This window comes from Weissella tructae (assembly GCF_000732905.1).
In the GTDB taxonomy this organism is placed as follows: domain Bacteria; phylum Bacillota; class Bacilli; order Lactobacillales; family Lactobacillaceae; genus Weissella; species Weissella tructae.
Window position 1 is genome coordinate 922744 of sequence record NZ_CP007588.1, and the last position, 57671, is coordinate 980414.

57 protein-coding genes, 1 tRNA gene and 1 riboswitch (1 of these 59 running past the window's edge) are annotated in these 57671 nt (G+C 40.3%); of the genes, 8 read left to right on the top strand and 50 right to left on the bottom strand.

All coding sequences use genetic code 11. The features are described from left to right. Window positions 1–21 precede the first annotated feature (21 nt). The 3 genes from WS08_RS04450 to WS08_RS04460 form a co-directional block, all read right to left on the bottom strand. Window positions 22–1101 (bottom strand): DUF805 domain-containing protein, encoded by a 1080-nt coding sequence (locus tag WS08_RS04450; RefSeq protein WP_009496331.1) that lies wholly within the window; start codon window positions 1099–1101, stop codon window positions 22–24. 188 nt (window positions 1102–1289) lie between these two features. Next, a complete protein-coding gene (locus WS08_RS04455) occupies window positions 1290–1910 on the bottom strand; it encodes an ECF transporter S component (RefSeq protein ID WP_009496330.1) in 621 nt (206 codons plus the stop codon). A gap of 72 nt (window positions 1911–1982) precedes the next feature. Beyond that, window positions 1983–3164 (bottom strand): aminotransferase class I/II-fold pyridoxal phosphate-dependent enzyme, encoded by a 1182-nt coding sequence (locus WS08_RS04460; RefSeq protein ID WP_009496329.1) that lies wholly within the window; start codon window positions 3162–3164, stop codon window positions 1983–1985. A 105-nt stretch (window positions 3165–3269) separates the two neighbouring features. Here WS08_RS04460 and WS08_RS04465 point away from each other — a divergent pair, with 105 nt between their 5' ends. Beyond that, entirely contained in the window at window positions 3270–4001 is a 732-nt protein-coding gene (locus tag WS08_RS04465) for a M15 family metallopeptidase (protein WP_009496328.1), read from the top strand. Window positions 4002–4076: 75 nt separating this feature from the next. On the opposite strand, the gene WS08_RS04470 is transcribed toward WS08_RS04465, so the two are convergent. From WS08_RS04470 to WS08_RS04485, 4 genes are all read right to left on the bottom strand, one after another. Then, a complete protein-coding gene (locus WS08_RS04470) occupies window positions 4077–5249 on the bottom strand; it encodes a pyridoxal phosphate-dependent aminotransferase (RefSeq protein ID WP_009496327.1) in 1173 nt (390 codons plus the stop codon). 88 nt (window positions 5250–5337) lie between these two features. Then, window positions 5338–5931, bottom strand: a complete 594-nt coding sequence (locus tag WS08_RS04475; RefSeq protein ID WP_009496326.1) for a hypothetical protein — start codon at window positions 5929–5931, stop codon at window positions 5338–5340. Window positions 5932–5946: 15 nt separating this feature from the next. Then, window positions 5947–6936, bottom strand: a complete 990-nt coding sequence (gene rbsR, locus WS08_RS04480; RefSeq protein ID WP_009496325.1) for a ribose utilization transcriptional repressor RbsR — start codon at window positions 6934–6936, stop codon at window positions 5947–5949. A 13-nt stretch (window positions 6937–6949) separates the two neighbouring features. Continuing rightward, window positions 6950–7792: a GHMP family kinase ATP-binding protein gene (locus WS08_RS04485; RefSeq protein ID WP_009496324.1), complete on the bottom strand. Its 843-nt coding sequence runs from the start codon at window positions 7790–7792 to the stop codon at window positions 6950–6952. A 180-nt stretch (window positions 7793–7972) separates the two neighbouring features. Then, window positions 7973–8066, top strand: a riboswitch (THF riboswitch). A gap of 43 nt (window positions 8067–8109) precedes the next feature. Here WS08_RS04485 and WS08_RS04490 point away from each other — a divergent pair. Next, on the top strand, window positions 8110–8655 hold the full coding sequence (locus WS08_RS04490) for a folate family ECF transporter S component (RefSeq protein WP_009496323.1): 546 nt from the start codon (window positions 8110–8112) through the stop codon (window positions 8653–8655). A gap of 105 nt (window positions 8656–8760) precedes the next feature. Next, window positions 8761–9162, top strand: a complete 402-nt coding sequence (locus WS08_RS04495) for a cytidine deaminase (protein ID WP_009496322.1) — start codon at window positions 8761–8763, stop codon at window positions 9160–9162. Between the two features lie 78 nt (window positions 9163–9240). Here the strand turns inward: WS08_RS04495 and WS08_RS04500 are convergent, their stop codons facing one another. Next, window positions 9241–9537 (bottom strand): hypothetical protein, encoded by a 297-nt coding sequence (locus tag WS08_RS04500; protein WP_009496321.1) that lies wholly within the window; start codon window positions 9535–9537, stop codon window positions 9241–9243. Between the two features lie 199 nt (window positions 9538–9736). Here WS08_RS04500 and WS08_RS04505 point away from each other — a divergent pair, with 199 nt between their 5' ends. Next, window positions 9737–10390 (top strand): metal-dependent transcriptional regulator, encoded by a 654-nt coding sequence (locus WS08_RS04505; protein ID WP_009496320.1) that lies wholly within the window; start codon window positions 9737–9739, stop codon window positions 10388–10390. A 98-nt stretch (window positions 10391–10488) separates the two neighbouring features. Here the strand turns inward: WS08_RS04505 and WS08_RS04510 are convergent, their stop codons facing one another. The 12 genes from WS08_RS04510 to WS08_RS04565 form a co-directional block, all read right to left on the bottom strand. Beyond that, window positions 10489–10698: a hypothetical protein gene (locus WS08_RS04510; protein ID WP_009496319.1), complete on the bottom strand. Its 210-nt coding sequence runs from the start codon at window positions 10696–10698 to the stop codon at window positions 10489–10491. A gap of 15 nt (window positions 10699–10713) precedes the next feature. Next, entirely contained in the window at window positions 10714–11433 is a 720-nt protein-coding gene (locus tag WS08_RS04515; protein ID WP_009496318.1) for a class A sortase, read from the bottom strand. A 20-nt stretch (window positions 11434–11453) separates the two neighbouring features. After that, complete coding sequence (locus WS08_RS04520) at window positions 11454–12116, bottom strand: redox-sensing transcriptional repressor Rex (protein WP_009496317.1); 663 nt, start codon at window positions 12114–12116, stop codon at window positions 11454–11456. Window positions 12117–12268: 152 nt separating this feature from the next. Beyond that, complete coding sequence (locus WS08_RS04525) at window positions 12269–13609, bottom strand: DEAD/DEAH box helicase (RefSeq protein ID WP_009496316.1); 1341 nt, start codon at window positions 13607–13609, stop codon at window positions 12269–12271. A 10-nt stretch (window positions 13610–13619) separates the two neighbouring features. Then, window positions 13620–14615 (bottom strand): Gfo/Idh/MocA family protein, encoded by a 996-nt coding sequence (locus WS08_RS04530; protein WP_009496315.1) that lies wholly within the window; start codon window positions 14613–14615, stop codon window positions 13620–13622. Window positions 14616–14786: 171 nt separating this feature from the next. Further along, the gene (gene rlmD / locus WS08_RS04535; RefSeq protein WP_009496314.1) at window positions 14787–16154 is read right to left on the bottom strand and encodes a 23S rRNA (uracil(1939)-C(5))-methyltransferase RlmD; all 1368 of its coding nucleotides are present in this window, start codon (window positions 16152–16154) and stop codon (window positions 14787–14789) included. Between the two features lie 127 nt (window positions 16155–16281). Further along, window positions 16282–17169 carry a zinc metalloprotease HtpX gene (gene htpX / locus WS08_RS04540; protein ID WP_009496313.1) on the bottom strand — a complete coding sequence of 296 codons (888 nt, stop codon included), beginning with the start codon at window positions 17167–17169 and terminating at the stop codon, window positions 16282–16284. Between the two features lie 13 nt (window positions 17170–17182). Then, window positions 17183–17752, bottom strand: coding sequence for a LemA family protein (locus tag WS08_RS04545; protein ID WP_009496312.1), 570 nt, complete (start codon window positions 17750–17752; stop codon window positions 17183–17185). A 56-nt stretch (window positions 17753–17808) separates the two neighbouring features. Beyond that, window positions 17809–18471: a phosphatase PAP2 family protein gene (locus tag WS08_RS06780; protein ID WP_009496311.1), complete on the bottom strand. Its 663-nt coding sequence runs from the start codon at window positions 18469–18471 to the stop codon at window positions 17809–17811. Window positions 18472–18876: 405 nt separating this feature from the next. Beyond that, a complete protein-coding gene (locus WS08_RS04555; RefSeq protein WP_009496310.1) occupies window positions 18877–19464 on the bottom strand; it encodes a hypothetical protein in 588 nt (195 codons plus the stop codon). Between the two features lie 36 nt (window positions 19465–19500). Further along, window positions 19501–19947: a GNAT family N-acetyltransferase gene (locus WS08_RS04560; protein ID WP_009496309.1), complete on the bottom strand. Its 447-nt coding sequence runs from the start codon at window positions 19945–19947 to the stop codon at window positions 19501–19503. A gap of 17 nt (window positions 19948–19964) precedes the next feature. Further along, on the bottom strand, window positions 19965–20609 hold the full coding sequence (locus WS08_RS04565) for a GyrI-like domain-containing protein (protein ID WP_009496308.1): 645 nt from the start codon (window positions 20607–20609) through the stop codon (window positions 19965–19967). 275 nt (window positions 20610–20884) lie between these two features. On the opposite strand from WS08_RS04565, the gene WS08_RS04570 reads away from it, so the two are divergent. Next, window positions 20885–21325 carry a GNAT family N-acetyltransferase gene (locus WS08_RS04570; RefSeq protein WP_009496300.1) on the top strand — a complete coding sequence of 147 codons (441 nt, stop codon included), beginning with the start codon at window positions 20885–20887 and terminating at the stop codon, window positions 21323–21325. Between the two features lie 96 nt (window positions 21326–21421). On the opposite strand, the gene WS08_RS06785 is transcribed toward WS08_RS04570, so the two are convergent. From WS08_RS06785 to WS08_RS04630, 12 genes are all read right to left on the bottom strand, one after another. Then, a complete protein-coding gene (locus tag WS08_RS06785) occupies window positions 21422–22102 on the bottom strand; it encodes a helix-turn-helix domain-containing protein (RefSeq protein WP_009496298.1) in 681 nt (226 codons plus the stop codon). Window positions 22103–22199: 97 nt separating this feature from the next. Next, window positions 22200–23927 (bottom strand): phospho-sugar mutase, encoded by a 1728-nt coding sequence (locus WS08_RS04580; RefSeq protein ID WP_009496296.1) that lies wholly within the window; start codon window positions 23925–23927, stop codon window positions 22200–22202. A 32-nt stretch (window positions 23928–23959) separates the two neighbouring features. Continuing rightward, window positions 23960–25126, bottom strand: a complete 1167-nt coding sequence (glf, locus tag WS08_RS04585; protein ID WP_009496294.1) for a UDP-galactopyranose mutase — start codon at window positions 25124–25126, stop codon at window positions 23960–23962. A 146-nt stretch (window positions 25127–25272) separates the two neighbouring features. Next, window positions 25273–26568: an adenylosuccinate lyase gene (gene purB / locus WS08_RS04590; RefSeq protein ID WP_009496292.1), complete on the bottom strand. Its 1296-nt coding sequence runs from the start codon at window positions 26566–26568 to the stop codon at window positions 25273–25275. Between the two features lie 221 nt (window positions 26569–26789). Then, window positions 26790–27704 (bottom strand): peptidylprolyl isomerase, encoded by a 915-nt coding sequence (locus WS08_RS04595; RefSeq protein WP_009496290.1) that lies wholly within the window; start codon window positions 27702–27704, stop codon window positions 26790–26792. Window positions 27705–27787: 83 nt separating this feature from the next. Next, entirely contained in the window at window positions 27788–30253 is a 2466-nt protein-coding gene (locus tag WS08_RS04600; RefSeq protein ID WP_009496288.1) for a carbamoyl phosphate synthase preATP-grasp domain-containing protein, read from the bottom strand. Beyond that, window positions 30250–31335: a carbamoyl phosphate synthase small subunit gene (locus WS08_RS04605; protein ID WP_009496286.1), complete on the bottom strand. Its 1086-nt coding sequence runs from the start codon at window positions 31333–31335 to the stop codon at window positions 30250–30252. Before WS08_RS04605 ends, WS08_RS04600 begins: the two co-directional genes overlap by 4 nt. Before the next feature lie 51 nt (window positions 31336–31386). Further along, the gene (gene pyrR, locus WS08_RS04610) at window positions 31387–31905 is read right to left on the bottom strand and encodes a bifunctional pyr operon transcriptional regulator/uracil phosphoribosyltransferase PyrR (RefSeq protein ID WP_009496285.1); all 519 of its coding nucleotides are present in this window, start codon (window positions 31903–31905) and stop codon (window positions 31387–31389) included. Window positions 31906–32063: 158 nt separating this feature from the next. Further along, window positions 32064–32978: an RluA family pseudouridine synthase gene (locus WS08_RS04615; protein ID WP_009496284.1), complete on the bottom strand. Its 915-nt coding sequence runs from the start codon at window positions 32976–32978 to the stop codon at window positions 32064–32066. Between the two features lie 14 nt (window positions 32979–32992). Then, window positions 32993–33370 (bottom strand): EbsA family protein, encoded by a 378-nt coding sequence (locus WS08_RS04620; protein ID WP_009496283.1) that lies wholly within the window; start codon window positions 33368–33370, stop codon window positions 32993–32995. A 209-nt stretch (window positions 33371–33579) separates the two neighbouring features. After that, the gene (locus tag WS08_RS04625) at window positions 33580–34938 is read right to left on the bottom strand and encodes a Na+/H+ antiporter NhaC family protein (protein ID WP_009496282.1); all 1359 of its coding nucleotides are present in this window, start codon (window positions 34936–34938) and stop codon (window positions 33580–33582) included. A gap of 408 nt (window positions 34939–35346) precedes the next feature. After that, window positions 35347–36723: an amino acid permease gene (locus WS08_RS04630; protein WP_038528495.1), complete on the bottom strand. Its 1377-nt coding sequence runs from the start codon at window positions 36721–36723 to the stop codon at window positions 35347–35349. Window positions 36724–36982: 259 nt separating this feature from the next. Here WS08_RS04630 and WS08_RS04635 point away from each other — a divergent pair, with 259 nt between their 5' ends. Continuing rightward, complete coding sequence (locus tag WS08_RS04635; protein ID WP_009496280.1) at window positions 36983–37225, top strand: type B 50S ribosomal protein L31; 243 nt, start codon at window positions 36983–36985, stop codon at window positions 37223–37225. 138 nt (window positions 37226–37363) lie between these two features. Here the strand turns inward: WS08_RS04635 and lepA are convergent, their stop codons facing one another. The 6 genes from lepA to WS08_RS04665 form a co-directional block, all read right to left on the bottom strand. Beyond that, the gene (gene lepA, locus WS08_RS04640; RefSeq protein WP_009496278.1) at window positions 37364–39190 is read right to left on the bottom strand and encodes a translation elongation factor 4; all 1827 of its coding nucleotides are present in this window, start codon (window positions 39188–39190) and stop codon (window positions 37364–37366) included. 158 nt (window positions 39191–39348) lie between these two features. Then, the gene (locus WS08_RS04645) at window positions 39349–40575 is read right to left on the bottom strand and encodes a phosphoglycerate kinase (protein ID WP_009496276.1); all 1227 of its coding nucleotides are present in this window, start codon (window positions 40573–40575) and stop codon (window positions 39349–39351) included. 104 nt (window positions 40576–40679) lie between these two features. Next, window positions 40680–41690, bottom strand: a complete 1011-nt coding sequence (gene gap, locus WS08_RS04650) for a type I glyceraldehyde-3-phosphate dehydrogenase (RefSeq protein ID WP_009496274.1) — start codon at window positions 41688–41690, stop codon at window positions 40680–40682. Window positions 41691–41795: 105 nt separating this feature from the next. Continuing rightward, window positions 41796–42041 carry a hypothetical protein gene (locus WS08_RS04655; protein WP_009496265.1) on the bottom strand — a complete coding sequence of 82 codons (246 nt, stop codon included), beginning with the start codon at window positions 42039–42041 and terminating at the stop codon, window positions 41796–41798. Window positions 42042–42178: 137 nt separating this feature from the next. Continuing rightward, entirely contained in the window at window positions 42179–42634 is a 456-nt protein-coding gene (locus WS08_RS04660; RefSeq protein WP_009496263.1) for a hypothetical protein, read from the bottom strand. Then, the gene (locus WS08_RS04665; RefSeq protein WP_009496261.1) at window positions 42624–43007 is read right to left on the bottom strand and encodes a helix-turn-helix transcriptional regulator; all 384 of its coding nucleotides are present in this window, start codon (window positions 43005–43007) and stop codon (window positions 42624–42626) included. The genes WS08_RS04660 and WS08_RS04665 overlap by 11 nt, the downstream gene beginning before the upstream one ends. Before the next feature lie 131 nt (window positions 43008–43138). Between WS08_RS04665 and WS08_RS04670 the strand changes: the two genes are divergently transcribed. Then, window positions 43139–43210 (top strand) — tRNA-Arg (locus WS08_RS04670). Between the two features lie 65 nt (window positions 43211–43275). Here WS08_RS04670 and WS08_RS04675 read toward each other — a convergent pair. From WS08_RS04675 to WS08_RS04730, 12 genes are all read right to left on the bottom strand, one after another. Further along, on the bottom strand, window positions 43276–44808 hold the full coding sequence (locus WS08_RS04675) for a bifunctional metallophosphatase/5'-nucleotidase (RefSeq protein WP_009496259.1): 1533 nt from the start codon (window positions 44806–44808) through the stop codon (window positions 43276–43278). Window positions 44809–44818: 10 nt separating this feature from the next. Then, on the bottom strand, window positions 44819–45610 hold the full coding sequence (gene phnE, locus WS08_RS04680; protein ID WP_009496257.1) for a phosphonate ABC transporter, permease protein PhnE: 792 nt from the start codon (window positions 45608–45610) through the stop codon (window positions 44819–44821). After that, window positions 45610–46389, bottom strand: coding sequence for a phosphonate ABC transporter, permease protein PhnE (gene phnE, locus WS08_RS04685; RefSeq protein WP_009496255.1), 780 nt, complete (start codon window positions 46387–46389; stop codon window positions 45610–45612). The genes phnE (WS08_RS04680) and phnE (WS08_RS04685) overlap by 1 nt, the downstream gene beginning before the upstream one ends. After that, window positions 46386–47159, bottom strand: coding sequence for a phosphonate ABC transporter ATP-binding protein (phnC, locus tag WS08_RS04690; protein WP_038528501.1), 774 nt, complete (start codon window positions 47157–47159; stop codon window positions 46386–46388). The genes phnE (WS08_RS04685) and phnC overlap by 4 nt, the downstream gene beginning before the upstream one ends. A gap of 34 nt (window positions 47160–47193) precedes the next feature. Further along, window positions 47194–48144 carry a phosphate/phosphite/phosphonate ABC transporter substrate-binding protein gene (locus WS08_RS04695; RefSeq protein ID WP_009496248.1) on the bottom strand — a complete coding sequence of 317 codons (951 nt, stop codon included), beginning with the start codon at window positions 48142–48144 and terminating at the stop codon, window positions 47194–47196. A 411-nt stretch (window positions 48145–48555) separates the two neighbouring features. Further along, a complete protein-coding gene (locus tag WS08_RS04700) occupies window positions 48556–49503 on the bottom strand; it encodes a phosphate/phosphite/phosphonate ABC transporter substrate-binding protein (protein ID WP_009496241.1) in 948 nt (315 codons plus the stop codon). A gap of 397 nt (window positions 49504–49900) precedes the next feature. Next, the gene (locus WS08_RS04705) at window positions 49901–50419 is read right to left on the bottom strand and encodes an HdeD family acid-resistance protein (protein WP_009496240.1); all 519 of its coding nucleotides are present in this window, start codon (window positions 50417–50419) and stop codon (window positions 49901–49903) included. An 86-nt stretch (window positions 50420–50505) separates the two neighbouring features. Then, entirely contained in the window at window positions 50506–51324 is an 819-nt protein-coding gene (locus tag WS08_RS04710; RefSeq protein ID WP_038528505.1) for a DNA/RNA non-specific endonuclease, read from the bottom strand. Between the two features lie 157 nt (window positions 51325–51481). Further along, window positions 51482–51847 carry a DUF956 family protein gene (locus WS08_RS04715; RefSeq protein WP_009496238.1) on the bottom strand — a complete coding sequence of 122 codons (366 nt, stop codon included), beginning with the start codon at window positions 51845–51847 and terminating at the stop codon, window positions 51482–51484. A gap of 72 nt (window positions 51848–51919) precedes the next feature. Continuing rightward, the gene (locus WS08_RS04720) at window positions 51920–52870 is read right to left on the bottom strand and encodes a PTS system mannose/fructose/sorbose family transporter subunit IID (protein WP_009496237.1); all 951 of its coding nucleotides are present in this window, start codon (window positions 52868–52870) and stop codon (window positions 51920–51922) included. A 16-nt stretch (window positions 52871–52886) separates the two neighbouring features. After that, on the bottom strand, window positions 52887–53693 hold the full coding sequence (locus tag WS08_RS04725; protein ID WP_009496236.1) for a PTS mannose/fructose/sorbose transporter subunit IIC: 807 nt from the start codon (window positions 53691–53693) through the stop codon (window positions 52887–52889). A gap of 56 nt (window positions 53694–53749) precedes the next feature. Continuing rightward, complete coding sequence (locus tag WS08_RS04730) at window positions 53750–54724, bottom strand: mannose/fructose/sorbose PTS transporter subunit IIA (RefSeq protein WP_009496235.1); 975 nt, start codon at window positions 54722–54724, stop codon at window positions 53750–53752. Between the two features lie 268 nt (window positions 54725–54992). Here WS08_RS04730 and WS08_RS04735 point away from each other — a divergent pair, with 268 nt between their 5' ends. Continuing rightward, window positions 54993–57671, top strand: the 5' portion of a protein-coding gene (locus tag WS08_RS04735; RefSeq protein WP_009496233.1) for a YfhO family protein. 129 nt of this gene lie beyond the right edge of the window; only the first 2679 of its 2808 coding nucleotides appear in the window; it begins with the start codon at window positions 54993–54995; its stop codon lies beyond the right edge, outside the window.

Below are 57671 nucleotides of genomic sequence, written 5' to 3' on the forward strand. Positions count from 1 at the left end.
GCTGTATCCCAGACTGAAATACTAATGCTTTAATTCAAATGCAATCTCACGCTCATTAGGTTCACCCACAACTAGGTAACCAGCATCTGCAATCGGCGCTTCAAAAGCCACAGTTCCCTTAATCGTTTCCCCTGGCATCACAACTTGATCTTTCACAAAACGGAAATTGTATGCTTCAAGATCGTATGTCGCAGCATATGGATCATATTGCAACATGCGTTGTGTCGTGCTATCTTCAGCCAATTCAAAATTCAGCTCAGACAACTCCAAATTTTGTTCCCCTGTATTTTGAATATTCAACGCAACACGAATATAATCGTCCGTGACTTCTTCCGTAGAAATCACTTCAAATACGACGCCGTTAATTTTGGCTGAGTCATGAGCTTTCACAACTGTTAGTTCATCAGCTGGTCGGCCATCGTGTAATGATTCCTTATTCAAGGCATCATATACAAGACGATCCATCGCTAGTACCGTATCACTGTTCTCATAAACATCATTGAATTGCGTAATTGTGCGATTAGACAAAATAAATACGAAACCGACCAACGCTACTAGGACACTAATCAATACCATAATGCGACGACGTTTCTTATTCAAAACTAAGTCGGCTAGACCAACAATTAATCCAAAGCTCACAAGTAGCGTTGGTACAGTAATATTTTGGCTAACGAGAAGTGACAGTATCCCAATGACGCTACTTCCAATACTTAGCCCAGCTAATCCCATGAATCGTTCTTTACGCGCTGTACGGGCAATTCGGACCTTTGCAGGTAATAACATGATGATGTCAAAAACAGTATTGAACATCTTCAAGATAATGAGTGCCCATGGTAATCCGGCATTACGTAAGCGGCGTACAGATATTGCAATATCTGGCACAAATGACAAAACAGTAAACAATGTAATTAAGATAATTCCTATCCATACCGGAATTCGCATGGCTGTTAATGTATGACTTAGCGTCATCCCCAAGAACATCCCATCAATCAACGTCAATAGAATAATCCAGTTGATTAATTGGATATACCAATATGTATAGCGTGTGGTTTCTCCCGTGAAATCAAACGCCTGTTTCCAAAATTCTAGATATAATTTCATATCTAATCCCCCTACTTCCTCTAAACAGCTACTTATTCTCTATTATACATTACACTTGTCTTGTTTTTGATGTTCATACCCAATATTATCAACGTCATTTTATCTTTCTAAACACGTGAGAATAAATGCGAGACTTATACTTAAAAATGCCATGACATATATGTCATGGCATTTCGGTTATATCACATTTAAATTAGGTTTTGACGCTTCAAATAAGAGAGCACAGGCATTCCAATTAACGGCACTAAAATCATTCCTGCAATAATTTCAAAAATACCATTAAAACCAGCAATCGATGTAATTAACCAATTCGCCAATCCAGTATCAGGAATCCCCGTAAATGATGTATTCATAAGTGAAAAACTCACCCATGTAATCAACAGTACCAACGCAGTGTTAATAAATGCTGATAAGCCACCCAAGATCATCAAGTATGGTGCTTGTTTCTTCAAAGGGCGTTGTTTAACCCAATATTGATACAAAAGTCCAATCAATAAACCAACCATAATTCGAGGAAATAGGGCTGCAATCGGATTACGGAAAATCAAGGCGCCAATACTCGGCACAGCTGTCCAAGCATGCCACAATGAGTACAATCCCCATACTAAGCCTAAGAGTGCACCTGTACGTGGTCCTAATACAATTGCGCCAATTGCAACCGTAAAGGTAATAATCGTTACCGCAGCACCTAAAACAAAGGCCCCTAAAGGCAATGTCCCTAACCATGGCACAATCGATTGTACCAAGATGATGGCAATAAATAATGATGTTAAAACAAGACGTCGACTGCGTGTTAATTGTTGCGACATGACTCCTGCAACCCCTTTGTATTTAATGTATCCTTTATTTTACCATGAAAGCTCTTCAATCGAGCATATTGTCTACTTTACACGCTTAGTTTCCAAAAAGCGATGGATTCGTTGCATCCCCTCTTTCAAATCAGCATCTGATGCCGCATATGAAATACGAATATAGTCCTTTGTTGATTCAGAAAAGGCTGCACCAGGAATTACTGCCACTTTGGCTTCATTTGCCAAGTCTAAAGCGAATGCATAGCCATCGTCGCCCATATCTGTTGGAATCTTTGCAAATAAGTAGAATGCCCCTTCAGGTGTAATCACGTCAAATCCTAGTGACTCAAGATCTGCCAGCACCCAATCACGACGTTCACGATAGATATCGCGCATCTCTGCGACAACTTCATCAGCCTGTGTAATGGCTGCTAATGCACCATCTTGTAGAATTTTTGGCAATGAAAACATCAACGTGTCGTGTACCTTACGAGCTTGAATCATAAAGCGCTCACTAGCTAGAATGAATCCCAAACGATACCCCGTTAAGGCATGTGACTTCGACAGACCTGTAATCATAACCGTTTGCTCTGGTAATAATTCTGCTAATGAAACATGTTCTTGGTCATATGTTAATTGTGAGTAAATTTCATCTGAAATAACCCATAATTGATGCTTTTCAAAAACCGCACTTAAAGCCACTAATTCTTCTCGTGTATACGTCACTCCGGTTGGATTAGTTGGGTAATTAAACAAAATGGCCTTAACAGGGACTTCTGCATGGTTAATCGCCTCTTCAACCTGTTCAGGTGTTAATTTAAATTTTGTTGCGCGCGTATTAATTGATACCGCGTTAGCGTGTGCCAAATCCAATGCTGCAAAATAAGGCGCGTAAGCAGGTTCTGGAATTAATACACCTTCCCCCGGTGCTAATAATGTCATAAAGACAACATTGATTCCTTCAGAAACACCTGCCGTGACCAAAACATTATCTGCACTGGGATAATTCGTTTTGTATTTTTGATTAAAGTAGCATTGCACTGCATCACGCAGTTCTGGTTCACCCGTCGGATCTGTATAGTGTGAATTATTTTCTTCTACAGATGCAATAACAGCATTTTTAATACGCGCATCGGCGTCAAAACCTGGTTCACCAAAGGTTAGGCGAACAATACCTGGAATATCACTAATAATGCGTTGAAAATTGGTCAACCCATCAGGGGCTAAATTCGTTACAATAGGATTAAGCAATTGATTAAATTCTTTTGTCATGTGAGTCCCTCCCATACACACGTGTTTACACTGTGTTAAGGAATCAGGATACATTTATTTCCATAACGAGAACTTAATTGGTATACGTACAGAAAGAGGTATTTTATGCTTGATTACACGCAAACTGCAATCACTTTACCAAAGCCCAACTGGGATTGGGTCGCCATTCGACAAGTGCCTATTGAACCTACAGATGATGCCTTGATTTCATTAAATTATCTACCAACACAAATGTTGGTGAGTCCGCAATATGCGCTACAAAAGTTACCTGGATCTGAAATTGAATTATATGCCCGTCCAGACGTCCAAGCTAAATTAGTAGAAGCAGCAAAGCTACTACCTGAAGGATACAAATTGGTCTTACTAGATGCGTGGCGTTCAATTAACACACAACAAGCACTATTCGATCAAATGTGCCGTTTTGTTGCGCGTGATAATCCAGACTACACACCTGAAGAAATTGAACAAGCTGCATTGCGTATCGTGGCGTTGCCATCATTAGATCCTAACAAGCCATCCCCTCATAATACTGGTGGATCGATTGACCTATCTATTGTAGATCCACAAGGACGTTTACTTGATATGGGAAGTCCTTTTGATGACATTAGCGAACGCGCACGTACAGATTACTATGAACAAAGTGACACATCAGATGCCGACATCACTGCACGCGATAATCGACGTTTGCTTTACCACATCATGATCAGCGTTGGCTTTACGAATTACGCTGAAGAATGGTGGCATTTTGACTACGGGAACCAAAATTGGGCCTGGGTATCCGATCAACCACATGCATTATACAGCAGCTCTAAGCCTGTCTACGCTTGGGTTGACTAAATACGATAATGAAAAACAGCCAATCACTTAAAGGTGATCGGCTGTTTTTTTGTTTGTCTTATTATGTTATTTTCATCACGCTATGGTAGATAAAAATTGTTGCATGCGGTCCATCGCTTCTTCGATATCTGCCTTATTACCAGCAAAAGATAGACGTATATAGCCAGGTAAACCAAAAATATTCCCTGGCAACACCCCTACCTTGGCTTGAGTGGCTAAATCGGAAACAAATGTTTCTTCAGAAACCACACTTGCTGGTAATTTTGCCAAGACATAAAAGCCACCCTTAGGTGAGATAACCATAAATCCTAACGCTCTTAGCGCTTCGACCATTAAATCACGTTGCATTTGGTATGTGCGCTTCATGACGGCGAAGTTCTCATGATTATCTAAGGCTGTTACACCTGCAATCATAAGGGGTGTATTAACTGAGCTCACCATCAATTGATGCACTTGTGTAATCATGTTCATCAATAGTTCTGGTCCTAGCACAAAACCTAATCGGTATCCGGTCATCGCATGAGACTTAGATAAACCACCAATTAAAATCGTTTGTTCAGGTAGGTATTTTGCAATGGTGACATGTTCTGCATCATCATACGTTAATGCGCCATATATTTCATCTGTGACCACGACCAGATTAGTGGGTAACAACACCTGGGCTAAATCAGAAACTTCTTGTGCTGTATAAGTGGCTCCAGTTGGATTGGTTGGGTCGTTGAAAATGAACCCCTTTATATTGGCGTGCTTTCCCAACAGGTCTTCTAAGCCTTCAGGTGTCACTTTAAAATCTGTTGTTCTTGTATCCAACGGAATAATTTCTATGCCTAATAATGCCGCAATATTGCCATATAACGGATATGCTGGCATAGGAATAATAATCGCATCACCCCGACTAAATAATGCCTGAAATGTGGCGTAAATACCTTCGGTTGCGCCTACGGTAATTAATGTCTCAGCCACACTATATGCAGGCGCGTCAAATGACTCTGTCACATATCCTGCAACACGTTCTCGTAACGGCACGTAACCTTTCGTCGATGCATAATGAGAAGCATCTGATGCAATCGCTTCTTGGAACGCATGCTTCACCTCTTGAGATACCGCAAATCCAGGTTCTCCTAATGAGAGATCGATGACAGATTCATCCGCTTGAAATTTTTGATGCCATGCACGGAGCGCCGATGATTTTTGTGGTATCACCTGAGTATTCAGTTGGTCATATAAATCATTTTTAATCGTTGGCATTTTTTGCTCACTCTTCTTTCAAGATAACTACGCATTTTTATGACGAATATGAAAAATCACGCCCACTTAACATGAACGTGACTGCTTCTTAAAATTCTGTCCAAGTTGAAATACTTGATGCCACATCAATTGATTTCTCTGATATCACTTGATGGGTTGAACTATCTACAACATATTCATGAACAGGTACATCCGTTTCCCCTTCTGTCAAAACCATCGTAACCGTATGATTACCGTTGTTCTTCAAGAATACTGCACGGTCTTTATCTTGTTCAGACGTTAACGCAACCACCCAGTAAGGCGCTGTCATGTATGGCTTCAGGCTTTGCACCGCTTCTAAATCCACATTTGTATTGATATCTAGACGTGGAAATTTGTCACGATGCTTATTTGCGTCCGCTACTTGGCTCACAAATAACGCAGCATTGTGCGCTGACCAACCACGCGCAATATTATCCTTGGGCTTAGTGGCATCACTTGGCATTGTAATAATTTGTGCGCGTTGACTTTTTTCTAATTCTTTTACCGCTTGTTCACTTGCTTGTTTTGCTGCAAGTTCTTCACGTTGTTGTTCTTCATGGCTCTTTTTATGTGCTTGTTGTTGTTGATAAGCAAAAATACCACCAATTAACACAGCAATGATGGCTAGACCGCCACCAATTAACATCATCTTTTTCTTCATGGGACCCCTTTACGCCTACAAGGCTTTTGTAGAGTTTCGTTCCACTAATTCTACATCAAAAATGCGTTCTTGGCGATCAACATCAAACTCGCGGACACGATTCAATACCAATTCCAATGCCGTCTTAGCAATGTCATCCAATGGTTGGTGAATCGTTGTCAAACTAGGTTGGCAGAATCCAGCGTAGTCAGTGTCGTCATATCCAATCACAGACATATCATTCGGCACATTAACATTGATTTTCCCCAAACCACTAATCAATCCAATCGCCAATTCGTCATTTAACGCAAATGTTGCTGTCGCCTTAGAAATTGAAACAGCCATTGCAGACGCTTGACCACCTTGTTTTGACAAGTAATGTGTCGTCACTTCACTAACCTTAGCGCCAGCTTGGGCCATTGTTTCTTTAAATCCAGCAAGACGATTTGCCAGGTTATCATTCATTGCTTGCTTACCTAAAACAGCCACATGACGGTGACCTAGATCAAGTAAGTGTTGTGCAGCTAATTGACCACCCATAAATTCAGCTGATGCGACAACATCGGCTGATTCCATTGATGCATGGTTTTCAAGCATGACACATGCCACCCCACGCTTTTTAAGATCAGCAACGACTGTATCACTATCTACTAGTTGGTTCGCGACAATAACACCATTAACCCCCGCAGACATCAATTGATAAACAGCCTTATCGGTATCGCCACCTTCGGCTGACATAATTGATAGTGACACATTTTCAGGTAATGCATCTTGAATTTTTTGTACCAAGTAACCAAAGTACGGCAAAGCCAATGATGGAACCACAACCCCAATCATAATCAAATTATTCTTTTTCAAACTACGTGCACTTAAATTAGGCACATAACCCATTTCTTCTCGTGCTGCAAAAACTTTATTACGCGTCTCTTCTGAGAAACGATCACCCTTATTGTTCAAGATTTGCGAAACTGTTGCAATAGATACGCCGGCTAAATTGGCCACGTCCTTGATTGAAGCTTTTTTCATTATTATCTCCCCACTAAACTGTAACCACAGTACCGCTGGCTGCCATTGCAATGTGACTGAATGTCCCATCAACTTCAACATGTGCCAATACGTCTAACATGTCTTGCACTTTTTCTGGTGCGACTAAAATCGCAATTGATCCATGATTCCCAAATTGATTCGTCCCAAAGACATCCAATGCATGTGTTGCTTGACGAATTGGCGTCAAATCTAAACTTAATACATCGTTGAAACTATCATTCTCTAGCAATTGACCTGCCAACGCATATTGATTAGATTGCCACGCCGCAAATAACATGTTTCCCGCTGCAGCTGCGTCAATCGCTTGTACCATACTCAACTCGTTAGCACGATTCGTCATATCGATGCGCTCAGTTGGTTGATACACGATGACCTCATACGCTGGTGTGACAATTTGACTACCAAAATAATCACCTTGATGTAAATAACTAGTTGTGATACCCCCTAGTAAGGTCGCTGTGACATTCGCTGGTTGTGTTTCAGTTCGTGCAGCTAATGTTAACTTAGTGAAATCATCTAGTCCTAATCCGCCTAGTTGATCCGCTAATTCAATGGCCGCCATTAACGCTGCCGTTGAAGATCCTAATCCTCGTTGTAATGGAATATCAGACGTTAGGCTTAATTTGTGTGGCGTTAGTGTTGGTACTAACTTTTTTGCCACCGCAACAATATAATTCGTTTCATCATGTGGAATTGTCTCACCTAAATCATGGACAACATGCCATTCTGCGCTTTCTTCTAGAACAGTGACTGTTAGCCATAAATCAAGTGCGAACCCAATCGATGCTTTTCCTGGTCCGAAATCACCAATTGTTGCTGGTACTTTAATTTCCATAACGTTTACCCCGTTCCATATGTATGTTTACATTTATTTTACCAAATTTTACTTACATTTCCACCATTGTAAAACGTTTTTACGTACTTTATGTCATACATTTATCTAAATTATGCGAAATTTTTTGTTTTTTCAAAAATTTACATTCTGTGATATACTGATTTCTGTTCGAAATACGAACACAGGGTAGACTTTGGCGCGTTAAGTGCTGCGGGAACGGAATGTGGACCGCAGACGAAGGAACTTCCGCGATGCCTTAGTCACATTCACTGTTTATATAGTGAAACCCTCCATAAAATTTAGGAGGTGTTTTCAAAATGAAAACATTAGAATCATATTTCACACGGCTTAACCCCCGTGCAGTCGCTCTTTTAGGGATCTTGTTGGCACTCCAACTATTGATTGGCCGCTTTACAGTTGGTCCAAATTTCCTAAAAATCGGTTTCGGCTTCATTATTGTTGCTGTTATTGCTCACTGGTTTGGCCCTTATTGGGGTGTATTGACTGCCATTGTGCAGGATCTTATCTCAACGGCAATTAATGGTCATGCATTCTTCTTTGGATTCATGATTTCAGCAATTCTAGGGGCTTTGATCTACGGTATTTCTTTTTACAATCGTGAACACATTAGCTGGGTACGTACAATGGTTACTGTTGCGCTTGTCTTGTTGATTGTAAACACAATTTTGAATACGCTTTGGGTCATCATGATGGGTAACATCACTGACCCCAATGCAATCATGAAGATGATTGAAATCCGTGGTCTAAAACAAATTATGATGTTCCCGATTCAAGTTGTTTTGATTCACACAATCTTAAACAACAAGTCATTGGGACAACTAATGCAACGCGTTTTTAATTAATATTTACTAACCACTTCAGTTCATATGACTGAGGTGGTTTTTTAGTGTCTATTTACGATAGTTTGCTATACTGATTTCCAGATACCTATGCTAGGAGGCCAGGATATGATTGAAACCCAAAAACTCTTTGAGAGTATTGTGGCACTTGTAGAAGACCATTACCCCACTGGTTGGGGCGGTGCTGCTGGTGTATTGTTGGAAGATGGTACAATCCTAACGAGTATTTCACCCGAATTCGAAAATATTGGTGTGAATGTATGTATGGAAACAGGTGCTTATCTTGAAGCCGCACGTTTAAAGACATCAATTACGCACACCCTATGTCTTGTTCGTGATAACGAACATGCACCTTTTAAGGTGCTGACGCCATGTGGTATTTGCCAAGAACGCCTCCTCTTCTGGGGACCAGATGTTCTATGTGCCATCACAACGAGTAATTCGCCTGTGGAATACGTATCACTACGTGAATTAACCCCACATCATTGGCTGAATGCTTATACCGATTAAAACGAAATGACGTCCTTATGTCTACACATAAGGACGTCATTTTTAGTTAAATCAACGAATCATTTCCGCAAAAAAATTTTAGAATGATTGTTGTAATGATAGACCGTTTCCCGTACATAATTTTTCAAAATGTTGGGCAAAACGATCACGTAGTTCGGTCGTGTCAAATTTTAACATAGTATGGTGGCTGACTTCATTGACACCGATTCGATATACACAGCTGTCCATCACACGTCCGACAAAAATAATTGGTGGGTATTGTGTGAAAGATTGAATTGCTGTTTCAAGCTCTTGACGTTGTTCACACGCTATATTTCTATGGGACAGTAATTGTGTTAAATCGTCATTATGAATAAGTGGGTTTTCTAGGCTCATATACGTCTCCTTAAATGTGCCGCCAAAACTCTTGCTCTATGTCGTTGGTTTAACCATTAATTATCTTATCACTCTCACATAAATTACACAATAACTAAATAATGTTTTCATCTAGGTTATAAAACATTAAAGGACATTGAATTTATAGCGTGGTATAATAGGACATTAAATAATTTATATTAAAAAAAGAGGCATTATAATGAGCGACTCAGTTTCGAAAACCCAATATCTGCAAACTATCTTAGAACTAAGTGGTGGTGATGAAACAACTAAAATTTCTAACAACCAAATCGCTGACCATTTGCATGTGACACCTTCATCAGTGTCTAACATGCTTGCTAAGTTGCAAGAAGCGGGTGAAGTTAGCGTCGTACCATACTATGGTGTGACACTAACCGAACCAGGACGTCAAACCGCCCTACGCCTAATCCGATCACACCGTTTGTTTGAAACATTCATTGTGGACAATTTGAAGCTCCCTGTATCAGTTGCCCACGAAAACGCTGATCACCTTGACCATGATGCCAGTGGTTTGCTTATGGACGCCCTAGACAACTTCTTAGGCAACCCTAGCTACAGCCCACATGGTTTGATGATTCCAGACAACGAAAATCATTACGAACCAGAACACTGGACAAAGTTAATTGACGCTGCTGACGGACAAGAAGTCACAATGAAGAGTTACACGGAAGACCTTGAGCTACTACAATACGTTGAAACGGTTGATCTTCCACTAAATTCAACATGGAAGATTAAAGCACGCCTACCATTTGAAGGTCCTATGATTCTAGAAAACGGTGAACGTGAACTACAAATCACACAGCACGCAGCATCATTCATCTACATTGTTTAACACACTAGATTGTTTGATAGCTATCATTTAAAACGCAGTATCTCTAGTTAAACAAAAAAGACGTATCCCCGAGGATACGTCTTTTTTTATGCATTTTATTACTTCGCCTTTGATTGCTCTTTTAACTTCTTAGAAGTCTTGTAAGCCTTCTTCAAACGCTTCAAACGGTACAAAGCACGCAATACTTGGTAACCAGCTAATGCGATTACCCAGAAGATAGAAAGTGCTTCTGTAAACATCTTCATCTTTGTCATTGGTGTTGTCTTTTGTTGTCGTACTTCTTTCTTTGATACACGTAATTCCTTCATGTATTTGTCCCCCTATTATTTAATCCAACGATTATCTGCAGTAAAGGCATTTTTAGCTTCCTTTGGCGCACTATCCCAATCGTACGTCTTCGTTAGCTCACCTTGCATCATGACACGTCCAGCTTCAGCCGTGTAATTACAAGTAATTAAAGTAATGACCTTTTTACCTGGAATATCATGTGTCCATTGTACATCTGTACTCTTGATTCGTTCCAAATCTGTCGCAGTGTATTCATAGACCTTCTTCATATCCGTCAAATAGATTTTTTGTCCTACTTTTCCTTCATAGTACAACGGAGAAAACATTAATGTCTTACCACTTTCACCTTGGATAAAGTGACTTGATAGAGAATAATTCCCCTCACCCATCTTTTGATCGGGATACATTGTTCCTGCCCCAAGTGACAAGACAAGATCATCAATCCCATTAGCAATTGGCACTGATAAACCAATTTCAGGCATCGCAATAAATCCAACAAAGTTTACTTTTCCAGCATTCATCCGCGCTTGCAAAATTTGCTCTGCTGTTAATGATTTAACATCTCGCCATTCGTACTTTGCATCTTCCTTACTTGCGGCTTCAATCGTTGTTTGACTGACCTCTGGGCGGAAATTTTGTAGCACGAAGTGTGCGATCTGATTATGAAAAATTAATGCCAATGAAATTGTAATTAGAACAATAAACATTGTTACGCGCATAAATTTACTTTTAAAAAATTGACCGATTGCTTTCATACAGTACTCCTACTCTTTAATTAATTGTTCGCATCGAACGTATTAATAAAGTATAGCAGAGTTTGCAATTCATTGGTAAGGTCTACGTTTTGGACACGCACATTCTTTGGTACATCCAAACGTAATGGCGTGAAGTTCAAGATACCTTGAATATCAGCATCTGCCAAACGCGTCGCAATTTCTTGGGCAACTGGCGCCGGTACAGTCAAAATTGCAACTTCAATGCGTTGTTCACGAATTTGTGTTTCCAATTCATCCATATCGTAAACTGGCACACCACTTTGAATCGTGTTAACGATATCAGGGTTAACGTCAAAGGCCGCAGAAATACGCGCATTTGAGCTTTGGTGGAAGTTAAAGTTCAACAAAGCATGTCCCAAGTTACCTACCCCAACTAGGGCCACAGAAGCTAAGCTGTCTTGGTTCAAAATGTCTCCAAAGAATTCCATCAATTCTTTAACATCATAACCATAACCACGCTTACCCAGTGCACCAAAGTATGAGAAGTCACGACGAATTGTCGCTGCATCAAATTTAACGGCTTTCGCAAGTTCATTTGATGAAATACGAGTTACACCTGAATCTAATAGAATGTTCAAGTATCGGTAGTAAATTGGCAAACGCTTAGCGGTTGCCTTTGGGATTGCTTTATCAGTTGTTTGCATTTTCATTTCATCAGTCATAATGGTCTCCTAAATCTTCACATACTGTCGGATTGAAATCGTGAAGATAACATATAATAACCCTACTATAACATATAGTAGGGTTATTATGTGAATTATTTAACATTTATTTTATTCACAGACTCTACTAAAAGCATGTCTGTTGATAAATATTAGTTCTTTGGCTTAGGCTTACCTTTGTTCTTACGATGCTTACGCTTCGCCTTTTTCTCTTGTGCAAAACGATCTTGACGTGATTGCACTTCAGCCACTTCATTTTTCACAAACTTTTTAGTTTGTGAAGAACGTGTTGAAACTTCAGCCTTTTCAGTAACCTCAGTTTTAACTGTCTTTTTCACAGACTTTGCCTTTACGTCACGCTTTTCAGGGCGACCTTCACGCTTAGCTGCACGTTCAGCAGTTGCACGTGACTTCGTCAACAACTTAGGTTGTCCAGTCACTTGTTCGATTTCAACAGCAACCATACGACGCATTTCACGCAAGTCGTGATCATTACCGAAAGAAATCACAACACCTTCACGAGACATACGTCCAGTACGTCCAGCACGATGTGTATACGTTTCACCCATACGAGGCAAATCGAAGTTAATAACCGCTGGTAGACCTGGAATGTCTAGTCCACGAGCTCCCACATCAGTTGTCAAAAGGAACTTTGACTTTCCTTCGCGGAAAGCACGCATGGCCTTTTCACGTGTTGAACTAGAGTCTCCACGAACCAATGTTGCCATTCCAATGTGTTCGTGTGCCAAAAAGTTAGCTGTGTTTTTCAATTGCTTAGTTGTATTGAAAAATACCATTGCTTGGAAATTCTTTTGTGATGCTAATTGACGCAAACGCTTGTTACGTTGGTCGTTAGCTGTTAACCAGAATTCGTGCTTAATACGTGTTGGAATTGGCACGTCACGTTGGTCAATTGTTTCAAATTCACGAGAGAAAATCTTAGCAGGGATGGCTTCATCTACTGCTGTTGCTCCAAACAATGCCACTTGAATGTCATCGTCTTTCGCGGCACGCCAAACTTGTTCAATTTGTTCTTGCGTCTCTTCACGAAGCAATTCATCCGCTTCGTCTAAGATAACCGTACGTAAGCGGTGTAACTTTAACTTTCCGGCACGTACCAATTCAGATACACGACCTGGTGTTCCGACGATAATTTCTGGATGTTTCTTCAAACGATCCAATTGGTTCTTAACGTTTGCGCCACCAGTAACAGACAAAACACGTAATCCAAGTACAGTTGCCCATTCACGCATGACACGTGTTGTTTGCATCGCTAATTCTTGTGATGGTGCCAATACCAACAATTGTTCCCCATCTTCAGGTGTCAATGTTGGCAAAATTGGCCATGTAAAGGCCAAAGTCTTTCCTGTTCCAGTTGGTGCCAATGCGTTAATTGATACGCCATTAGCCATTGGTTCTGCAACAGCTGTTTGAATTGGTGTCCAATCCGTAATTCCTGTTGCTTTTAATTTCTCTTCAAAACGTGTATCCATGTCTATTCCTTTACTTATCAGCCGGGAACACAATGCCCGCTGATTGACGTAATGCTGTCAAAACTAGATTTACACGTTGACTAAGCATTAAGAGTTCATTGTATTCTGTTTCTGTTTCCGTACGCTTTTCTAGCATATCCGCAAATACTTCTGCTTCAACAACCATTGGATTATCTTGTCCAGGTTGTGCGATATCGTGACGTTCACCTGATTCGTCAATGTATACAGCCCCATCAAGTTCTGCAATACTATCAACAATCAAAGTATCCTTGCGGCCACGAATTTCTGTATCTTGGTATGAATTACTCATCTTACCAAATTCTGCGACCATGTTAAAGTCTGGGTATTGTAAAATAGCTGTCCCACGTCCATCTGCACCATTACGCAACAAAGTTGGGTAATAATGACTTTCTGTAGGTAGTCCAAACAATTTTACAATGGCATAAATTGGGTATACACCCAAGTCAGTCAATGCCCCAGCACTAAATTCACGTGTCAAAACATTGGGTTCTTCACCTGCTAAATAGGCATCGAAACGAGATGAGTACTTTTCGTAAACAAATGTTCCACCGGAAATCACCGGCATTTCTTGCACTTGTTTTTCAATCGCCTTAAAGGTTGGTTGATAGATATGACGCGCAGCTTCAAACATGCGTACCTTAGGATGACGTTGCAACAAATCATAAATCATTTCAAATTCTGTTGGATTTGAGAAAATTGATTTTTCAACGATGATGCTAACATCATGCATAATTGCTGCCTTTGCTTGTTCAAAGTGCAAACTATTAGGTGACGCAATGTACACAACATCAACGCCACTGGCATAAAACAAATCTAAATCAGTGAATACATCAACAGTCGCACCTAGGTCAGCCGCAAACGCTGCCCCCTTTTCTGCATTTCGTGAGTAAACATGTGTTAGTTCATAGCGACCTGTTTGATGGGCTGCTTCAACAAACATCTTAGTAATCCAGTTAGTTCCAATAATTCCTAATTTTAGTGTCATGTCTGATCTCCTTGTCTTTCTATCTCATAAACGTTTCTTAGCGTTTAAATGCTTGTTTAATTATAGCATATTCAACCTTAAAGACTGGTGTAACAAGGCTACTCATTGCCGACTATCACTAGTCAAAATAAAAACATCTTTTGCTTACATAAACAAAAGATGTTTTCATAATTAGTTCTTTTCAAACACTGTGATTGATTCCACGTGTGTTGTTTGTGGGAATTGGTCAATTGGTTGTACATCACCCTTGATGTGGTAACCATTTTCAATGATTTGAACGGCGTCACGTGCCAATGTTGCTGGGTTACAGCTAATGTACACGATACGTTCTGGTGCCATACCAGTCGCAGCCACGATCAATTCTTCAGTCAATCCCTTACGAGGAGGATCCACGAAGATAACATCCGGCGCAACTTCAGCGTCTTGCCATTCAACCATCTTCTCTTCAGCCTTACCAAGTTCGAACTTAACGTTCTTAATGTTGTTGATGTCAGCGTTACGCTTGGCGTCGTCAACGGCACCAGCAACAATTTCGACACCGATAACTTGCTTAACTTGATCAGCAATCGCCAATGAAATTGTTCCGATTCCTGAGTACGCGTCAATAACTGTGTCAGTAGACTTCAATTCAGCCTTTTGCGCAGCCATTTCGTACAAGCGTTCTGTCATTTGTGGGTTCACTTGGTAGAATGAGTTTGGCCCGATGGCAAAAGTCTTTCCTAGCAATTGATCCTTAATTGTAGACTTACCCCATAGGATGTTGTTCTTTTCTCCCATGATAACGTTAGTCTTTTCTTGGTTAACGTTTTGTACAATTGACTTAACTTCAGGCAATGCAGCGCGAATGTCTTGTACGATAACTTCAGCCAATGGCAACTTCTTTGAACGTGTAACCAAAACAACCATCATTTCATGACTGTAGTAACCACGACGAACCATGATGTTACGGATTGTTCCCTTGTGGATTTCTTCGTTGTACGCTTCAGTGTGGTACTTACGCAAGATATCACGAACAACCAAGATTGCTTCGTCGATCTTTGGATCTTGGATCAAGAAGTCTTCAATTTCAACCAAACGGTGTGATCCACGACGGTAGAAACCAGTCGTCAACAATCCGTTGATTTCACGTGTAGGGATTTGAGCCTTATTACGGTAACCCCAAGGGTTATCCATCCCCATAGTTGGTGCGATTTCAACGTCAACGTGTTGCTTGTTGAAAACGTCCGCAACTTGCTTTTGCTTGTGCTTCAATTGTGCATCGTAGTTCAAGTGTGCCAATGGGGCAATACCAGTCAACAATGCGTTTGCTTCGATTTCATTATTACGGTCTGGTGATTCAACCAAGCGCTTGATTACACGTCCAAAGGCGTATGTACTTGCAACTTTAGTAACCCCAACCAATACGCGTTCTCCAGGAACAGCGTTTGTAACGAAGATAGGAAAATCGTCTAACTTAACGACTCCGTTTCCTTCGTATGTGATGTCAATAACATCAGCTTCAATTTCTTGATTCTTAACAACAGGTGCTTTACGTTTCATTTCATTTTCTCCTTTTGGTTTTTGCGACAACCATAAGTGACTAGTATAGCATAACTTTATGGTCGTCCGCTATTTGTTCTTAAATTTGTCAAATAAAAAAAGCAGGCTGCAAGCAGCCCGCTTTATCCTACATTGCGCGTAAGGCTGCAATTCGGCTTGCCATTGGTGGATGCGTATCGAATAGGCTATTCATCGCTGATCCCTTTTTCAATGGATCACCAATGTATAATCCCGCACTCGAATCTGAAACATTTTCAGGTCGCATCGGTTCACTCTGGCTAATTTTTTCTAATGCACCAATCATGGCTTGTGGATTACGTGTTAACTCAACTGCTCCAGCATCCGCTAAATATTCACGATTACGTGAAATCGCTAGTTGGACAATCGTTGCTGCAATTGGCGCTAACAGTAAAGCCGCAATTGATAATACAATCCCAATGATATTACTTTCACGATTATCATCTCGACGACTACTCATCACCCAGAAATTTGTCGCAAAGTTTCCTACCATGGCAATGGCTGCTGTCAATGCAACAGCAAGTGTTTGTAGACGGATATCGTAATTTTTAACGTGGGCCATTTCGTGGGCCATAACCGCTTCTAATTCTGCTCGACTCAAACGAGACATGATACCAGTTGTTGCCGCAACCGCCGCATTTTCTGGATTATTTCCAGTCGCAAACGCATTAGGACTTGGATCATTAATGATGAAGACACGTGGCATTGGCACTTTCGCAACCATCGCCATGTCTTCGACAATATGCCATAGTTCTGGCGCTTGCCCAGGTTCAGTAATCTCTTGTGCATTGTTCATACTCATGACAACTTCAGATGATTGACTGAACATGTACATGGCGTACACTAATGCCCCCACTGACGTCACTAAAATACCACTTGTGATATTACCCCACATGAAGTATCCCAATGCAGCACCAACAAGTGCCATGACAAAGAAGAAACCAAGAAATAGAAGAATTGTATGACGCTTGTTTTTGGCGATTTGCTCAAATAACATCGCTTCCTCCTAATTACTTACCGTCATCCCCAAATGAGATGGTTGGTACTTCTTTTTCTTCAGCTGGTGTTTCCAAGAATTCTTCCGGCTTAAAGTTGTGGACACCCGCAATAATGTTTGTTGGGAATGTTTCTAACTTTGTGTCGTAACTTGAAACAGATGAATTGTACAATTGACGCGCATATCCAATCTTGTTTTCAGTGTTTGTCAATTCTTCCATCAACTTGTTGTATTGTGCAGATGCCTTCAAATCAGGGTATGCTTCAGCAACCGCGAATACACTCTTCAAACCAGCTGACAATTCGTTTGAGACAGCCATCTTTTGTTCGTGGTCACCATCAGGAATTTGTGTCAATTGGTTACGCAATGACACAACCTTTTCCAAAGTACCCTCTTCAAAACGGGCGTATCCCTTAACTGTTTCAACTAAGTTAGGAATCAAGTCGTTACGACGCTTTAGTTGTACGTCAATTTGACTCCATGATTCCTTTACGTACATACGTGACTTTACCAAACCGTTGTATGTGTTAATCCAAACAATCGCAATAATTGCGACAATGGCAATCAAAATCCAAATTTGCATATAAGCCTCCTAAAATTCACTATCCTGTTAATGGCTTTTATTATAACATTTCAAGCTTAGTTTCCGCGACGATTCCACCATAAATGGCCAAAAGATGCAGAGACTAAGATACCTGTTGTTCCTAAGCAGAATCCGGCAGTAACGTCAGATAGGTAATGTACCCCTAACGCAACTCGTGACCAGCAAACGGCGACGATCAAAGCAAATGAAATTAACAAGACCAGGCTTGTCTTTAACCCCGTCAAATGACCGGAACGCATCATGTATACCATCATCAATCCAGCTAGTAGCCAGAAAAAGGTACTTGATAGCATGGCGTGTCCACTTGGGAAACTAAATCCAATTTCATTCACAAGATGATATGCCGGACGTGGACGTTGCACCAAATATTTCACACTCAAGGTTCCAACTCCTCCAACTAAGAAGAAAGTTCCTGCGAACCATTGTGCGAGATGATGATCATTATGACGCCATAACCAAGCCGCAATCCCCAACACAACAATGGCTAGAACAATAAAGTTCCCAAACAAAGAAATGAATTCAGCTAAGTGGGTTCTTGCAGCGCTACTACCAACGAATACCGTATCGTATCCTACCGCGTCAATACTCTTAATGAAGGGCGCATTGTTCCAAACACCCCAAAATAATGTCAAAAATCCTACTGTTAGTAGTCCAGCTAACGCCATAAACCAACGACGTGTTGTCTTTGAAAATTCCATCTGATTAATCTCACCTATTCATGTTTTATTCTATTCTGTACAGTTAACTAGATAGAACTTAAGCCACCCTAAAATACTGATATGACAATGTTTATTACATTTCTATGTTAATATTCGAGACAGAGTATTTGTACGATTTATTTTTCTTTGAAGTAATCGTCTGTCGCTTGTCCATATTTCCGTAACAAATGTTCTACAGCATCTTCATCACTACATTTTAAAAGCAATTTGTATTCCGCAATGTCGGCCATATTCACACCTCATTGATATAGTGTATCGTTGATCCCACTTTGAATCATTCATGTCAGACTGATACCTATAACCGGACGGTTATGAGCAGTCATGATGGAGAATGTTATGATTCTCTGGTGAAGATTTTGTAATTTTAGATAGCAATTAAATCTATTATGAGTTGTATTTATAAACATTTTTCAGTGTCCAGTAGTGTTTCGCTCCATCGCCTTTGTAGTTTGATCCCCATGAATGTATAACCGTAATAAATCCACGCTCTGCAACAATATTATATGCTAAAAATTGCTGTGGTCCTTGTGTCGTAACATATTCCTCTGTAAATGTTCCTAAGTCATACTCATCACGAGCTTTATTTATCAATAGATCTCTTTCACCGTTTCCATCACGTCCAGCACCTAGCTCAGTTTTGTTCCACTTCATTTGTTTAGGAAGCTCTAAAAACTCTCCGTATACATACTGACCATCCATATTTTGAACAGATGTTGTACTTTCTATAGAGCTTGAAGCCGTATTGTCTTCACTATTTATAATTGTTGATTTTGGGCCACTCTTTTCAGATTCAACCCGTGAAATAGCGGATTGCTTTTCTTCTTTTTGGACAACGCTGTTCCCTTTGTTGATCATCATCCCCACTAAAGATCCTGCACCTATTGCTATCAATACTAGTCCAACACCAATAGCAACTTTAACAGCTGGCTTCATTCCCTTTGTTTGTCGTGATTGACGTGTTTCATTTTCCATATACTCATTTTCTCCTCTACGCATATTTAGCTCCCACTAAATATGTAACGTCATTGTGATATGTTCAATGCCGGCATCCATAAACACATCACCTTGTTGAACAAATCCTAATTCTTCATAAAATCCAGTCGCATGTAATTGCGCGCCCAATGCCACAACTGATATATCTTTCTCTCGAGCATCTTGAATAATTTTCGTCAAAAGTTGTTTTGCAAACCCATTACCACGTAAATCCTTTACAGTAGCAACACGTTCAATGTGCCAATTGTCATGTTGTTCATGAATTCTTGCTGTCGTAGCCGGCACAGACTCTCCCGCATTATCTACTTGATATCCTACATAATGCACACGATTATTCTCTTGGTTATCAAATTCTAATTCTGCAGGTATCTGTTGTTCGTTAATGAACACTTCTTGTCGGATAATTTTCGCATCCTCATATGTCTTTGAAATCCCCTGCTCATCTTTGATATACAATGTCATTGTCTAGATCCTTTCACTTAACTCCCTGTTACCATCTTCTCTTGCACTGTCACTTCAAGGATTGTTTTTAGATTTTCTGGCTTTGCCTTACGGACGTCGCCTAAGTATATTTCTCTATGATTTTTACTTGTTCGGTCATATCCTTGCGCTATCAAATAATCGTTCATAACCTTAAAACTTTCAGGTTCTGTATCATACGGACCAACATGCAAGATATGACAACTCGTTACCGCTTCAATGTCACCCACGTAAACATCTTTAATACGTAAAATATCTGGCTTTGAAATCACTGTTTCATCAATTTTACGCTGGATATAATCTGATGAAACAAAATCAGGTATGACGATTTCTAAACGAAAAACAAAATCGTCTTTGGTCCAAGTCCCTGCTTTTTGTGCAGCCTCTGATATACTCCAGTATCCTTGCAAAGGTGGCACGACAAAATCACGCTTATCTCCTTCGATACTATCTGCCTGCATCTTTTTATACCCCATTTTAATGCCATACGCACAGGCATACATGGCCTTAACATATTCTTCAAAGTGGTCATTGTTTGGATCACCAAAACCATCAATACATAAAACTCGTCGACGTGGACGCTCAATTATTTTTGGCGTTCGAGTCGCTTTAAATTCTGCTGTTTTTTTAATATCAAATTTCACTATATTTCGCCTCGTTGATACTTCCTGATCATCCCAATACACATCGCTAATTATAGCGTTGTTCAACAATACAACATATTGGTTAAAAAAGGCGTTAATTTTCAGAAATCATAACATCAACTTCTAAAAACCAATATTCCCTCTCAATAAAACATTAATATTGTATATCTTTTATAAGTATTCATCGTCATAAGAGCTGCATAATCGATTCCAACTATATGTTATACTTATTTTCTATTCTAATCTAGAATTACTTTTTTGAAAGGAGATTAATAATGTCTCTAACAAGTATGCCCCTAACACGAGAACACGATGCAACAGCCTTAGACATTTGGGAACGCTCTGTTCGTGCAACACACACTTTTTTAAGTGAAGCGGATATCATCCAATTGAAAACCGAAGTGCCTTTTTATTTCACCCAAGTGGATGTCTCACTTTGGTATGACAATGACAACTTGATTGGGTTTTCAGGGGTTGTGGAAGATTCACTAGAAATGCTCTTCCTAGACCCAACTTATTTCAAGCAAGGTTTCGGTAGTCAAATCTTGCAACGTCTAGTTGCCGAAAAGAACATTATGTTTATTGATGTTAATGAAGACAATCCTAATGCCGTAAAGTTCTACAACAAAAACGGTTTTGAACAAGTTGATCGCTCAGCACAAGATGGTCAAGGTCGTGATTTTCCAATTTTACATTTACGTCGTGCCACAGTTTAATCATGTCCCTAACCTGATGTTTAATCGCAATCCAGGATTTATGACATGTAAATAAAAAATCCGATGCAGAGATTCTCTGTCATCGGATTTTTTGTTTTACATGTCCTTGTATTTCTTTACAAGTGCTTCAATGTCTTTCCATGCTTCTTCTGGCAGTGTTTGACCATTTACTTGTAACAAACTCGCACGATCAGAACGCTTCACAAGATCAGCTAAATCTAAGACGTTGACCTGCTCATCATTTGTTCCTAAACGTTGTTGAATCGCATGCTTAATGTTTGGGAATGTCGCGATTTGATAATCACGATATTTCTCTTGCACAAAATCACTATCAACTTGATCTAGATAACCAAAAGGAATTTTGACAACGCTATGCACACGCCAATTTTCATCCCCTTTTTTGGACTTTAAACCAGCTGGGACACGATTATATTCAATCGTGATAACTGCATTATCATTCAACCCTTGATGCCCATCACCGGTCACAATGACACGTTGATATTCATCCCAACGCACTTTGTGTGGATTACTTAGGTCAAAAGGTTCTGCCATCACTTCTGTCTCAAATTCCAACAACTCTTCTGTTGGCGTATCGTTCAACAAAGTGTTCACTGGTACATTTAATGCTTTGGCAACTTGTTCAATCGTCTCAAATTTCGGATTACCTGTTCGCCAACGGTAAAGTGTCTTTTCACTCAATCCAGCCTTTAAAGATAATTGACTCAAAGATAAACCTTGCAGTTCTGCTAATTGTTTTGTTCTTGTAAATATGTTCATATGAATTCCTTTACTGCCTAAATCGGAAGTAGCTTATAATGCACTTTATGTGTCGAAAAAAACATCAACAGTTGTTGATGTTAGCTTCTAATATGTTTTATACGTTTGTGTATTCTGCAATCGTTGCTTGAATCGCTGCCAATTCAGCATCAGCGGCGGCTTGCGTGTTACCCTTTGTTCCTACGTAGAACTTAATCTTTGGTTCAGTTCCCGAAGGACGTACGGCTACCCAGCTACCATCTGCCAATTGGTACTTCACAACATTTGCCTTTGGCAAATCAAGTGGTGTGCTGATTTGTGTCACGACATCTGTCACTGTTTGGGCGTCAAAATCTTCAACACGAACAACAGCCACATCACCAAATGATGCAGGTGTTTCTGCACGGAACTTGGCCATCAATGCCGCAATCTTTTCGGCACCATCAATTCCGCTAAATGTTAGTGACTTTGTGTCTTCAACAAAGTAACCATAGTTAGCAAACAATTCTTGTAGACCATCAAAGACAGTCTTACCTTGCGCCTTGTAGTAAGCCGCAACTTCTGCAAACAAAACGGTTGCTTGAACTGAATCCTTGTCGCGGACAAATGGCTTTACCAAGTATCCATAAGATTCTTCGAATCCATACAAGAAAGTACGGCTCTTGTCATCTTCGAATTGTTGAATCTTTTCGGCGATGTACTTGAATCCAGTCAAAACATTCAACATTTCAACATCGTAGTGATCCGCAATCGCAGTCGCAAATTCAGATGATACGATTGACTTAACCACAGCACCATTTGTTGGTAGACGGTCAGCGTCAGCCAATGCTGTTAGGATGTAGTTCAATGTAACGGCTGCAATTTGGTTTCCTGTCAATAGCACGTATTCACCATCAGGTTGACGAACTGCTACTCCCATACGGTCGGCATCAGGATCAACTCCGATAACGACATCAGCGTTTTCCTTCTTAGCCAGTTCAATTCCCATCGCCAAAGCTTTAGGATCTTCTGGGTTAGGCAATTCAACTGTTGGGAAGTCCCCATTAGGTTCCATTTGTTCTGGAACCATAATGACATTAGTGAATCCCGCTTGTTCAAGCGCAGGACCAGCAACCTTAGCACCCGTTCCGTGCAATGGAGAATATACCAACTTCATGTCAGCCCCTTCAGCCGCAATCAACTTCTTGTTAATTGAAACTGTCGCAACTTCAGCCAAGTAGGCCGCATCAACGTCAGCCCCAATCATTGTTAACAATGGGTTTTCGTCCAATGTAGCGTCATCGGCGACAGGCACCGTAAACATATCCGCTTCACGAATAGATGATGTGATAATGTCTGATTCTGCAGGTGGCATTTGTCCACCATCAGTACCATAAATCTTGTATCCATTGTAAGCCTTTGGATTGTGTGATGCCGTCAACATAATTCCAGCATATGCATTTAGATGACGAACCGCAAATGATAGTTCTGGCGTTGGACGCAATGATTCAAACAAGTAAACCTTGATACCATGAGCGACTAAGACACGCGCTGCTTCACGCGCAAAACGGGCTGAATTGTGACGTGAGTCGTATGAAATTGCTACACCTTGTGCTTTAATTTCTTCTGTTTGTTGATCCATCAAACGCGCCAAACCTTCAGTGGCTTGACGAATTGTGTAGATATTCATACGGTTAATTCCCGCACCCATAATACCACGCATACCAGCTGTTCCAAATGACAGTGCTTGGTAGAAAGCATCTTCTGCCATCTTTTCATCTGCTGCTAAATCAGCCATTTCTGTTGCTAAATCAGCGGGTAAGTTTTCTTGTTCTGCCCATACTTTGTAATTTTCTTGCCAAGTCATTGTATTTCTCCCTTTTATTGTGCCTGAATAAATTACTTGTTCATAAAATCGTGATCTGTTGGTAAGTTAAATTCTGTTCGTACAGTTGTTAGTGCCGCATGGATGACTTGATCCATATCGTAATAACGATATTGTCCCAAACGACCACCAAAAATCACTTGGTCTGATAGTTGACGTGCTGCTTGCGCATACTGCTTATAAACACCCATGTTACGGTCATCGTTAACCGGATAGTAGGCTTCTTCTGCACGATTCCAAGCCTTTGGATATTCGCGTGTAATCACGGAATAACCATCGTCAGCTAAGCCATCAAAATGCTTCCATTCCATGATACGTGTGTAAGGTGTTTCCGCGTCTGTATAGTTAATTACGGCATTTCCTTGTACATTATCGACCTCATGAACTTCTGTTTTAAATTCTAGTGAACGATATTCTAGTTCACCGAATTCATAATTGAAGAATTGATCAATCATTCCCGTGTAAACAATACGTGGGAATTCTGCCAAGTAGGCTTCTTGATTCTCAAAAAAGTCTGTATCCACTTGTACATCAATTAATGGATGATCTAGCAGTTGATCAAAAATTTGTGTATATCCACCAACTGGAATTCCTTGATAACGGTGATTGAAATAGTTGTTATCGTAAATAAAACGTACTGGCAAACGCTTAATGATAAACGCTGGCAATTCGGTTGCCTTACGCCCCCATTGTTTTTCTGTGTACCCTTTAATTAACTTTTCGTAGATATCTGTTCCAATTAATGAAATGGCCTGTTCTTCTAAGTTACGTGGTTCGCGATCACCTAGAGCCCCCAACGCAGCTTCACGTTGTTCATTAATCTTAGCTTGGGCTTCCGCCGGTGTCTTGGTTCCCCACATCTCATAAAATGTATTCATATTAAATGGTAGGTTGTACATCTCACCCTTATAGTTAGCCATCACTTGATTTTGATAACCATTAAAGTTGGCAAATTGGCGAATGTAATCCCAAACCTGCTTGTTATCAGTATGGAAAATATGAGCCCCATAATCATGTACTGTCACACCATGTTCAGTATGCGTATAAAGATTACCACCCACATGTGATCGCTTATCAATTACTAAGACACGCTTATTTTGTTTTGCTGCTTCATAGGCGAAGATGGCACCAAATGGGCCAGCTCCGACAACTAAATAATCATATTGTTTGTTATTGATCATTGTTATCCCATCCTGAATTCATTTCTTACGTCCGCGGGCAATTAACCGTTGGCGCACATGTTCTTATTACCATTAGTATATACCATTCTATTAAGAGTAGCCAAACAAAAAAGACTGCGTTTTCACACAGTCTTTTTCTCAATTCATTAAATTAGGTTTAGGCGCTTAAAAATGTCATCAACATGCTTCAAATGCCAGTTATAATCAAAGGCTTCATCAATTTCTGCTTGTGTTAAGCGTTCAGTGATTGTGGCGTCTGCTTCAACCAAATCCTTAAATTGTAATTGTTCGTCCCATGAACGCGCTGTTAGTGGTTGCACAGTGTCGTATGCCCCTTCACGTGACATCCCCTTATCAACCAACTTCAACAACAAACGTTGTGAGTAAATCAATCCGTAAGTACGGTCCATATTGGCACGCATTGTGTCTGGGAAGACTTGCAAATTGTTCAAAATGTTTGTCATACGGTTCAACATGTAATCAAGCGTACTTGTTGCATCTGGCAAAATCATACGTTCAGCACTTGAGTGTGAAATATCACGTTCGTGCCACAATGGAACGTTTTCCATTCCGGTTACAGAGTATCCACGCAAGACACGTGACAATCCCACCACGTTTTCAGATCCGATTGGGTTACGCTTGTGCGGCATTGCAGATGATCCCTTTTGACCACCGGCAAATCCTTCTTCAACTTCATGAATTTCTGAACGTTGCAAACCACGAATTTCAGTTGCTAGTTCTTCAATCGTTGTCCCAATAACTGCAATTGTTGATAGATAATCAGCATGCAAATCACGTGGCAACACTTGTGATCCAATCGGTTCTGGTGTTAGTCCTAGTTCAGCCATTGCGACTTCTTCAACATGTGGTGGCACATTCGCAAATGTTCCCACAGCACCAGACAACTTACCTGTTTCAACAGCATCAGCGACGCGTTCAAAACGGGCAATGTTACGTTCAGCTGCTTGGTAGAAACGTGCCATCACTAACCCAAATGTTGTTGGTTCAGCGTGCACACCGTGTGTACGCCCCATCATAACAGTGTCCTTGTATGCCAAAGCAATCTTTGCCAAGGCGTCGCGGTAAGCAACCAAGTCAGCCTTGATGATGTCGTTTGCTTGACGTAGACGCAATGCTTGCGCTGTGTCCACAACGTCAGTTGATGTCAAACCATAGTGAATCCACTTACGTTCATCCCCAAGTGATTCCGACACGTTACGTGTAAAGGCCACGACATCATGACGTGTTTCCGCTTCAATTTCCGCAATACGTGCGACATCAAATGTTGCATTTTCTCGAATTTTGATTAAATCAGTTTCTGGAATCATTCCTTCAACAACCCAACCGGCTGTTACAGCAATTTCTACATCAAGCCAACTTTGGTATTGGTTTTCTTGAGACCATACGGCACGCATGGCTGGTCGTGTATAACGTTCAATCATCCTTTATCACCCGTTTCTTTCAAAATACGAACATTCTTAATCAATAAACATAATTATACACGTTTTATACGTAAATGAATAGCACTACCCTGTAATTTAAGTAAAAAAACCGAATTTAAAAATATTTATTCACGTAAAACATTCGTCAGATACCGAACATTACTGTTTTTAATCAAAGAAAAAAGCCATTACCGTAGTAATGACTTCGATCATTTATACAATTACTTTGACTTTGCCTTAGCTTCATCAGCCTTCTTTGTCGCAGCAGCTTGTGTGTACTTGCTCAAAACGTTCTTCAAGTCGTTATCCTTGATGTTAACGTCTGACTTACCCAATTCTTCTCCAACAATGGCGTTCATTGTTTCTGGGTTAGTTTGTGCGGCCTTAATCTTACCAGCCTTCATTTGGTCCTTAACATCTTCAAATGACTTGTTTTCGTCACGTGAGTCCATCTTGATAACTGCATAACCTGTTGAAGTCTTAACTGGTGAAGTTGTGTATTCACCCTTCTTCAAACCAAAGGCAGCCTTGTTAAAGTCCTTTTCTTGTGTTGTTGTGTATGAGTTGAAGGCTTCCATCTTGCCACCATCAGCAGCTTCAGCAGACTTTGATTCCTTCTTTGCAAGTTCTGCAAAGTCACCCTTGTCGTCTAACTTCTTGATGATGTCTTCTGCTTGTTCCTTCTTTTCAACATTGATAACAGATACATTTACGTTTGGTGTAAAGTCTTTGTATTCTTCCTTCAATGTCTTATCTGAAACATCTGTGTTAGCTGCAACAGCTGCTTCTTGCAACATTTGTAGCTTAACAGCGTCCTTAAACATGTCAGTTGTCATTCCAGCAGCTTGAAGTTGTTGTTCAAACATGTCACCCATGTTCTTACGTTCTTCATCATACTTCTTGTTAACATCCTTGTTTGAAACGTCCTTACCGTAGGCCTTTTCCAATACGTCAGTCACGATCATATCTGCCAATGCCTTTTGACCAGTTGGTGTGTTCTTAACGTTATCGTAGAACGCCTTTTCAGTCACATTACCAGCACTTGTTGTTGCTACTGTTGCCGGACCAGCTCCCCAAACTGCAAGTCCAACTCCCCCACCTAATACAATTAAAATCGCAATAAATTTCTTCCACATAGCTAATTCAGCCTCTCTTCTCTTACAAAGTTATTCTTATAGTGTATCATACTTCACACAACTCACCTAGATATCCCAATCGACTAGTCGAACACTTCGTAGCGTGCGCCTAGTGCAAATCGGCCATTATCCAAGGCATGTTGTAACTGTAGATGGACGTTCATTTCTTCATCGACATACGTTAGTTTTCCACCCTTGTGATACCAGTTCACGGCTGGCAATTGACGTAATAGTGCTTCGTCTTCTACGGTTGTTTTCCCAAGCATAGCTCGAACCGACAAACGCACAAAACCAATTCCAGTAACCTTTTCAAGGAAAGCAACGTGCGTAAATGGCATTGGCAAAATGCTTCCTGCTTCCAATTGCACACAATCATTTACATCTTCGACCTCGGCTTGATACAAACCAGGTGATACAAGCGCTACATCTGGTAGTGGCATATCACAAATTAAAGCTTGATCCTTTGGCTCGAAAATAATGCCCGCATTTGTTTGACGACTGATCCCAATCGGATACAATTTTTCACCATCATAATAATAGTTCAGTAATTGTTTTTCTGCCTCAACTGGCAAAGTTGTCGTTGAATACTTATCACGCGGAATGACATGAACGTTCAAGCCAGCTTCTTTTAAACTACGAATTAATTTAATTCGATTACCGGGTACAAAAATACGACTCGGCTTTTCAATATCAACAACATTCATAATGTCTGACATCTCTAGAGGTTCAAAATAACGCTTATCACTTAACTCCGGCATAAACATCAAGTCATGCGGATTGTTATTCATCAAAATTGTCTTGATGCCTTGCTTTTTAATTTCATCTGCAACAGATGCCATCATATAAGCCGCAGCACCACCATCCCCTAGGCGGAATGCACCGGTTCCAATCACCAACGCACTGTCATCCCCCAACTGCTCACTTTCATTTTCAAATTCAAAAGTTGAATAGTATTGCGTAACCGCTTCTTCAAATTCACCAGCAGATGGCTCAAAGGCTTTATATGTTGGTAAAATTTCGTTTTCTAAACGGAAACGACGGACTTCTTCGTATGATGTCTCCCATAGACGCGCCACAAGACCATCTGAAAGGCCATAATACTTAGCTGCGCGCAAGGTTTCCGCGTCCCATGGACTCTTGGGAATTTCTTGTTCCAACTTCATAATGTTTTCAAGCTTATAGAAATAAAATGCGTCAATTTTCGTCAACTCAACTAATTCATCCACCGTGTAACCACGACGTAATGCTTCAAGTAATAGCAGAATACGGTTATCGCGGGGATGCAATAATTGTTCAATAATTTGATTATCAGTTAAAGCATTCATAATTGTTGGTGAAAAGCTCAAATTGTTGAAATGCGCCGCACGAATCGCCTTTTCAAGCGCTTCTTCAACACTACGTCCAACCCCAATGGTCGTTCCGACTGATTTTTGAATCGTATCCAAACGGTTCGCTGTCAATAAATTGGCATTTTCCAATTCACGGAAAGCAAAAACCGGGAAACGAATCGCAACGTGGTCCATTGTTGGTTCCAATAGCGCTGTATGTTCAGCGTAAACATCGGAAATTTGAATTTTATCCAAACGCTCCCCTAACATCACACCGGTCATAACTGGAATCAAAGGATACCCAGTCGCGGCTGTAATGATAGACGTTTTACGCGCAAAGAATGGAATCACACGTGTGATGACAAATTCATCTTCTTCTGGTTGAATGGCAAAGCGAACTTCTAAGACCCCTTCAACATCAAACCCTCGTGCAACTCTAAAAGCCGCTTCACGCAAAGTTTGAAAGGCTGGGTCAGATAACGTTTGTACCGGTGTAATCGCAATGGAATCACCAGAATGGATACCAAATGGATCCAAGTCTTCTGTCCCACCAATCAATAGCGTTGTATCGCGAGCATCACGCATGACCAGCAAATCAATTTCACGGTAGCCATAGATACTCTTATCGATACTAACTTGGTGCGTTAATGATTGTTCTAAGCACACCTCTGCTACATGATCCAACTCAGCAGCATCTTCGGCTTGCAGACGCGTACTAACCCCACGTGGCGCAACAGGTCGTACCACAACTGGGAAATCAAGCTCACGCGCCACATCAAACACTTCAGATGGTGTACTGGCAATGCGCGTTTGAATGTAGGGCAATCCCAACTTTGCCAAACGTTCTTGTAGATATTTTGAGTTTTGTGCGGCTTCCATCACGGCCAATGAAGGACCTAAGACACGTGGACTTTGTTCGCCTAATACTTTAACAATATCTGTCGTCAAATTAATCGCAGTCATACCACCAACAGTTGGCGCAATGGCTGTAATACCTTCTTCGATAATGATCTTAACTAATTTATCTGTTGTTAATTCAGACACAATGAACTTAATGCCCGTGTGAGTTGCTGCAAAACTATACGGATTATCATCAATATAGTACACAGCATACTCACGACGCAGTAATTCATCAATCATTTCACAGCTAGCAACATCACTTTCGGTCGCACGACCAAATCCATCCGCAGAGCTACCAATTAATAAAATACGTTCATTCATATACGGTATCCTCCTCGTCGCGCAGTCACCAATTCCATAAAGTCATCAAATGGTTGTACGGCTTCAGCTGGTCCAGGTGCTGTATCTGGGAAGAATTGCACACTAAAGGCTGGATAATCACGATGACGCAATCCTTGAATTGAGCCGTCGGTTAAATCAACGTGTGTCACAATCATATTCTTCCCACGTAGTGTGGCCGGATCAACTTGATATCCTTCTGCCTGTGTCGCATACATGATTTGGTTCGAAATTTGTTCACGAATTGGGTGGTTCATCCCATGATGTTCACTTGCCATACGGGCCAAAGAAACCCCATTTGCTAAGGCAAATAATTCATGGCCTAAGCCAATTCCAAACAATGGTACTTTTTCTTGATACTCACGAATCAAGTCTAAAATACTGTCAGGAACAACATGTGGGTCACCTGGTCCTGAAGAGAACACAATCCCATCAGGATCCAAATTAGACACATCATCACTTGTCGCATTGTAAGGCAACACCGTAACGTTCGCATCGTAATCATTCAATAGTCGTAAAATACCACTCTTCAGACCAAAATCAATCACAATAACATTTGCCTTACGCCCTGGATTAACATAGGCACGCGGTGTTGATGTTTGTTGAATTTGTTGGCTTGTCAAAACCATCGCACGCAATTGATCAAATGCATGTTCGTCCGCATTATCAACAATTGATGCTTTTTGTGCGCCTGTTTCTCGTAAATGACGCGTCAATGCACGTGTATCTACTTGTGCAATTCCCGGAATATTATGACGCATCAAAAACTCGTGCAAACTCATTGAACGTAAACGATTCGTTGAAACTTCTGCTAATGATCGTACAACAATTCCTTTAACCATCGGCCCAATCGCTTCGTCAGCACGATGATTAATTCCTGCAGCACCAATCGTTGGCATGGTAAAGGCCACAATTTGATTATGGTAAATCGGATTAGTCATGATTTCTTGGTACCCTGTCATCGCCGTATGGAAAAAGATTTCTCCAGACGTACTTGTTGGTGCACCAAATGCTACTCCCTCAAAAACTGTTCCGTCTTGTAAAATTAAATATCGTTTTGCCATGATAACCGTTCGTAACATCTCCCAATGTTACGTCCTTTCTATAGCGATTGATTAACGAATTTCAACGGCGTCGTAGCCATCAACTTCCTTTACGTTAACCTTAATACGTTCTGTCGCTGATGTGGGGATGTTCTTTCCTACGAAATCAGCACGTACTGGCAATTCACGGTGTCCACGGTCAACTAATACTGCCAAGTTAACAACGGCTGGACGACCATTATCCATCAATGCGTCCAAGGCAGCACGAATTGTACGACCTGTGTACAAGACGTCATCCACTAGAATGACACGCTTACCATCGATGTTAACGTTCAATTCTTGCTTGTTGGCGACTGCGACCGCAGCATCGTAGTCATCACGATATGCTGAAATATCCAATTCTCCCACAGGAATATCAACATTTTCCAATTGCTTTAATCGCTTCGCAATATGTTGCCCAATAAAGACACCACGTGTCTTAATACCAACAATTACTAAGTTATTAACACCCTTGTTTTTTTCAATAATTTCGTACGTAATACGTGTTAGCGCACGTTGCATTGCCATCGCGTCAACAATTTCTTTAGCCATTGTTTTTCTCCTAAAATTGTATAAAAAAAGCGTTATCTGAAAAAAATGCAGATAACGCTTTGGTTGATTACTAAATTTGCGTTATCTCCTGATCAACTCACAGGTTGAACTTAAGAAGAATTAACTAAATTTTACCATGAAACACGTTAGGAAAGAAATTATTCTTCGATTTGTGCGTAACGTGGTAATTCTGCCAAAGTATTTGCGAATACTTCAGGTACAGGTACAGAAAATTCTAATTCTTCTCCTGTTGTTGGTTGTGTCAAACCAAGTGTTGCCGCATGCAAGAATTGTCCATTCCCCTTCAACGTCTTACTTGGTCCGTATAATGGATCACCAGCAACTGGGTGTCCGATGTATTGCATGTGTACACGAATTTGATGTGTACGTCCTGTTTCAAGGTTAACCTTCAACAATGTGTAGCCGACAAAGCGTTCAACCACTTCAAAGTGAGATACGGCTTCACGTCCGTCAGCAACAATTCCTTGCTTCTTACGGTCTGCCTTAGAACGACCAATTGGGGCCTTAATTGTTCCTGTATTTTCTACGAATTCACCGTGCACCAAGGCATAGTATTGGCGCAAGTTTTTCTTATCCTTCAATTGTGCAGATAGGTTTTCATGGGCTGCATCATTCTTAGCAACCATCAATAGACCTGATGTATCCTTGTCGATACGGTGAACAATCCCGGGACGAATAACGCCATTAATACTTGAAAGCGTTGTGTGGTACATCAAAGCATTCACCAATGTTCCTGATGGATGTCCTAATGCAGGATGTACAACCATGCCTTGTGGCTTGTTTACAACAATCACATCATCATCTTCATAGACAATTTCCAATGGAATGTTTTCTGGCTTTACATCTAGTTCCACCGGTTCTGGAATCGTCACAACGATTTCATCCCCTGGCTTTACTGAATACTTTTGCTTTTTATTTTCGCCATTTACTAAAATGTTTCCGTCTGTGTTTAATGTTCCAACTTGTGAACGTGTTAGATCATCAAAATGTTCGGCTAGCACTTTGTCTAGACGACCTGTTTCTTCACTGATAATTAATGTTTTTTCTGGCACGATGTTATCTCTTTCTATATGTCTGACGTTTCAAAGTACGCCTTTAATGCTTGGTGAAATTTAGGTGATAGCCAATAATTGTATTGTTCGCCTCGAACACTAAATATCACAGTACGTTTTGTAAATTGAATTTGTGACATTTCATCGTACGTGATGTAGTCGCTATGAATACTTGCTAACTTACGAAAACGCAATCCATCCGCTTCCATCGTTACTTTTTGACGACCAAATATGTACGTAATCAACACAACAAAGAGGATAAATGACACAATTGAATATACATTTAAATGCGTCACTTCTAACCACATAATCATACCAAAAACTGGCACCATCAAGAGCCACGTCCAAAATACCCAGCCCACTAGTCCAGCTGTTTGATAAAAACCTTTCATGCTATCGCCTCACTCAATTTATTATCTTTTCAGTATAACATATACCATCTATCAACACGCAGTTGTGCCTATGACTTAGTATCTATAATGAACATTGAATTTTCCATAAAACAGATTTTTTAATTGATGATTAAAGCATAATCTGTCCAAAATAAAAAACGTACTTATTTATATAGGTACGTTTTTAAATAAAGTCATTTAATTAGTGCTTAATTTTCAACACGCTTCAAACCAATTCCAGTCCATGCTGAGACAAGTGAGAAGACTGGTGAAAGCCATGCGAAGAATACAAATGGTGCGAATGCCCAAACTGAAACACCAAGTGTTTGTGCCGCAAAACTTCCGGCTACTCCCCAAGGAACAAGGTAGTTCAATACAGTTCCTGAGTCTTCTAATGTACGTCCCAAAGCAAGACGTGAAAGCTTTACACGATCAAAACTTTCCTTCCATAGTTGTCCTGGCAAAATCGTTGCTAGGTATTGTTCACCAATCATGAAGTTCGCTAATGTTCCTGTAAACAATGTTCCTGTAATGACACCAGCACCAGTCTTAATACGTGGTACCAATGGCGCCATAACGCTTTGCAAAATCTTTTGTTCTGTTAGCAGTCCACCCAATGACAAGGCCAGCATAATAATAATTACAGTTGGCATCATTGACATCATCCCACCACGATTAAACAATGCTTGTAATAATTCGTTTTGGCTATCTGTCTTGAATCCGTTCAACAATAGTTCGTTCAACGCCATTGGTGTGTTGTGTACTAAGAACATCGCTGATGTTACTAGAATGTTGACCAGCAATGTAATGATTGCTGGGATACGCTTAAGGGTCATCCCCACCAATAGCACTAGTGGTACAAGCGCTAACCAAGTTGGTGTCATAATTGTTTGTAGTTCATTCAACGCACTGACGTTCGTTGTCGCTGTATGGTTCATACCAAGAACTGTGAATAGAACCAAACTAACAAATAAACTAGGTAATGTTGTCCACATCATGTTCTTGATGTGCGCAAACAAATCCGTTTCCGCAATTGATGATGCCAAGTTAGTTGAGTCTGACAATGGTGAACTCTTGTCTCCAAAAATCGCTCCAGAGATGATTGCTCCAGCAAGTAGTTCAGGTGAGAACCCTAATGTTAATCCAATACCCATCAAGGCCACCCCAACAGTCGCAATACTTGTAAAGGCTGATCCAATCATTGTTCCAACCATTGACATCAATAGCAATGTTGTTGGCAAGAACCATTGTGGATTGGCAATGTTAAATCCAGCCCACAGCATTGTTGGGATAACATTTGTTGCCATCCACAAGGCAATCAACATCCCAATTAGCAAGAATAAGAATAACGGTGCTAGTCCAGTTTTCAATCCAGACAGCATTTGTGTTTGAATTTGTTCAAAAGAAAATTTATGTATACGTCCGAAGCCGATCACAATTGAAATACTAATGATCAATGGGATAAATGGTGGTAAACCAAATCCAATAATACTTACGGCAAATACTAATACTAAAATAAGCAATAAGCTTATTGCGGCCACAAATCGTGGTTGTTCAACTGTTTTCATGTCTGTCTCCAATTCATTATCAAAAAATTATGTGTTATGTGTTCACTGGTTTTATTCGATAACGAATTTTGCCACCAGCATGGCTTAGTTGGTATACCCCATCATATTGCTCCTTGCTTTGTTTGCTAAAAAAATAAAAAAGTCCCAACCGCGCACTAATGCACAGTTGGGACGAAACAGTCTGTTCGTGGTACCACCCAAGTTCATGCTGCCTAAAAAAGACAGCACCTCTAGTCGGATTTAATTGTTAATAGTTCAAGTTATGTACCTGCACCGTTCACAGCGACCACGGTTTCTCTGACATACAATACATACCTCTACTGATGAGTCCAATCATAGCGAGTATCGAAACGCTTGTCAACAAAAAAACAAAAAATAACTTACTTTTTATCAGACAACCTCAAATAATTAGTCTTTTTTCGCGTAGAAACGGTAGCTAATATATCCGAAGCTCAAACACCACACAAGCCCACCAATAGCGGCGTAACGGTCATTTGACGTTAGGAATAATGTTGTAAAAATAAAGACAAAGAAAATAATTGTTAATGGACTCGTAATTTTGAACCATGGCATCTTAAATCCGTCAGGCATGAAGTCTGCACTATTACGGAATTTACGATGTGCGATCATAATTAATAGATAAATGACCACTGTAATCGCGGCTGTTGCAGAAGCAAAGAAACCAAAACTTGACTCCAACATTGGCAAAGCACTAATCACAGGTGTTAATGAAATCAATGCTGCAGACCATAAAATAGCACGCGCTGGAATTGCATGATGAGAAAGCTTAGCAAAGTAACGTTCTACACGACCATCGTGTTCTTGTGATAATGCATAAATATCACGACCAGCTGAATAAATTAATGTATTCAGGGCAGACAAAGCTGCTGTTAGCACCACAAAGTTCATAACCGCTGCTCCCATTGGCAACCCCACTAATTGAAAGACCATCACAAACGGACTTTCATTTGTGGGGATGTAACGCCAATTGTAAATGGCCATAATCATAGCCAATGCCCCGATGTAGAAAAACAAAATTCGGAACGGCACGGTATTGATAACCTTTGGAATAACATCGCGTGGATTCTTCGTCTCTGCAGACATCAACCCCACAAATTCAATTCCCACAAATGAGAAAAAGACCATTGGGAACGCTTGTAAGAAGGCTCCACTTCCATTTGGGAACCATTCAAAATCAATACCTAAATTGCTAAATGACACGGCACCACCATGCGGACCTGATGTTTGAAATCCAGTCAACATCATGACAACACCGGCGAAAATAATAGAGATAATCGCAATAATTTTAATTGATGAGAACCAAAATTCTGCTTCTCCAAAATACTTCACCGCCGTCAAATTCAATAAAATCAAAATAGCCATAACACCTAATTCAATTTCCCAAATAGACAGTTGTGGGAACCAGTAGCGAATATACACAGCGATGGCCGTCAATTCAGCCATTGCTGGCAAAATTAGGGTTAACCAATATGACCACCCGACGAAATGTCCTGCTCCTGGCCCGATGTATTTTGAAACCACACTGACAAAAGAACTACGGTCTGGGTCAACATATAACATTTCACCAATCGCACGCATCATAAAGAATAACATTAACCCTGTAACGGCATAAATCACCAATACAGTTGGTCCTGTTAAACTGATTGTATCTCCTGATCCCAAGAACAATCCTGTTCCGATTGTTCCCCCGATTGCCATCATTTGAACGTGGCGTCGTGTCAAACCACGTGCTAATTCGGTTGGTTGATTTTTATTTTCATTCATTCTATTCACCTCGTTTTAATCCATGCATCAGTATAGCATTAAAATGAATAAAAATGCAAAACTTTTCGTATAATATGCACTTTTTGTCGAATATCCATTTTTATATGCAAAAAACGAGCTGTCATCCATTAAATAAACTACAAAATATACATTTTTAAAAAGCCTAAAGACTACCCAAAAGTTCAGATTTATGTTATATTAGTTCAGTTAACAAACTGACTCTAACACAAAAGTGTTAGGGCGATAAGGAGATTATATAATGCAAGCAGAAATTCACCCACAATACCAAGAAGTGGTATTCGTTGACTCAACTACTGGTAAGAAGTTCTTGACTGGTTCAACGCGTACTTCAGAAGAAACTATCGAATTTGAAGGTGCTACTTACCCAATGATTCGTGTTGAAATCACTTCAGATTCACACCCATTCTACACTGGTAAGCAAAAGTTTACTACTGCCGATGGTGCGGTCGACAAGTTCAACAAGAAGTACGGTTTGAAGTAATTTTACTTCTCTCAGTACAAAAAAAGACGATACCTTGTGTATCGTCTTTTTTTATTGCAATCATTAATTATACAAACAAAAAGCCTACGAGACATCATATCTCGTAGGCTTTTAAATTATATTGTTCATGACAAATGATTAATCTTCATCATCCGTGTTCAAAACAGACATAAAGGCTTCTTGTGGCACTTCAACGGTACCAACAGACTTCATACGCTTCTTACCACGCTTTTGCTTATCCAACAACTTCGCACGACGGTCTGGGTCACCTGTGTGGATCTTTGAGGTAACGTCCTTACGGTATGCCTTAATCGTTGAACGGGCAATAATCTTAGAACCAATCGCGGCTTGAATAGGCACTTCAAAGTTACGACGTGGAATGATTTCCTTCAACTTCTTCGTAATCACACGACCACGATCTTGAGAGAATTCACGCGCAACGATAAAGCTCAACGCATCAACCTTTTCACCATTCATCAAGATATCAATCTTAACAAGGTCTGATTGACGGTATCCTTCAATTTCATAGTCCAATGAAGCATAACCACGAGTTGATGACTTCAACTTATCGAAGAAGTCAAAAATAATTTCAGACAACGGAATGTGGTACTTCACGTTAACACGTGTTTCGTCCAAGTATTCCATTGTTTCAAATTCCCCACGCTTACGTTGTGCCAATTCCATAACAGCTCCAACATAGTCATTTGGAACCATAATTTGTGCAAGCACATATGGTTCTTCAATAGACTTGATTTCACTTGGATCAGGCATGTCAGCTGGATTCAAGACTTCGACCTTTTCACCGTCTGCTGTGTATGCATAATACGTTACAGAAGGTGCTGTTGTAATCAATTCTAGATCAAATTCACGTTCCAAACGTTCTTGAATAACGTCCATGTGCAAAAGACCCAAGAATCCAGTACGGAATCCGAATCCCAAAGCTTGAGATGTTTCTGGTTCGAATTCCAATGACGCATCGTTTAATTGTAGCTTTTCCAACGCTTCACGCAAGTCATTGTAACGTGCGTTATCTGTTGGGTACAATCCAGAATACACCATTGGTGTCATTGGTTGGTATCCTGGTAATGGTTCATCTGCTGGGTTAGCAACCGATGTAATTGTATCACCAGGGCGTGCATCACGAATGTTCTTGATTGACGCAGCAACGTATCCAATATCACCCGCCATCAAGGCATCACGCTTGATTGGTTGTGGTGAGTTAACCCCAACTTCTGTGACTTCATATTCTGCTTCAGAGTTCATAAAGCGAATCTTGTCACCTGGCTTAACAACACCATCACGGACACGAACAGTTAGGATAACACCCTTATATGAATCGTACGTTGAATCAAAGATCAACGCCTTCAATGGGGCATCCAGTTCACCATCTGGTGCAGGAACAGTTTCCACAATTTGTTCTAGCAAATCATGAATTCCAATTCCTTGCTTGGCAGATGCTAACACAGCTTGTTCGGCGTCAATACCAATCACTTCTTCAATTTCATCCCGAACACGTTCTGGTTCAGCGGCTGGCAAATCAATCTTGTTAATCAATGGGATGATTTCTAGATCGTTTTCCATAGCCAAATAAACGTTGGCCAATGTTTGTGCTTCAACACCTTGGGCAGCGTCCACAACCAAAATAGCACCATCGGCCGCAGCCAATGAACGTGATACTTCATATGAAAAGTCCACGTGACCTGGTGTGTCAACTAGATGGAAAATATATGTTTCTCCATTGTCAGCCTTATAGTGCACTTCAACAGCATTCATCTTGATTGTGATACCACGTTCACGTTCAAGTTCCATTGTATCTAATAATTGGTTCTGCATCTCACGTTCAGTAACTGTATGTGTAGCCTCTAAGATACGGTCTGAAATAGTAGACTTCCCGTGATCAATATGAGCAACGATACTGAAGTTACGAATGTGGGACTGGCGCGCCTGCATTTCTTCTAAATCCATTTTTGCGCTCCTTTTCTCTTGTTAATTTCTTTGTCTTTTCCATTATACAGGGATATTCACCGTTTGTAATGTATTCCAGCAAAAGACATCAAAAAAGGACCTGGAAATAAATTCCAAGTCCTTTTTGCGCTTATTACTAAGCAACTTTTAGGGTTAGATTACTTGTCTGAAATCGCAGCGATTCCAGGCAATTCCTTACCTTCAAGGTATTCAAGAGAAGCCCCACCACCAGTTGAGATGTGTGATAGCTTGTCTGCAACACCCAATTGTTGAACAGCGGCTGTTGAGTCACCACCACCAACGATTGTAGTTGCGTTGTTTGATTCAGTAACCTTAACTAATTGTTCACCAATTGAAAGAGTTCCCTTAGCGAAGTTAGGCATTTCGAATACACCCATAGGTCCATTCCAAACAACAGTCTTTGCGTCAGCAAGAACTGAATCGAACAATTCGATAGATGCAGGTCCAATGTCTAGTCCCATGTATCCATCCTTGATTCCATCAGTTGCCACGTAAGTGTCGGCATCGTTTGAGAAAGCATCAGCAGCGATTGCGTCAACAGGCAAGACCAACTTGTCTCCTGATTCAGCAATCAACTTCTTAGCCAATTCAACCTTATCCATTTCAACCAATGAGTTACCAATTGTCTTACCCATTGCTACGTCGAATGTGTAAGCCATTCCACCACCGATAATTACCTTATCAGCCTTGTGCAATAGGTTTTCAACGATTTCAATCTTGTCTGAAACCTTGGCTCCACCAATGATTGCAACGAATGGACGTTCTGGCGCGTTAACCGCTTCACCCAAGAACTTGATTTCCTTTTCCATCAAGAACCCAGCAGCAGCTTGGTCGATGTTTGAGGCGATTCCAACGTTAGAAGCGTGCGCACGGTGCGCAGTTCCAAAGGCATCGTTAACAAAAACATCACCAAGCGATGCCCAGTACTTACCCAAAGCTGGATCGTTCTTTGATTCGCGCTTTACTTCGTTTCCTTCTGCATCAACATCAGCAAAACGAGTGTTTTCAAAGACAAGAACTTGTCCGTCAGCCAATCCATTGATAGCTTCTTCCAATTCAGGTCCTTCAACTGCTGGTACAAATGTTACAGATTGTCCCAACAAGTCAGCCAAGCGTTGTGCAACTGGCTTCATTGAAAGCTTCTTCTTGTCATCGTTTGACTTGATACGTCCCAAGTGTGAGAAGATAACTGGACGTCCACCATTTTCCAACACGTACTTAATTGTTGGCAATGCAGCAACGATACGGTTGTCGTTCCCAACAACCATTTCTCCTTCTTCTTCCTTCAACGGTACGTTGAAGTCAACACGCATCAATACTTTCTTACCTTGCAAATCCAAGTCATTTACAGCTAACTTTGACATGTTTTGGTCCTACTTTCTTTGTATATTTGATTTAAATTAATAAAAAAACAGGCGATCCAGTTTACACCAAACCACCTGTTTAAATTTAATAACCGAACTGATTATTAAAGCTTTGCCAAGTGCAACAATGTACGGATCATGTTTGAAGTAAATCCGTATTCGTTGTCGTACCAAGCAGCAGTTGTAACCAATTGGTGGTCTCCTGCAGTCACAACTTCAGTCAAAGTTGGGTCAAAGACGGCACCGTGTGTGTCACCAATGATGTCTGATGATACGATTTCGTCTTCGTTTACACCGAATGAGTCGTTAACGTACTTCTTAACAGCATCGTTAACTTGTTCAGCAGTAACCTTGGCGCTCAAGATAGTTGTCAATTCAGTGATTGAACCGTCAACAACTTGCACACGTTGTGCGTGTCCGTTCAACTTACCCTTCAATTCAGGGACAACAAGACCGATAGCCTTGGCTGCTCCAGTTGAGTGAGGGATAGTGTTAACACCCGCAGTACGGTTGTTACGAGGCTTTGAACCCTTAGGTCCGTCCAAGATCATTTGTGTTGAAGTGTAGGCGTGGATAGTAGTCATCGTACCAACTTCAATTCCAAATTCCTTGTTCAATGCATTAGCCAAAGGAGCCAATGATTGAGTAGTACATGAACCAGCAGATACAATGTTATCTTCTGACTTCAAGATGTCTTGGTTAACACCGTAGACAACTGTAGGCATGTCTCCAGCAGGTGCTGAAATCAAAACCTTCTTTGCACCAGCGTCCAAGTGAGCTTGTGACTTTTCCTTTGAAGTGTAGAATCCAGTAGATTCAAGAACCAATTCAACAGAATCGTTTTCAACCCACTTCAAATCAGCGGCGTTACGTTCTGCGTAGACACGAATCTTCTTACCGTTAACGATGATTCCATCTTCGTCTGCAGAAACTTCTGCATCCAAAGTCCCGTGAGTTGAGTCATACTTTAGCAAGTATGCCAACATAGCAGGGTTAGTCAAGTCGTTAATCGCAACAACTTCGATGCTTTCAGCAGTATCCTTCAATTCAAGAATACGACGGAATGCCAAACGTCCAATACGTCCAAATCCATTAATACCAATCTTAACAGTCATTATTAATGATTCCTCCAGAATTTAATTCGCAAAATACATTGCAGCTTTACAAGTATTATTATACGACTTTGCGCAAAGTTTCGCAAACGCTATATACCGCAAAGCTTAGGCACTTTTCTTAATTGGTGCTCCTTGTGAAAAACGTGGATCACCCATATTTTGAATAGGTCGTATAATAGTCCCTTTTAAAACTAACGCTTTATAATCAACGTTTTCATTTTTCACAAAATAATAAATTGCAAATGCAACACGATATACGGCCATAAAGATTGATGTAACGACCATTTTTGCGACAACGATTCCAACTAGCACACTGATTAACATCAGGGTAAAACTTAACATACTTAACATTTCGCACCTCTTTTATTAGCTTTAACTTAACTTGTTTGTAAAAATAAAACTCAGACTAGCTGAGTCGATATATATATCATATCATTAAGTTAAACTTAACGTAAAGTAGTTAAACCTAATTTAAATGTTATGTTTTTCTAAACATAGCCACGACGGCGATAATAACTTAATGTTTCGTCTGCGAAGTCTAATGGATAACCAAACTTTTCCATCAGCATCCATGGCGCTAATGGTTGATCCGCATATTCACGTATTAAGTGATCTAAGTCAGCTGGTTCTGTCATATAACCAATAACGTTTTCGCGCGCCATAATTTCATTATTATGGTGACGAATACTGGCCCCATAATCTAACATATTTCCTAAATCGAACATGACATGAAAATATTCTTCGACTAACGTTTGTGCTTTTTCAAAAGTTGATAGATGTTTATCAATAAAAATATAGGCAGTTGTACCCTTTAAAGTGATAACGCCTGCTAAACCAGACTTCTCTTTTAAAGGCATGTTGTCCAAAATGACAGGTGTCAATCCTTCAGCTTGTAGGTCGTCTTCTACTCGCATCAGCAAATCATCATATTGCCTAGTTTGCATTCCGGTCCTCGTAGTCAGCAATTAAGCCTTCTACGTATGACTTGGCACGATCAATTACACGTGCGCGTTCATCATCAGGTAATCCTGAGATATCAAGTCCCCAATGGGCTGCCATTAAAATAGGCTCATCTGATTGCTCGTTCTTGACGACTTGCTCTGGATCTTCAACAAGATCAGACTTATTAATACCGAAGTATTCAGCCATTGTTTCAATTTTATCAATACGTGGGTATGTCTTACCATTTGACCAGTCCGAAATTGTAGCAGTTGATACGCCTACAATTTCTGATAGACGCGCCGCGGTCATACCGTGTTGCTTCAGCAATCGCTTGATATTCTTACCCATGATTGCCTTGCCTTCAGAAGTTGCCATATATTCACCTTTTCATGTTTTTATTTATATTATTCATAATAAAGGTAAACTTAACAAAAAACAAGGTTTAACCTAACAACCTTTCTGAATTGCTTTTAAATTATGGGTTCGCTATAATTATTTAAGTTATTGGACCCGTAGTGTAATGGATATCACGTTAGATTCCGGTTCTGGAGATGTGGGTTCGATTCCCGCCGGGTTCATAGAGACAATAGTCAAAAAGAAAAGCACTACTCAAAAATGAGTAGTGCTTTTCTTTTGTTTAAACTTACTTAGTAACTTTGAATTGCGTTAACGGTGTCATGATATTAGTTCCTTGTTCACTTAAATAATGAATTAAATGATCCGTCATACTACCCGGAATTTCTCGAATAGTTTTATTTGGATTAAACATATCAAATCCACCAGCCCCAGTTGCACGATATTGATTCATCGCAACTTCGTAAACAGCTGTCATCTGAATGGGTCCTTGATTTACTTCTTTCAAATCTTGAACACGATGTCCAACAGGCTGTGTTAAGTCAAAAGTATAATCTATGCCTGACCACATATCATAATTATAATGTTCAACCTTGGGCCATAGATACTTCGGGTTAACGACCACTTCATCCCCATCAATTTGGAAATACCCTGCGTTAACTTCCAATGCATCTTTGATGTCCTGTCCTGTTAAACGTTGCACGACCACTTCATTCGGATAAATGTAGTTAGTCATGATGTCGCGACGTGTAACCGACTTACGCAAACCTTGAACCTCATCATTAAATAATGCGGTAGAAGCAATTTTTGTATCACTAACGTCCATTTGAACCGTGTTGACCAAATCAATATAGGGATGTCCTGCCATTCGGGCAGCAAAATGATCCGTAATGTTCATATCCTTTGGCATGGTCACAATTGGTGTATCCAACCATTGGTCAGTGAGTACCTGAACCGGCTCAATTAATTTTTGCACAACAGTGTTTACAGCCATGTGTTCAGTTTCAAGCAACTGAGCTTCTGTGCTCATCACTTTGTTGGCCGCATCTAATTGCAAATCAATTTTACCAATTGCTTCACCACGATAACCCGGTTGGGTCACAGGTGTACCTGCAATATGTGTCGCAATCTTGCGATGTTGATGCCCGGTAACAACTGCATCAACACCTGGCAACAAGGCTAATTCATATCCTTGGTTTTCACCTGATAACGTTTCAGTTGGCTTACCAGTTTCTAAATCACGTTCAATTCCACCATGATAGGCCACCACGATAATATCTACCTTGGGACGTAACTCATCAACGTATTTCTTAACGGTTGTCACTGGGTCGAGAAAACGCAAATGTTCGATATGCGTGTCTGTTTCCCAGTTCGGTACATATTGCGTTGTAACCCCAATAATTGCTGTCTTGATACCAAGCTTTTCAATCAACCGGTATGGTTGACCGATAAAGGGCTTACCTGTTTCGCTATCCACGACATTCGCATTTAACAGGTATTCATTATCTTTATACAACTTTTCTAGGAAATCACGGCCATAATTAAATTCATGATTACCTAATATTTGCGCATCATAGCCAATTGCTTCAGCTAGCGTATTAAAGGTCGTTAATTGCTCTTGTTGCTTCGCATAATCTGTTAGCGGTGATCCTTGAATAAAATCACCATTCTCAATCATAATCGTGACATCCCCGTCACTTTGCTCTTTTAAAGCGGTTGCGCTTTTGGCCAAGCCAAAATTCTTCTCGGTATACGGATACCGGAAATCATCTGGCAACACATATCCGTGAACATCTGATGTTGATAAGATACTAACTTTCATGCTCTACCTCCTAGACAATACGACGACGAATAGCCCCTGAAATGTAATCAATGACGGTAACCATAATAATGATTCCGACCAAGATAATTCCAACACGTTCCCAGTTTCGCGTTTGTAACGCAAAAATAAGTGGTGTTCCAATTCCACCAGCACCCACAATACCTAAAATAGACGCAGAACGAACTGAAATTTCAAAACGATATAGCGTGTAGTTTAAAAATTCAGGCAATACAGTTGGGAATGTTGCCAAATTCAATGCTGATAATGGCGTTCCTCCAGCACTAATAATGGCCTCTTCTGGTCGACGGTCAACGTTTTCAACTGCTTCACTGAACAACTTCCCAAGCATTCCAATGGAATGAATAGAAACAGCCAATACACCCGCGTATGCTCCTGGTCCAACAGCCTTAATAAACATCAAGGCTAATACAATTTCAGGGAATACACGAATCACTGTTAGTACAAATTTACCAATCATTGATTGTACCTGAAACTTCTTTGATGTATGTGCTGCCCAAAAAGCAAATGGCACAGACAAAATCGCTGAAATAAATGTTCCAAGGAATGCAATCGCCAATGTTTCAATCAAGGCTTGAATTAAATCTTCCCCCTCAGGGTTATAAATATAAGCCCAGTCAGGATTTAACAGCCCAGAGAAAATCGCTTTTGTAATTGTCCCCGCTTGTTCTTTAATCGGTGAAAATCCAACACCCATAAAAGCCCAAATATAGATAGCAACGACAACAAAGGTAATCATCCAGGGACGTGACTTTTGCCACAGTGTTTTTTGTCCAATCTTCATTATGACAATGCCTCCCGTAAATGATTTGATAATGCATCAACCAATACAACAACAACCAGAATACCTAATACAACGATGATTGTTCGATCGTAACGGAACATTGACATCGTTTGTTCTAAGTACAATCCAACTCCACCCGCTCCAACATATCCAAGAACCGTTGAAGAACGAATATTAATCTCTAATGCATATAGGAAATAAGACGCAAATTGATTCAATACTTGTGGAATAATCGCAAACGTAATACGTTGTGGCATGTTCGCACCACTCGCTGTTAATGCTTCCACTGGTCCAGCATCAATTGTTTCAATCGCTTCATAAAATAGCTTTGAAATCATTCCAAAACTAAAAATCGCAATGGCTAGTACCCCGGCCATCGGACCAATCCCGACAATCGCAACGAACACAGCTGCCAATAGCATTTCTGGTACCGCACGAATAATATTTAGAATAAAACGAACTGCCCCACGGACAACAGAATTAGTCACGATATTATTTGAGGCCAATAAACTGATTGGCAAAGCCGCTGCCGCACCTAGTAGCGTTCCTACTAGCGCCATTTGAATCGTTTGCATGATTGCAGGAATAATAACCATCATGTATGCCCAATCTGGATGTAGCATTTGCTTCCAAATGACACCAAATTCAACCCAATTAAAGTCTCCAGTTACCCCGACAATGCTAGCAGTTTGTAGAATCATCAAAACAAATAAGACCAGTAACAACACCGTTTTAAGATGCCATTGTTCAGCTACTGTTCGTGTTGGTAATTGATTCATGCTAGTTCCTCGCCTGACTTACCCGTGTAAATCTCTGAGAAGTCATTTTCTGTTACTTCAGCGATTGGCTTATCATAAACTAATTCACCACCACGAAGACCGACAATACGTGTTGCATAACTCATGGCCAACGGCACACTGTGCAAGTTAACAATGACTGTCATCCCCAATTCTTCGTTCAACTTCTTCAAGTCATCCATAACCGTTTTCGTTGTACGAGGATCTAGTGATGCAATTGGTTCATCAGCCAAGATAATATCTGGAGATTGCATCAATGCACGCGCAATGGCAACACGTTGTTGTTGTCCACCTGACAGTTGATCTGCACGAACATAGTATTTATCAAGCAAGCCGACACGTTCCAAGTTTTGAACAGCCTTTTCTTTATCTTCAGGCGTAAAGAAGCCCATCATGCTATCAAATGTTGAATAGTATCCGACACGTCCTGATAGCACATTCCGTGCAACGCTTGAACGCTTAACTAAATTAAAGTTTTGGAAAATCATCGCAATGTTACGACGCAATTCACGTAACTTCTTTCCTTTAGCTTTGGTAATATCTTCACCATCAATCAAAATTTCACCTGAAGTTACATCATGTAATTGGTTAATCGCACGTAGTAATGTACTCTTACCAGCTCCAGATAGACCAACAATCACCACAAATTCTCCGGCTTTAATATCCAAATTGATATTATTTAGCCCGATTGTGCTATTATCATAAATCTTTGAAACTTGCTTAATGCTAACGTTACCTTTTTCCGTGTTCATCTTCTGCTCCTTTAAACACTAAGTATCCCTAGGTTTATTTCATGTTATCAATATAATCTTGGTATTCGCGTACAATATTGTAATTCTTGTCAGAAGACTTTGTAACACCTAGCCAGCGATAAACATCCTTCATCACTTGCTTTCCTTCTTCATCTTCATTAAAAATTGTCATCATCGCGTCTTGAATCTTTTGTGTATCTTCTGCTGAAATTCCTGAACGAATTGTAATGTTATCGTTAGGAATTGGTTGTGTGTACTTAATCACACGTGTATCTTCGTAAACAGTTGGATGATCTGGTTTAACAATGTTACGTGCTTCTTCAAATACGAACGCTGCATCAGTATCACCATTCAAAACAGACAGGATACCTTGGTCATGTCCCTTAACGGTAACTAACTTGCTATCCTTCAAAACATTCAACTTATCTTCCTTGTCCAAATCAACAGTTTGGAAAATGAATCCTGAGTCAGATGTTGTATTTTGAACGGCAATTGACTTCCCCTTCAAATCTTCAGGTGACTTGATGTCTGAATCCTTCTTAACCAGGACAACTCCACGGTATGAACCTGTTAATTCATCTGTTTGTGATCCATCATTCTTCTTACTATCCATTTCATAACGTTGTGCTTGTAATAGCACTTCGGCACCATACTTCTCGTGCGCATATACATATGGATGTGGTGGCAAGAATCCCAAATCAATTTGCTTTGATCCTAATGCTTCAACCACAGTATTATAGTCTGTTGAAACTGAAACATGTACTGGCATGTTTAGTTCCTTTGACAATAGCTTTTCTAGTGGCTTTGTGCGTGCTTCCATCTTATCTGCTTGTGATGATGGCACGAATTGAATACGTAGTTCTTTCAATGGCCCATCTTGAGTTTTAGCATCTTGACCTGTACTTTGCCATGCATTAAACCCAATATATCCACCAACAGCGATAATAATCGCACCAATAACCAACCAAAAATTCTTCTTTGACATTTACCTTCTTGCTCCTTTTAACCTTATCCTCTAAACCTATCTGGTAAAGAATAATCTCGTCGCAATCAGTTGTCAACACAACACAATGGGATATTTTTTTCAAGTGTTTTTCACTTCACATACCAATTTTTATTCAACCAGATGTCTACAAATAGCCTAGCATTGCTCTTCATAGCCATTATGATTAGATAATTACTGGCTTTCCATAGCTCTCTGTCTTTATAACAAAAACTAACTATTTGTTAGATTTCATAGAAAACACCCCTAATTCAGCATTAAATTTCACAAAGTATATTTTTTCTCAACAAAACCCTAGGCATTAAAGATGACTCTTTAATCCCCAGGGTTCCGTCATAGATGTGATATTAAACCCACCTCATCAGTTGATTCAATATACCATCACGTTTCTCATTAATTCATGTCATCAATGTACTTTTGGTATTCACGAACAATATCAAAGTTAGAATCCTTAGACTTTGTTACCCCAGACCAGCTGTAAACTTCTTCCATAACCTTCTTACCTTCAGCGTTTTCGTTAAAGATCTTCAACATGGCATCTTGGATGCGCTTTGCATCAGATTCTGAAATTCCAGCACGCAATGTAATTGTGTCATTTGGAATTGGTTGTGTAAACTTCACCACACGTGTGTTCTTAAACACATCTGGTTGGTCCTTCTTAACAACATTACGAGCATCTTCAAACATAAAGGCAGCGTCTGTATCACCATTCAATACTGATAGAACACCTTGATCATGTCCCTTAACTGTAATTAGCTTGGCATCCTTCACAACATTTAAGTTGTCATCCTTGTTCAAATCAACAGCTGGGAAAATGTATCCGGCATCTGAAGTTGTGTTTTGAACTGCGATTGACTTACCCTTCAAATCTTCAGGTGACTTGATGTCTGAGTCTTCACGAACCAACACCATTCCACGGTAAGTATCTGATAGCTTGTCTGTTGCAGCACCATCATTGTTGCTTGGGTCAATTCCGAAGCGTTGTGATTGCAATAGCACTTCTGCGCCATACTTTTCATGTGCATAAACATATGGATGTGGTGGCAAGAATCCCATATCTACTTGCTTAGATCCAAGTGCTTCAACCACTGTGTTGTAATCTGTAGAAACAGATACATTCACGGGAATACCTAATTCATTAGACAATAGCTTTTCCAATGGCTTTGCTTTCGCTTCCATTGTGTCAGCTTGAGAAGACGGCACTAATTGAATGTTTAGTTCTTTCAATGCTTCATTCTTATCATCCTTTGCGTCACTTTTGGTTACAGCGTTATAACCAAAAAATCCCCCAATAGCAATAATCACAATAACAGCAATACTCCAAAAACCTTTTTTAGACATTTGATCAGTAGCTCCTTATTATTCGTTGGCGACATTTACAACATAAGCATAAAGGCGAACATTACGTTTGTCAACGCTCTAAACACGCCCTAAAAACCATTAAATATCGAACTAAAATGAGAAATAATAATAATATGGTGTAAATTCACGAAAGAAATGCTAGTTAGTTAAACGATGTACTACCCTTAACTATCACATCTTGTCATTTCGACATTTTATTTCCTTGGCACCTGATTTTCTCATTTTTAATGATTATATTTGGAATTATTTTTTTATATTTTATACAAAATATTCTGCTATCTAATTCAGATGTATACACGTCCCTAGATATATCTATTAATTAAGGCAATAAAAAACGACCCATTTCATAACGAAAGGGTCGTTTTTAGCGTATTCATTAGAAAGCCGTAACAATGTTCATAATTCCATATACTAGGAAGTATGCTCCCAACAACGCAACAGCAACTCCAACAGCCGCAACTGGGTTGAACAATAGGAAGAACCCTAGTACAATACCCAAAATTGCCATAATCACAATGAACCAGTATAGTCCTGTTGATGCAGCCTTAACAAAGCGTGCAGCGAACAGCTCAAACATTGAGTCCATGATTAATGCCATACTCAACATGATCCAAATATATGTGACACCTGATGCTGGTACAACCAACACTAGAATTCCCAACAAAATATCTAGAACAGCTGAAAATGTTAATACACCAGTATTTGTCATCCCCATTGAACGTAAGGCGTTACGATTTGCAAAACGCATCACACCATTGATGATTAGGAAAAGTCCAACCATCCAAACTAAACTAATCACAGCTGACGCTGGATTGGCTAATACAAAATATGCTAATCCTACTGATAAAATTCCCAATAGTAACTTCACGATATCAAAACCAGTATTCTTATTCATAAGACCTCTCCCCTTACAATTAGTATGTTACATATATATTATATCACATTGACATAATTATAATGAGAAAATCCTAATAAATAATACTATGCCGCCGTTGAATCTCCAGTACGATAATTAATTTTTACACCAGGTTGTACGTTAGGTACAAAGACATTAAATTCTAAGCTACCATCTTTGGCCTTTGCCTCAATGTGAGATCCTGATGGAACAAGATTATCACCTTCATATAATGGTGTCACACGGTAACGAACTTGCTTATTATTATCAAGGCTACGTCGAACAAGTGTTTCGTAATAGTTTTGACCTGTATTTTGGTCATTTCCATTCGATGATTGATTTGCCCATGCCGTTTGTGTGGTGATATTTTGTGGGTTGGCAACAGATGCATCAAATCCCTTAATACTTCCCGCAATGGCATACGCGATTGAATGTCCACGATTAAACAACATATCTTGGCCATCTAACTTCTTTTGTTTCCAACCAACTGGATTCATCTTCTTATCATTTCCAGTTTCTTCACGACTACGGTACTCTCGTGATGATTTATTTAGAAATGCATTAGCTGCCCCAGGACGCCCTAATGAGTCCTGTGCATTCAATTGAACATACGGTGCAACATTTACACTAGCATCTAGATTAGTTTTACCGCCATTCACTATAAATGCGCCAGTACCGTTGAATTTCACGGATTCGCTTTTTAATTGCGCTTTGATGCTTGGTGTTAAAACCGACTCAGCCAATTGTTGATCTGGTCGCTTTTGATTTTTCCCTTGTCCTAAGTTAAGATCTTGGGTTTTATTATTAGACGTAACTGATTGTGTTGTTTGTCCGATTGCTTGACTGATTTCTGGTGGAATCAAATTAAAGTAATCCGCTCCTGCCAACAATCCAACTGCAATCATTCCTGTTAACGTCAGTTGCTTTGTCTTTCCCTGCTTCTTTCCCTTACGGCTCGTGGTTTGTTTGCCATGTCCGTTCATCCTCATAAATCTATGTAGTAAAAAAACTCTATTAATTAATATTAACAGAGTTTGTTCATTTTAACCTAATATTTTTTACTTATTTGCGAAAACGTTTTTGCCACTTTTTCTTCATACGTTGAAAGGCTGTCACACGCTGACGAATTTGTACTGGCTTTAAGTGTGCTCGCATAATTGGTAATGCTTCCTTAACCTTACCACCAATAAATTCAAACGTTTGTCCTTCATCTGTTTTAACGATGAATCCACGATAATAGAATCCCATCGCAATTTGGACACTCACATATTCCACATTTTGCCATGGAATAAAGATGTATCCGCCCTTATCAGAACGATAATCTAGTCCTTTATCCCCGTAGAACATTGTTCCTGGTTGAATATCCATTGGTGACATTGCAGCGTTTGTACGCGCTTGAAAGGGCTTTTCTTGATATGTTTCTGCCATTACCTAACTCCTTAGTGTGGTAAAGAAAATGGAGGTCGCTCAATGAGCGCCCTCCATTTTTCTTGGTTATGCTTAACCCATGATACCAAGTGCGTAAGCAGCGATACCAACGGCAAACAATCCGAAGATAATTGTGATTGGTGAAACGTTCTTGCGCAATAGCCACAAGACAACGAACATCAACAACAATGGTGCCAAACCAGGGATCAATTGGTTCAACGTGTCTTGCAATGTTGTCACCTTTTCGATTCCTAGGTTTTGTCCACCTTGGATTGCGTTGATTGTTTCAGTTAGCTTATCACCAGTCAAGTCACCGTTGTTAGCCATCTTAGCTAGTGAATCAACGTCCACGTAGCTACCAGCTTGTGACTTAATACGTGAAATTTCCATTGGGAAGTTCATCGTAGTCCAACGAGGAACAAGCACACCCATGATGAACATACCTAGAATTGAGGCACCCATCGTAAGCTTTTGCATCATTCCACCAGACATGTTGGCAGTGATGTTTGTTCCTTCACGGTATCCCAATTCTTGTGTGTACCACAAGAATGACATACGAGCTAAGTTCCAAACAACGAAGAAGATAATTGGACCAAGAATTTGTCCACTAATCGCCATACCAGCAGCAAAGGCTCCCAAAACGGGACGCACAGTTCCCCACCAGATTGGGTCTCCAACACCGGCCAAAGGTCCCATCATACCAACCTTAACACCTTGGATTGTTTCATCGTCAATCGCAGTGTTTCCGTTAGCACGTTGTTCTTCCAACGCCATTTCCACACCAAGGATTGGTGAGGCAACATATGGGTGTGTGTTAAAGAATTCCAAGTGACGCTTCATCGCAGAAGCACGGTCTTCCTTTGTCTTGTATAGACGCTTGATAGTTGGCACCATTGTGTAGGCCCAACCCACGTTTTGCATACGTTCGTAATTCCATGAACCTTGAAGGAAAGTTGAACGCCACCAGGTTGCTCGACGATCACCCTTAGTTAGGTGAGCTCCACTGTTTTGTAATTCAGTCATTTTTCTTTCCTCCACCTTAGTAATTGTTTAGAATTTGGTCAAGTTGGTCTCCACCTTGATTAGATGATCCACCACCATTGTTATCACCATTTCCACCGTTAAATTCTGGTGAAAGTTGTAGGTAGATAAGCGCTAGAACAAGACCGATAATTCCCATTGCGATCAAGTTCAATTCAGTCAATGATGACAAAGCAAATCCAAGGAAGAAGAATGGCCAAAGCTTTGGTGTTGCCATCATGTTAATAACCATGGCGTAACCAACAACCACGATAAATCCACCAGCAACGGCAAGACCCTTTGTAATAACATCAGGAATTGCGTTCAACGCAGCGTTAACTGGTTCTGCTCCAACGGCAATAACAATTGCTGTTGGGATAGCAATACGCAATCCTTGAATCATCAAAGCACTCATGTGAACTAGGTCAAGTCCACGTAGGTCTCCTTGTTCAGCCTTCTTGTCGGCGATGTGTGCCAAGGCAACAGTCAAAGTACGAACTCCGATTGTCAAAACTTGTCCGGCAATCGCAAGTGGAATGGCAATCGCCATTCCTTCAGGAACTGAAACTTGTGCAGGTCCTGTAACCAAGTAAGCAGAAACAACAGATGCCAAAGCCGCGTCAGGCGCAACCGCAGCCCCGATGTTCATCCATCCAAGAGCCAACATTTGTAGTGTTCCACCAAGAATAATTCCTTCAACAAGGTGTCCGTTAGCCAAACCGATCAAAGTTGCGGCAACGATTGGTTGTTGGAATTGGAATTGATCTAAGATACCATCCATTCCGGCTAGGAATGCGATAATAATAACGAAAAACGCTGAAACCATTGCGTTAATCCTCCTAATTTCTTTTAAAAGTCACTCATTATAAGTGTGTGTTGTGTTTACTTTTCCTTCAACAAAGCAAAGATGTCCTTGCTTTGATCAGCTGGAACCTTACGAACATCAAACTTAATGCCACTGTCACGCAATGATTCCAAAGTCTTAACGTCGTTGGCGTCAACAGCGATTGCGTTGGTAACCATGCGCTTTCCTTCAGAATGTGACATTGAACCCAAGTTAACTGTGTCCAACTTAACACCACCAGCAACTGCCTTTTCGACGTCTTGAGGTGTTTCGAACAACAACAATGCCTTTGTTCCCTTAAAGCGAGGATCATCCCAAATATCCACAAGCTTTTGGATAGGTACAACATTAACCTTAACACCAACAGGTGCTGCATTGATTAACAGTGTCTTACGAAGGTCATCCTTTGAAACACCGTCAGACACAACGATGATACGGTCAGGTTGTACAGACTTTGTCCAGGCAGTCGCAACTTGTCCGTGCAACAAACGTGAGTCCACACGAGCCAAACCAATTTCAAGAGTTGATTCTCCTGAATGTTCAACCTTTGTTACGTCAGTTGGTGCCATAGCAGCAGCGGGTGCTGCATCTGTAGCAACTTCTTCTGTTTCTACAACAGTTTCTGGAATTGTCTTAACGCCATCCTTAGCAACTGGTACTAGGTATGAAGCAATTTCAGCAGCGTTTTCCATTGTGAATCGAGCTCCGAATGCTTCAACAAGCATTGGCAAGTTCAATCCAGCAATAATCGCCATGCGATCTGGGTTTTCTGCTTGGATACGTGAAGCTGCATTAAATGGTGATCCTCCCCACAAATCAACCAAGAACAAAACTTGTCCATCTGGTGCAAATTGCGCCAGTGCTTCTTCATAGTGCTTCATTAGATCTTCTGGGCCTTCATTAGGCATGAAAGTAACCACTTGCACGTTTTCTTGCTCTCCGAAAATCATTTGACCTGATTGTCGAATTCCGGCAGCAAATTCCCCGTGACTCGCGATGATAAAGTTTACCATATCACTCATCTCCTTAAATTTATGTAACTTAATACGTCACTAGAGATAATTGTAACCTACCACCCATTGATTGTAAACGTTTTCAGGGTAATTTTCATAACGTTTTCTTCTCTTTTATATGAAATTGATGAGTGGTATAGCTATTTTGAGCATAAAGCACCCTAAATCATTGGGATTACAGCTTACATTGGTATGTTCTAAACAGCGTCCAAAATTGAGTTAATGCTATAATATAGACAATCGATTTATGAAATCATGAGGGAAAATTATGTTATCTAATCATCATTGGTGGCGCACCAATTTTACATACTATATGGCTTTATTTTTTATTACCGCAATTGTTATTTTCCTACCCTATACTTTAACAGGGACATCCCTTGTCTGGCAGTCTGATGGCATTACGCAGCACTTGCCTGCACTTATGCAATGGCAAAGTGATTTACAACATTTATTCTCGACTGGCTCATGGCCAACGCAATGGACTTGGCAAGTTGGACTCGGAACGGATTATTATCAAACCTTTTCGTATTACACCTTAGGTGACATCTTTTCTTATGGTGTGGGATTCGTTAGCGCGCAACATGTACTAGCCTACTATGAATGGATGTTACTATTACGTTTATTCTTAGCTGGCGTATCTGCTCTGGTCGCGATTAAATATTTCACGCACAACACAAATCCTTGGATTAATGCGAGCGCGGCCTTAATGTATGTCTTTACTGGCTACACTGCTTTTTCAGCTTTTGAACATCCGTTCTTTATTAATCCCTTAATCATTCTGCCCCTTTTAATTGTTAGTTTCGATTATTTCTTAACGACCAAACAAATGGTCCCATTTGTTCTGATGGTATTTTGGACACTATGGAATAATTATTACTTTGCTTTCATGATGTTACTGGGTCTCGCAATTTATTGGGCGATTCAAACAACCATTCGTCACCAATGGCTAAATTGGCGTCTGCACATCCGCATGATTATTGCTGGGGTGATTGGTGCCATGATGGCAATGCTACTCTTTTTACCAAATGTGCTTGGCGTTCTATCTTCTTCAAGATCAGGAGCACCCTTAGCGAACGGACTAACCATTTATCCAATTTATTACTACCTTGCGTTACCTGGGACGATTTTAGGTAATGCACAGACCCCTAATTTTTGGTTTACTGGGGGCTTTGCCATCGTATTAATTTTGGGCTTAATCTTTACGGCTCGTCGTTGGCGAAAATATCCCGTCCTTGCAAGCATTTGGTTGATTAGTGGTATTGGTTTATTAATACCTGCGTTTGCCGGTATATTCAACGGTGGATCATCACCGTCTAATCGTTGGACATTCATGCTGGCCTTGCCATTAGCGATTGCCGCGGTTTATTTCTTGGCTGCTTTACCAAAGCTCGACAAAAAAGATTGGTATTCATTCATCGGTTTCGGTCTCCTAGCCAGTTTGTCATTATTTATCACAACTGATTTTTCACTACAATCACCCTTTGGCTTATTTATTGCTATGTATGTTGTCATCTTACTTGTTTTATATGCCTTCCGAAATGCAATCACACCTAAACAATGGGCATTACTGACACTGATGATTGTTATGAATGTGATTCTAATTATGAGTCATACCCATGAAGATGATTTAAATCCCAACAAAACACCAATGCTCAGTCGTGACGCTGTTCAATCATTGATCAAACAACAAACGAAGTATCCTACTGAACACGTGACAGATACAGAAAGCTTACAACGCTCTATGGTTGCGGATCCATTGCATAACATGGCAGGTATTGCTCCAGGAAACAATATGGCAATGTTAAGTAATGCCCATCCAATTGATAGTTACTGGTCATACCAAATGGGATCTGTTGGTCATGTTATGAGTGACCTCGGTATTTTAACGAGTACGAATAATGACGTTGTGAGTGACTTGGATCACCGTAGTTTAATTTCTCATATTCTTGGTGTGCAACAAGTTTTTCAAAATACCAAAGATCCTAATATAGCGAACTACACAAAAGATAGCACCATTAATAATCAAACACGACGTACAACCAATCATGCGTACCCATTAGCGTATATTGCGCCAAATACAGTCGCTACTGCGACGTATACGCAAGCATCACCTAGTGAAAAAGAAGCATTCTTAGTTGATAGTGTCGTGACTGATACTGTTCCGGAACAGATAAGCAAATACGCTTATAAAAACGAACTATTAACAACACCTATCAGTCAATATCAATCAAAAGAACCACGTGATACGATTAAGTATTCATACACCACAACCGCGGACAATGAAGATGTCGGTATCTATATGGCACCTAATGCCAAAATCAAGGATACAGAATTACATTTAGAATTAACCAACATTCAATTTGAACCACAATCGCTTAATGGACGTTATCAATCTGAATTAGCTGAATATACGTTTAAACACGAAACATATGCTGAAGAAAATGATGCCCCTGATATGCGTTATAATCCTGATGCGTTTAAATGGCATTGGTACAAGAACAACATTAGTAACTTAGGTTCAACCATGTCCGGTTATTCTATTACTGCAAAATACGCTGGTAACACACAAAAATTTGTTCAAACAAGTCAAAAGAATCTGTCATTCTTTAATCCTCGTGATGAAGTCACGATTAATCTTGGTCCTGCTAAGGATGTGACAGACACACAATTTATTCCTTTGACATTTAGCCAACCGGGCACATATCGCTTTGATGTAAAGATTGTCGCAGTTCCAACTGATACACGCTTTACTGATAAAGCAGCTGCCATTAAAGCAACCGGTGTTCCCTTTGACTTAGAATCCGATCGCTTAGTTGCATCATACAAGTCAAAGCAACCACAAATTATTACAACCTCTATTCCTTACAGTACAGGATGGCATTCGAACACAAATGACCTTATAAAGGTCAATGGCGGCTTCTTAGGCATTCAAACGCCACCCGGGGAT

Bases quoted from the DNA above. Each gene is read 5' to 3' on its own strand.
- WS08_RS04600 (WP_009496288.1), bottom strand. From the start codon at position 30,253: ATGAATGAACGTATTTTATTAATTGGTAGCTCTGCGGATGGATTTGGT.
- WS08_RS04705 (WP_009496240.1), bottom strand. From the start codon at position 50,419: ATGAATAAGAATACTGGTTTTGATATCGTGAAGTTACTATTGGGAATT.
- gap (WP_009496274.1), bottom strand. From the start codon at position 41,690: ATGACTGTTAAGATTGGTATTAATGGATTTGGACGTATTGGACGTTTG.
- WS08_RS04620 (WP_009496283.1), bottom strand. From the start codon at position 33,370: ATGAAAGGTTTTTATCAAACAGCTGGACTAGTGGGCTGGGTATTTTGG.
- WS08_RS04715 (WP_009496238.1), bottom strand. From the start codon at position 51,847: ATGGCAGAAACATATCAAGAAAAGCCCTTTCAAGCGCGTACAAACGCT.
- WS08_RS04595 (WP_009496290.1), bottom strand. From the start codon at position 27,704: ATGTGGAAGAAATTTATTGCGATTTTAATTGTATTAGGTGGGGGAGTT.
- WS08_RS04465 (WP_009496328.1), top strand. From the start codon at position 3,270: ATGCTTGATTACACGCAAACTGCAATCACTTTACCAAAGCCCAACTGG.
- WS08_RS04555 (WP_009496310.1), bottom strand. From the start codon at position 19,464: ATGGAAAATGAAACACGTCAATCACGACAAACAAAGGGAATGAAGCCA.
- rbsR (WP_009496325.1), bottom strand. From the start codon at position 6,936: ATGAAAAAAGCTTCAATCAAGGACGTGGCCAATTTAGCCGGCGTATCT.
- WS08_RS04495 (WP_009496322.1), top strand. From the start codon at position 8,761: ATGATTGAAACCCAAAAACTCTTTGAGAGTATTGTGGCACTTGTAGAA.
- rlmD (WP_009496314.1), bottom strand. From the start codon at position 16,154: ATGAAACGTAAAGCACCTGTTGTTAAGAATCAAGAAATTGAAGCTGAT.
- WS08_RS04560 (WP_009496309.1), bottom strand. From the start codon at position 19,947: ATGACATTGTATATCAAAGATGAGCAGGGGATTTCAAAGACATATGAG.
- WS08_RS04635 (WP_009496280.1), top strand. From the start codon at position 36,983: ATGCAAGCAGAAATTCACCCACAATACCAAGAAGTGGTATTCGTTGAC.
- phnE (WP_009496255.1), bottom strand. From the start codon at position 46,389: ATGAATCAATTACCAACACGAACAGTAGCTGAACAATGGCATCTTAAA.
- purB (WP_009496292.1), bottom strand. From the start codon at position 26,568: ATGATTGAACGTTATACACGACCAGCCATGCGTGCCGTATGGTCTCAA.
- WS08_RS04545 (WP_009496312.1), bottom strand. From the start codon at position 17,752: ATGCAAATTTGGATTTTGATTGCCATTGTCGCAATTATTGCGATTGTT.
- pyrR (WP_009496285.1), bottom strand. From the start codon at position 31,905: ATGGCTAAAGAAATTGTTGACGCGATGGCAATGCAACGTGCGCTAACA.
- WS08_RS04630 (WP_038528495.1), bottom strand. From the start codon at position 36,723: ATGAATGAAAATAAAAATCAACCAACCGAATTAGCACGTGGTTTGACA.
- WS08_RS04605 (WP_009496286.1), bottom strand. From the start codon at position 31,335: ATGGCAAAACGATATTTAATTTTACAAGACGGAACAGTTTTTGAGGGA.
- WS08_RS04645 (WP_009496276.1), bottom strand. From the start codon at position 40,575: ATGTCAAAGTTAGCTGTAAATGACTTGGATTTGCAAGGTAAGAAAGTA.
- phnE (WP_009496257.1), bottom strand. From the start codon at position 45,610: ATGAAGATTGGACAAAAAACACTGTGGCAAAAGTCACGTCCCTGGATG.
- WS08_RS04675 (WP_009496259.1), bottom strand. From the start codon at position 44,808: ATGAAAGTTAGTATCTTATCAACATCAGATGTTCACGGATATGTGTTG.
- WS08_RS04490 (WP_009496323.1), top strand. From the start codon at position 8,110: ATGAAAACATTAGAATCATATTTCACACGGCTTAACCCCCGTGCAGTC.
- WS08_RS04655 (WP_009496265.1), bottom strand. From the start codon at position 42,041: ATGTTAAGTATGTTAAGTTTTACCCTGATGTTAATCAGTGTGCTAGTT.
- WS08_RS04725 (WP_009496236.1), bottom strand. From the start codon at position 53,693: ATGGTTTCAGCGTTTTTCGTTATTATTATCGCATTCCTAGCCGGAATG.
- WS08_RS04520 (WP_009496317.1), bottom strand. From the start codon at position 12,116: ATGACTGATGAAATGAAAATGCAAACAACTGATAAAGCAATCCCAAAG.
- lepA (WP_009496278.1), bottom strand. From the start codon at position 39,190: ATGGATTTAGAAGAAATGCAGGCGCGCCAGTCCCACATTCGTAACTTC.
- WS08_RS04450 (WP_009496331.1), bottom strand. From the start codon at position 1,101: ATGAAATTATATCTAGAATTTTGGAAACAGGCGTTTGATTTCACGGGA.
- WS08_RS04510 (WP_009496319.1), bottom strand. From the start codon at position 10,698: ATGAAGGAATTACGTGTATCAAAGAAAGAAGTACGACAACAAAAGACA.
- WS08_RS04665 (WP_009496261.1), bottom strand. From the start codon at position 43,007: ATGGCAACTTCTGAAGGCAAGGCAATCATGGGTAAGAATATCAAGCGA.
- WS08_RS04515 (WP_009496318.1), bottom strand. From the start codon at position 11,433: ATGAAAGCAATCGGTCAATTTTTTAAAAGTAAATTTATGCGCGTAACA.
- WS08_RS04505 (WP_009496320.1), top strand. From the start codon at position 9,737: ATGAGCGACTCAGTTTCGAAAACCCAATATCTGCAAACTATCTTAGAA.
- WS08_RS04700 (WP_009496241.1), bottom strand. From the start codon at position 49,503: ATGTCTAAAAAAGGTTTTTGGAGTATTGCTGTTATTGTGATTATTGCT.
- phnC (WP_038528501.1), bottom strand. From the start codon at position 47,159: ATGAACACGGAAAAAGGTAACGTTAGCATTAAGCAAGTTTCAAAGATT.
- WS08_RS04710 (WP_038528505.1), bottom strand. From the start codon at position 51,324: ATGATTGCAGTTGGATTGTTGGCAGGAGCGGATTACTTTAATTTGATT.
- WS08_RS04485 (WP_009496324.1), bottom strand. From the start codon at position 7,792: ATGGAAATTAAAGTACCAGCAACAATTGGTGATTTCGGACCAGGAAAA.
- WS08_RS04530 (WP_009496315.1), bottom strand. From the start codon at position 14,615: ATGACACTAAAATTAGGAATTATTGGAACTAACTGGATTACTAAGATG.
- glf (WP_009496294.1), bottom strand. From the start codon at position 25,126: ATGATCAATAACAAACAATATGATTATTTAGTTGTCGGAGCTGGCCCA.
- WS08_RS04525 (WP_009496316.1), bottom strand. From the start codon at position 13,609: ATGGATACACGTTTTGAAGAGAAATTAAAAGCAACAGGAATTACGGAT.
- WS08_RS04730 (WP_009496235.1), bottom strand. From the start codon at position 54,724: ATGGTAAACTTTATCATCGCGAGTCACGGGGAATTTGCTGCCGGAATT.
- WS08_RS06780 (WP_009496311.1), bottom strand. From the start codon at position 18,471: ATGGAATTTTCAAAGACAACACGTCGTTGGTTTATGGCGTTAGCTGGA.
- WS08_RS04660 (WP_009496263.1), bottom strand. From the start codon at position 42,634: ATGCAAACTAGGCAATATGATGATTTGCTGATGCGAGTAGAAGACGAC.
- WS08_RS04475 (WP_009496326.1), bottom strand. From the start codon at position 5,931: ATGAAGAAAAAGATGATGTTAATTGGTGGCGGTCTAGCCATCATTGCT.
- WS08_RS04460 (WP_009496329.1), bottom strand. From the start codon at position 3,164: ATGACAAAAGAATTTAATCAATTGCTTAATCCTATTGTAACGAATTTA.
- WS08_RS04580 (WP_009496296.1), bottom strand. From the start codon at position 23,927: ATGACTTGGCAAGAAAATTACAAAGTATGGGCAGAACAAGAAAACTTA.
- WS08_RS04455 (WP_009496330.1), bottom strand. From the start codon at position 1,910: ATGTCGCAACAATTAACACGCAGTCGACGTCTTGTTTTAACATCATTA.
- WS08_RS04570 (WP_009496300.1), top strand. From the start codon at position 20,885: ATGTCTCTAACAAGTATGCCCCTAACACGAGAACACGATGCAACAGCC.
- WS08_RS04625 (WP_009496282.1), bottom strand. From the start codon at position 34,938: ATGAAAACAGTTGAACAACCACGATTTGTGGCCGCAATAAGCTTATTG.
- htpX (WP_009496313.1), bottom strand. From the start codon at position 17,169: ATGTTATTTGAGCAAATCGCCAAAAACAAGCGTCATACAATTCTTCTA.
- WS08_RS06785 (WP_009496298.1), bottom strand. From the start codon at position 22,102: ATGAACATATTTACAAGAACAAAACAATTAGCAGAACTGCAAGGTTTA.
- WS08_RS04500 (WP_009496321.1), bottom strand. From the start codon at position 9,537: ATGAGCCTAGAAAACCCACTTATTCATAATGACGATTTAACACAATTA.
- WS08_RS04720 (WP_009496237.1), bottom strand. From the start codon at position 52,870: ATGACTGAATTACAAAACAGTGGAGCTCACCTAACTAAGGGTGATCGT.
- WS08_RS04470 (WP_009496327.1), bottom strand. From the start codon at position 5,249: ATGCCAACGATTAAAAATGATTTATATGACCAACTGAATACTCAGGTG.
- WS08_RS04695 (WP_009496248.1), bottom strand. From the start codon at position 48,144: ATGTCAAAGAAGAATTTTTGGTTGGTTATTGGTGCGATTATTATCGCT.